Raw genomic sequence first — 55630 nt, forward strand, 5'->3', positions numbered from 1 at the left:
CCCGCCGCCCCCCCCGCGCCGGGCTCGGCGCCCCCACCCCCCGCCGCCCGCCGGGGGGCGGCCCCCCCCCCCCGGGCCCCCCCCCCACGGCTGTGTGGCGGGGGCTCAGGCGGCGGGCGGGAACCTGTCCCACGCGCGGTGCTCGGCCAGTGCGCCCTTGACCTTCTCCGCCGCGGCCGCACCGCTGTCGCTCAGGACGACACCCGGCTCGTCCGCGCCGATGCCGGATGACTCGAACAGCCCTCGGGCGTCACCCCACCCGCCGAGCGCCTTGCCGTGCCGGTACGCCTCGGTGAGCAGCAGCAGGACGCGCGGGTCAGTGCTCGCGGAGCCGGGCGAGCCGGCCTTGGCGTCGCGTGCTCCGTACGCGTCGTCGCCCGGCTGGGGCGCCCCGGCGAACAGGAGCGCGTCGTACTCGACGGACCGGGCCGTGGCGAAGGTCCGCTGTACGGCGATCGCGTCGTCGCCGGAGCCGAGGGTGCCTCCGGTGGGCGCGATGACCAGGGGGACCATGCCGGCGTCCAGGACGGCCTGTCGCACGCCGCGTACGCCGTCCAGATCGGCGGCGGAGTCGGCGACGACGCCGATCACCCGGCCGTCCGTGGGCCAGGTGTCGCCCAGCTGGGACAGGGCCGGGCTGGGGTCGGCCGGAGCGAGCTCCACGGTGGCCTGCGGCGCTGGCAGGCCGAGGCCGGCGGCCACCTGCTCGCACAGCTCCGTGTCGATGTTCGCCAGGACCTGCAAGTTGCGTTCCTTGACGGCCGGTTCGAAGCACTTGTTCAGCTCGAAGGTGTAGGCGGCGATGATGTGCTCGCGCTCCGGGGCACTCATGCTGAGCCAGAAGAGCCGTGGCTGGCTGAAGTGGTCCGCGAACGAGGCGGGGGCCTCACGGACCTTGCTGGTCTCGGGGATGGACACCGGCGTCTCCACGAAGGCGCTCATGTCGGCGCCCGCGAGGAAGGGGCATCCGCCGTCCAGGCTGTTGGGCCGGTACGGCGCCACACCGGTGTGCACGGCGCTCTGGTGCATGCCGTCGCGGAGCATGTCGTTGACGGGCGCGTGCGGCCGGTTGATCGGGATCTGCGCGAAGTTCGGGCCGCCGAGCCGGCTGATCTGCGTGTCGAGGTAGGAGAAGAGCCGTCCGGCGAGCAGCGGGTCGTCGGTGACGTCGATGCCCGGGACGAGGTGGCCGGGGTGGAAGGCGACCTGCTCGGTCTCGGCGAAGTAGTTCTTGGTGTTGGCGTTCAGGGTCATCAGGCCGATGGGCTGCACCGGTGCGAGTTCCTCGGGCACGAACTTGGTGGGGTCGAGGAGGTCGATTCCCTCGAAGGTCTGCTCGGCGGTGTCGGGGAACACCTGGATTCCGAGCTCCCACTGCGGAAAGGCGCCGGCTTCGATCGCGTCGAAGAGGTCGCGGCGGTGGAAGTCGGGGTCCATGCCGTTGATGAGCTGCGCTTCCTCCCAGACCAGGGAGTGCACGCCCAGCTTCGGCTTCCAGTGGAACTTGACCAGGACGCTCTCGCCGGCCGTGTTGACCAGCCGGAAGGTGTGGACGCCGAAACCCTCCATCATGCGGTACGAGCGCGGAATGCCGCGGTCGGACATGTTCCACAGCGTGTGGTGGGTGGCCTCGGTGTGCAGGGAGACGAAGTCCCAGAACGTGTCGTGGGCGCTCTGGGCCTGCGGGATCTCACGGTCGGGGTGGGGCTTGGCGGCGTGCACGACGTCCGGGAACTTGAGGGCGTCCTGGATGAAGAAGACCGGGATGTTGTTGCCGACGAGGTCGAAGGTTCCTTCGTCGGTGTAGAACTTCGTCGCGAAGCCGCGGGTGTCGCGCACCGTGTCGGACGAGCCGCGGGAGCCGAGGACGGTCGAGAACCGGACGAACACCGGGGTCTCCACGCCCTTGGCGAGGAAGGCCGCCTTGCTCACCTCGGTGGCGGTGCCGTAGCCCTGGAAGACGCCGTGGGCGGCGGCACCCCGCGCGTGCACCACGCGTTCCGGGATGCGCTCGTGGTCGAAGTGCGTGATCTTCTCGCGCAGATGGTGGTCCTGGATCAGGACCGGTCCGCGGGGTCCGGCCTTCAGCGAGTGGTCGCTGTCGTACACCCGCGTCCCCTGCGCGGTGGTGAGATAGGCACCACTCTGCGCCATGCGGGCCGGGTCGGCGCCCGTGGCCTGGCCCGTCGGGCTCACCGTTTCCGGGCCCTCCTGGTCAGGCTTGGGCGGCAGCGGCTCGGCGGGCCGGGTGGGCTCGGCCACGGGCGGCGAGACCGGCCCCGGCTTGCCCGGCAGGCCGTCGCCGTTCGCGGTGGAGTCTGTGGTGGGGTGCTCGGTCGTCATGTTTCTCTCTCCCAGTGGCGGTCGTCGGGACACCTCAGCCATGACCGCTCGGTCTCGAATCTCAAACGGACCACGGGTGGTTGTCACCCGCATCCGCGGGGGTCCATGGCATTCGCCCGGTCCTCTCACATGACCGGGGCCGTTCACGCCGCGTACCCGCTGTCGGTGGATGAACGCTCCCCCGCTCGAGGAAGCCCCGGCCGCATGGCACCGTGCGTGGCCGGGCGGTGGAGGTTCGCGTGTTCAGAGGGCGGATGCGGGCGTGTTGGTGGAGTGGAAGCGGGTGGGTCCAGAAGGTGGAAGCGGGCGGGTTCACGGGGTGAAGAGGACCTTGACGGCGCCGTCCCGCTTCTTCTGGAACATCTCGTACGCGTCCGGTGCCTGCTCCAGCGGCAGGCGGTGCGTGGCGAAGTCGTCGACGCCCAGGGGATCGCCGTCGGTGAGCAGCGGCAGGATGTCGTCGACCCAGCGCCGGACATTGGCCTGCCCCATGCGTACTTGCAGCTGCTTGTCGAACATGGTCAGGAGTGGCATCGGGTCGGCCGCGCCGCCGTAGACACCGGAGATGGAGATCGTGCCTCCCCTTCGGACGAGGTCGATCGCCGTGTAGAGCGCGGAGAGCCGGTCGATGCCGGCCCGCTTGATCATGGCGGAGGCGAGCGCGTCGGGCAGGACGGCCGTCATGCCCTGGGCGGCTGCCGCGACGCGGCTGCCGTGGGCCTCCATGCCGACGGCGTCGATGACGGCGTCCGGGCCGCGGCCTCCGGTGAGGTCGCGCACGGCGTCGGTGAGGTTGTCGCCGCATTCCTTGAGGTCGAGGGTGTGGACGCCGCGCCGGCGGGCCCGCTCCAGCCGCTCCGGTACGAGGTCGATGCCGATGACGGTCTTGGCGCCGCGGTGGGCGGCGATGCGGGCGCTCATGTCCCCGATGGGGCCGAGGCCGAGGACGGCGACGCTGCCACCGGGCGGGATGGCGGCGTACTCGACCGCCTGCCATGCCGTGGGCAGGACGTCGGACAGGTACACGAAGCGGTCGTCGGAGGGGCCGTCCGGGACGCGGATGGGCAGCTTGTTGCCGAAGGGGACGCGCAGGTACTGTGCCTGGCCGCCCGGGACCTGTCCGTAGAGCTTGGTGTAGCCGAACAGGGAGGCGCCCGAGTTGTGTTCGTGCACCTGGGTGGTCTCGCACTGCGAGTGCAGGCCCTGGTCGCACATGAAGCAGGTTCCGCACGAGATGTTGAAGGGGATGACCACGCGGTCTCCCGGCTTCAGGGCGGTGACCTTCGGGCCGACTTCTTCGACGATGCCCATGGGTTCGTGGCCGAGGATGTCGCCCGGATCGAGGAAGGGGCCGAGTACCTCGTACAGATGGAGGTCCGATCCGCACAGGCCGGTCGTCGTCACCTTGATGATGATGTCGTCGTCGTCCTGGATGGTGGGATCGGGCACGGTGTCGACGCGTACGTCCCGCTTGCCGTGCCAGGTGAGTGCCCTCATGATGCCTCCTCGTGGGTGTAACGGCTCAGATGGTTCGAATCCACATGTTTCACTCGGTGAGCGCGTGCCCCCGGTGGAGGCGGCGAACCGGTCCGGCCCGCGCTTTCACGGACCGGGCCGCCGCGGCCGACCTGCCCGCGCGCTCAACACCGCGCGCCGCGCGGGCAGTTCACGTGTCGTGGCCGACTCGGTGATCGGGAAGCGTGTGGACGCGATGAGCGAGCCACCCGCGACCCGCTCATCGCACCAGGCCGGCGTAGAGCGCGCGGTGGGCGGCGGCGAGTTCGGCACGCTCCCGTACGCGGTGCTGCTCGGTGGCCCGGGGCGCCGGCCGCTCCTCGTAGGCCCGTACGACGACGTTGCGCAGGGACTCCTCGTCCAGGCCGCCCTCCTGGGTGTGCCCGTACGTCAGGCAGGGGCGCTGCTGTGCGTAGAAACCGCAGTCGGGGGCGGCGACGGCGGTGCCGAGGTCATGACACGCCTCCAGCCATCCGGAGTGAGTGCCGAACACGTAGGGCAGCACGGACAGGTCGAGTGATTCCAGGTAGTCCCAGAGCTGCTCGTCGTCGAAGCAGTCGTGGATGGTGAGGGTGAGATGACCCCGGTGCACCAACTCCCGCAATTCTGCCAGGAGTTCGGGTGCATGAGCCGGAGCCGCGGGGTCGGCCATGTCCCGGTGGATGTTGACCTGGAGCTCCGCGTCCGCCAGCTCGGCCACGGTCGTCGCGAGGACGCGTACGACGGGCAGGACGGCCATGTCGGGCCGCAGGCTCTTGGCGTGGACACCCACCCGGAACTGGTCGCGGGCAGCCGGCCTGGGACGGGCCAGCCGTGGCAGATCCACCACATGGGGGTGCGGCAGCACGGTCGCGGTCCGGCCCCAGCGCGCGCCGATCGTCCGGGCCGCCCCCGGCGTGAGCGTGATGAGACGGTCGGCGGCCGGGATGATGACGTCGAGGGCCGCGTCGTGGGTCGCGGGGTCGGGCTGATACGGGTTGCGCAGTTCGTGCACCGTGTAGACCAGGGGCTTGCCGTGCCGGCGCAGAGCGTCCACGAGGGCGGTGAGCTGCTCGGGGCTCCGCGCCTCGAACCCGAAATGCAGATGGAAGACGTCGAAGTCCTGGTGATGGGCGCTCACCCAGTCGGGGTCCAGCATCACCGGAGGCCACCACCGCCGTGACGTGTTCGGCACGCCGTTGGGCCGGGGGTCGGTGAGGCGGGTGACGCCGTCGGGTTCCGCCGCGGAGCAGTGCCGCACGTACACGTGGCCCGCGGGCACCGAGGCGACCCTGATCCGGTCGGGGGCCACGGGCACGGGAGCGACGCTGATCCGGCCGAGGCTCACAGGCACCGGAGCGACCCTGATCTCGTCCAGGGCCGCGGGCACCGTAGCGACCCTCATCTCGTCGGCACGCTCCACCGATGGCACTTCCACGATGACACTCCTCAAGTGCGGGACTCAAGAGCAGGACGGACGGCACCCTGCTATGGCCAGTCTGTGGAAGGCCGCCGGACCCCGCATACGGACCGTGGGCGGGGTGCGGGCGGGGCGCCGGGCTTGTCGTGCCGTACGCCGGGGCCGGGCCCGCAGGACAGGACTCGGCCGCCCGGGTGAGGCGCGGGGCGGGATGCGAGGTCTTCCGAGGGCGCGCACCATGGGGTTTGAGCGGCGGTGAAGGGGTACGCCGTTGTCCCGGAGGGCCGGCCCCGGCGGCGGCACCGCCCGACCCGCCGACGCCCGGGCTCCGCGAGTTCCGCAGATACGCCACAGCGACGTCGGCAAGGAGAACTCCTCCCATGGCCATCCGCCATCAGTTGATCAATCGTTCCCCCGCCGACGTATGGGCGGTGCTCGCCGACCCCGAGCGGTACGGGGAGTGGGTGGTGGGGCCCGACAGCTCCACGCCGCTCGACGACACCTGGCCGAAGTCCGGCTCCCGGCTGCGGTTCACCCTGCGCGTGGGCCCGTGGTCGGGCGACGGCAAGACGACCGTCCGCCACAGCGAGGCGCACAAGGAGCTGGAGCTGGAGGCGAAGTTCAAGGCGCTGGGCAGCGCGCGGATCTTCCTTCAGCTCAGGCCGTGGGGCACGGGCACCCTGGTCATCTGCGACGAGCATCCGCTGCGCGGCCTGGGCGGCGCCCTGCACAATCCGGTCACCGAGGCGTTGCTCCAGCTCCGCCACCGGGGCATGCTGCCGCGCCTGGCCAAGGTGGTCGAGGAGAACCGTGCCGGGCGCGGGCACGGCGCCGAGGTCCGGCATGCCTGACGCCGTGGTGATCGGCTCCGGCCCCAACGGGCTCGTGGCCGCGAACGTCCTGGTGGATGCCGGCTGGAGCGTGGAGGTCCTGGAGGCGCAGCCGGAACCCGGCGGTGCCGTGCGCAGCGACCGGGGCGTCCACCCCGATTACGTGTCGGACCTCTTCAGCGCCTTCTATCCGCTGGCGGCCGCCTCTCCCGTCCTGGCCCGGCTCGATCTCGCGGCGGAAGGCCTCCGGTGGAGCCACGCCCCGCGTGTCCTCGCGCATCCGTTGGGGGACGGCAGGTGCGCGGTGCTCGAACGGCATGTACGGGACACCGCCGCCGGGTTGGCCTCATTCGGCGCGCGCGACGGCGAGGCGTGGCAGGCGATGTACGACATGTGGTGCCGGGTGGGACCGGACGTGGTGCGGGCCCTGTTCGCGCCCTTCCCGCCAGTGCGCGCCGGGCTGCGTCTGGCGGCGAAGCTGCGGGCCCCGGGCGGTCTTCGGCTGGCCCGGAGCCTGGCGTTGCCCGTACGGCGGCTGGGTGAGGAGGAGTTCTCCGGGGGCGGGGGGCGGCTGCTGCTGGCCGGCTGCGCCCTCCACGCGGACCTGGCTCCCGAGTCGGCGGTCAGCGGCGGCTTCGGCTGGCTGATGTCGATGCTCGGGCAGAGCCATGGCTTTCCGGTGCCGGTCGGCGGCGCGGGCGCGTTGAGCGCGGCTCTCGTGAGCCGTCTGGAGAAGCGCGGGGTGGCCGTGCGGTGCGGGGAGCGGGTCGCGTCCGTCGTCGTCCGCGGCGGCACGGCCGTGGGAGTGAGGACCGCGCGGGGAGAGCTGGTCCGGGCGCGGCGGGCGGTCCTCGCCGATGTGTCGGCGCCGGCCCTGTACCGGGACCTCGTGGGCGAGGAACACCTGCCGGCGCGGCTCGTGCGCGATCTGACGCGCTTCCAGTGGGACTTCGCGACGTTCAAGGTCGACTGGGCGCTGTCGGGGCCGGTGCCGTGGACGGCGCCCGGGGCGCGCGGAGCGGGGACGGTGCATCTCGCCGACGGCGTCGACGGCTTGACCCGGTTCGCCTCCGAGATCGCCATGGGCCAGGTCCCCGCCAGTCCGTTCGCCCTGCTCGGCCAGATGACCACGGCGGACCCCAGCCGCTCCCCCGCGGGTACGGAGTCGGCGTGGGCCTACACCCACGTACCGCAGGAGATCGTGTCCGACGCGGGGCCGGACGGCATCACCGGCCGCTGGGACGACGGGGAGCAGCAGGCCATGGCCGACCGGGTCGAGGCCCAGGTGGAGCGTTACGCGCCCGGTTTCCGCGCGCTGATCCGTGCCCGCCGCATCCTGGCTCCCACGACGCTCCAGGCCATGAACGAGAACCTGCACCTGGGTGCCATCAACAACGGCACCACCGCCCTGCACCAGCAGGCGATCTTCCGTCCGGTCCCCGGTACCGGACGGCCCGAGACCCCGGTCAAGGGCCTCTATCTCGCCTCGGCCGCCGCGCATCCGGGCGGGGGCGTGCACGGCGCCCCGGGCGCGAACGCCGCGCGGGCCGCACTGGGGCCGCGTGTTCTCCACACGCTGCTCCACCGGGCTCAGCGCGTGTGAAGCGCGGCGCGGGGCGGAACGCCGTGGTCTATATGGTGGTTCGGGCCGCTGCCGGGCACCATGAGGGCGCTCGTCCTGGTATGAGTAGTCCGTTGGGGCGGATGCCGACCTCGAATCTGCTAATAGAACCGGACATCCCGTGGACGATAGCCATTCCAGCGACCAGTGGCCGAGTATCGCCGCACTCGTCGAAGCGATGGAGGGCGGGCCTGATCCCGGCGCGGCCGAACTGCTCGAACGGTTCGCGCGTGACGCCGACCGAACCGCCGTCTTCGCGCTCAGGGACGCCCTGATGGCCCGGGCGCAGCGAGAGGGGAAGCACGGCGCATAAGCCTCTCGGCGCACGCCGAGCGTCGCACCCGCGTGACCGATGCAGCCCGTACCAGCGTTTCGTCGACTCGGGGCAGTACACGGCGCGCGACCTCGTGCGGGCTGCCGTCGACGTGGCCCGGCATGCATCAGATCGCGCCATGCGTGCCGCCCGCACCCGGGAGGGTTCAGTTACCCCCCGGCGGCTCCGAATCGCCCTGGCCGCGCGGGGAGCGCAGGGGCACTATTCCTTGGTCGCGTTGGACGCCTTGTTCGCCTGATTTACGCGTGTCGCCCGACCGTCCGTGCGGGGGCGGCCTTCGATGTCGGCTCTGGCCTGCTTCACGTTGGCCTTGACCTGATCGGCCTCCCTGGCCGCACGTGCGGGTTGATCGGGCCGAGCGGTGTCTGTGACGTCCTTGCCCGTGCCCTCCCTGGGCGCGGCCTTGGCCCGGCTCTTCCTGCCCCTGGCTGCCATCTGGACTCCTTGCCTCTCCTTGCCATGCCATGCCATGTCTTGCCCTGTCTTGCCCTGTCTTGCCCTGTCTTGCCCTGCCTGACGACTCGTCTGCGACAGGGTCAAACCAGGCCGAAGCCCGCTTGGTCGCGCGTCGGCGGTGCGGGGGGGCGCGCGGTGTCAGGCCGCGCCGACGCGGGGGTCGGCCAGCGCCTCGTCGCGCAGCCGCGCGCAGGTGCTGTTCAGCAGGCGCGATACGTGCATTTGGGAGATCCCGAGCGCCGAGGCGATCTGGTTCTGGGTCATGTCGCCGAAGAACCGCATGTACAGGATCTGCGACTCCCGTTCGGGCAGGGCCCTGAGCGCGGGCCGGACCGCCTCGCGGTCGATGACCGCGTCGAAGCCGGGATCGGGGGCGCCGAGCGTGTCGGTCAAGGAGACAGTCTCGCCGCCGTCGCCGTCCTCTGTGCGCGACTCCGCTTCGAGGGAGAGGCTCTTGAAGCAGCCGAGGGCCTCAAGACCGTCCCGTACGTCCTGCTCGTCGAGCCCGGACCGGGCGGCCAGTTCGGCGACGGTGGGCTCCCCCGGTCGCATCGCCTTCAACTCGTGGCGGGCGACACGGACCTTGTTGCGGATGTCCTGGATCCGGCGCGGCACATGGACCGCCCACAGCGCGTCGCGGAAGTGCCGCTTGAGCTCGCCGACGATGGTCGGGATCGCGTACGACTCGAACGGGCCCCGCGCGACCTCGTACCGGTCCACCGCCTTGACCAGGCCCATCGCGGCGACCTGGTAGAGATCGTCGATCTCCGCGCCGCGATTGCGGTACTTGAGCGCCAGGCGCTGCGCCATCGGCAGCCACCGCGCTACGAGATCGTCCCGCAGCGCCTCGTACTCGGGCCCCTGGGCGAGCGCCCCGAGGCGGACGAAGGCTGCCGTGGTGTCGGGGGTGTCGTCATGGCCGCGCCTGCTGCGGCTGTGGAGGGTGTCCGACATGGCGGGCTCCTTGGACCTGGACCGGGTTCGGGCTGCCGCCGCCGAGCCGCCGCGCCCCACGGCCGGAGACGACGCAAGCGCTTCAAGCGAACCAGCGCCACTCCCCGAACGCATCCCGAACCCTCACGCAGCGTGACGCGACCGGCGCCGCGCATTCGGCCGTTGGGGGCTCCCGGCCCGCGCGTCGACGGCGCCGCCGGGGTGCGGCCCCGCGATCCTGGCCCCAGGATGGGCCCAACCCCATCCACCCACAGGAGGTTTCCGTGCTGGAACGCAAGCGGAGCAAGGACAGCATCGAGATCACGTTCGTGCTCCCCGTCGACGCCCCGCCCGGCCCGGTCAGCGTCGTCGGTGACTTCAACGACTGGCGGCCCGGCACCCATGAGCTGCGGGCCCGCAAGGACGGCAAGCGCGCGGTGACGGTGGAGCTGCCCGACCGGAGCACCCATGCCTTCCGGTACCTGGCGGCCGGCGACTACTGGTTCGACGACGAGAGCGCCGACGGCCACGACGGCGCGAACAGCCGCCTCCACACCTGAACCACCTCCGCGCAGGCCGTCCGGGGGCACGGGTCACGGGCCGTGGTCCGGCGGGCTCGCGAGGCGGACTGCGCTCTCCAGCATGATGGCGTGGACGAAGGCCTGGGGCAGATTGCCGCGGAGCTGGCGCTGACTGATGTCGTACTCCTCGGCGAACAGCCCCGGCGGGCCGCAGGCGGAGCGGTTGCGCTCGAACCAGCGCACGGCCTCGGCCTGGTTGCCCTGCTGGTGTTCGGCCATCGCCATGAGGTAGCCGCAGAACAGGAAGGCCCCCTCGGCCTCCTCCAGGGGCCGCTGGTCGTGCCGGAACCGGTAGGCGTAGTGGTCGCGGGTGAGTTCCTCGGTGTACGCGCTCAGGGTGCTGGTGGTCCGCGGATCGTCGGCCGCCAGCGCCCCGCGCAACGGGGGCAGCAGCAGCGCCGCGTCCAGCGTGGGGTCGCTCGCGGAGCGCTGCCAACGGCCCGATGAATGAACGCCGTTGGCCGTGGCCTCCGCGAGGATGACGTCGGCGAGCGAGGCCCACGCGGCGGCCTTGCTCGCGGACGGCGCGACCTGGGCGACGGCGCGAAGACCCGCCGCGCAGATCAGCTTGCTGTGCGTCCAGTGCTGGGCGTCGAGTTCCCAGATGCCGGCGTCGGCGTCGGAGCGGCGCCGCGCGATGGCGTCGGCCGCGATGTCCACCGCCACCCAGCCGTCGGTGTCGAGGCGGCCGTGCCGGTGAGCGGCCGCGAACAGGAGCAGCGCCTCCCCGAAGGCGTCGAGCTGGAACTGGTCGCTCACCCGGTTCCCGATCTGGCTGCCCCCGCCGGGATAGCCGGGCAGCGGGAGTTGCGACGGTCGGGGCACCGGGTGTCCGGTCACGGTGTACGCGGGCGCGAGCCTCGGCCCGTCCTCGTGCAGGCGGGCGGCGATGAACCGTACGGCGTCGTCGAGCAGCGGGTGCCCGCCGGCCGCCGCCGCGGCCTGACCGGCGTAGCACTGGTCGCGGATCCAGACGTAGCGGTAGTCGTAGTTGCGGCCGGCCTCGGCCCGTTCGGGAAGGCTGGTGGTGGCGGCGGCGACCATGCCGCCGGACGCACTGGTGAGACCGCGCAACACGGTGTAGGCACGGCGGGCGTCCTCGGGCGCGAGCGTGTGGCCGAGGGAGGGGACTTCAGCGGCCCAGGCCGCTTTCGTGGCGCTCCACAACGCGTCGGCGTCGGGCCGGTCCGACAGGGCGTGCTCCGACATTTCCAGGACGAGGTCACGCTGTTCGCCCGGCTTGAGCGTCAGCGTCGCCGCGAGGCCGCCACGGTGACCGTACCGGGCGGGATGCGCCTCGGGTACGCCGCTCCAGCGCCAGCGCAGCTCTCCCGTGCGGGCGCTCCACGTGCCGTCGTCGTCGCGGTGCGGCAGACGGGAGCGGTCGGCGCCGAAGCCCGCGGCGGGCGCCAGGTCGACGGTGACCCGGGCCTCGCCGTCGACGGCGTGGAGGCGGCGCAGCAGGACGGCCCGGTGCGGGTCGGCCGGCCGGGCGAGCGCTTCTCGGCACTCCACGATGCCGGTCTCGGTGGTCCAGCGGCTGCGCCAGATGAGGGTGCCGTTCTCGTAGTAGCCGCCCCACACATACCGCCCGACCGGGGTGAGCGCATAGTGACCGGGGCCGCCGATGAGGGTGGAGAACACGGCGTCGGAGTCCCACCGGGGCATGCACATCCAGGCGATGTCCCCATGCGGCCCGACGAGGGCACCCCGCTCACCATCGGCGATCAGCGCGTACTCACGCAGCGTCTGCGGCGGAGGGTTGTCCGCGGAGCGCGACGGTTCGGATGTGCGGCTCACCAGGGTTCCTTGCGGTCGGTCCGGTCCGTTCCGGAAGCACGGACATTGTGCTGTGCGTCAGCGCCGTAATCCCGAAGCCGGGCTCCGGCGCGCCGGGACCGACACCATCGCCGCGCGGCCGCCGAGCGGCACCGCCGAACGGCCCCCGAACGGCCGCGAGAGCTCCGAGAATCGCGAGGTCCACGGCGGACATGGTCCGTGACGCGCGGGGTCCATGACACGCGCCTGCCCTGTGCACGACGCCGAAAACAAGCCCCTCCGTCACACCTGGAAGTGGCGCGTGAACGCCGAGGTGTCCGTGCCGAGGTAGCCACCGAACGGCGAGTCCAGTTCGTGGATCAGCAGCACGAGGAAGGTGATGAGGGCGGCGAGACCCATGACCATCACGATGTGGGTGGCGTTGCGCTGGATGCCGAAGAGGAACATGAACGCCACCGTCAGCACGCCGCCCAGGATCAGACCGACCCACAGGACCGGCGAGAGGCTGCTCTGGGCGTCCTGCTCACGCCCCCGCCGCGCCTCGTCGAGCGTGCCCAACTGGGCGAGGAGTTCCTGGGCCGCGATCTGCTGGGCCGGGGTGGCGTTGGCCGGTACGCGGGTCGCGGCGCGCAGTTCGGCGAGGAGCGTCCAGCCGCCGGAGCCGAGGTCCTCGCGGGCCGCCATCCTCGGCCACTCCGCGCCGACGACGTGCTCGGCGTACTGCTGGGAGATGGCGCGTACGCGGCTCTGTCCGTCGGCCGGCAGGGCGTCCGCCACCAAGTAGGTCTGATGCAGTGCGCCGGCTTCCGCCTGGACATGGGAGGACGCGTTGTCGCTGGTCTCCCACACGGATACGAGGGCGAGCCCCAGCACGAGCGCGTACAGCACGCCCACCATCATCGAGATGTACTCGGCGACGTCCTCGCGTGGCTCTTCGGCGGGATCCGGCGGGAAGAAGCGGTGTTTGGCCACCACCGTAGCCGCGGCGAAGAGGGCCACGGCGAGGGTGATGGCGAGGGCCTGCACGGCAGAGGACACCTGGCTCCTTGGATTAGTGGCGGCGTGAGCCCAGCAGTGCTGCCGCCAGGGCGGCCGGCAGGAGGAAGAGAAGCAGCAGCGCCGCGATGGAGAGCCCGGGGTGTGCCTGCGCGTGGCGTTGCAAGGCACCGAGGAACGAGGGCGACGGCGGCTGGGGTTGAGCCACCACCGACCGGGGAGGGCGCGCCGTCCCAGGCGGCTCGGCGGGCCGCACCGGCACCGCACCGACGACTCCGGCCCCGGGCGGCTGGGCCGCGGTATCACCGCCCGGCGCGTTGGGCTCCGCCGGTGCGGGAGGTGTTTCGGGTACGGGAGGTGCGGCGGGCGGGGCGGGTGCGCCGAGACCGGCTGCCGCGCCAGGACCGGCCCCTCCCGGCCCGGCCGCGGCACCGGTGCCGGCAGGCGCACCGGGACCGGCCGGCCCACCCGCGCCCGCGGCCGCACCGGGGCCGGCGGGGCCACCGGGGCCCGCGGGTGTGCCCGGCGCGCCGACTCCACCGGGGACGCCCGTCCCGCCGGGTGCGGCGAGCGCGCCAGGGCCGGCAGCGGCGCCAACTGGCGGACGGAGAGCACCAGTTGTGCCCGGCAGCCCGACTCCGCCCGGGCGTCCGGCTCCGGCGGGAGGTGGGGCGGCGGCCGACGACCGCCCCGGTGGGACGGCGCGCGGCAGGGGCGGCGGCACGGCCGGGGTCGTCGGCGGCGCCGGGAGGACGAACTCCGCGTCTGCCCGTGCGCTGAGCCCCGGCGGCGGCACATTGCGCCCTTCGGGGTCCAGGGTGTCCGTACGGTCGCTTCCGGTGGCCGTCGCCGCGCTGCGATAGGAGCCGGGGTCGCGCCGTACCTGAGCGGTGCAGGTGAAGGACGCGCCGGGCGCCAGCTCCGGGATGTCCTGCCGCCCGGCGCAGTCGAAACGGCCGGGCGCCAGCACCGGGTCGGCGAGTGCGATGCCGTACACCGTCCTGTTGCCGGGGTTGGTCACCACGTAGCGGATCTCGGCCTCGGTGAAGCTGAGCAGTCGCGCGCTCTCGGCGAGGGTGAGGGCGCCCGCCACCCCGCCGTAGCCGCTCTGCGCGGAGGCGTGCAGCCGCATCGCGAGCGAGGGGACCGTGCCCGTCGCCATGACCAAGCCGGTGTGCGGGCCGGGTGCGGCGGGCAACTCTGCGGTGCACGTGGTGCTCGACAAGGCTCGCAGATATCCGGGGTGGCCGGAGCCGTTGGCGCAGTGGATGAGTGCCCCCGGTACGGCCGGGTCGGTCAGCCGGACCGTGGACAGATCGGCCTCCCCGAGGTTGGCCACCCGGTACACCTTGACCACCGGCGCGCCCACCCGAATCCCGGGGCGCAGGGCGCCGAGGCCGGGGCGGGTGTTCACGGTGACCGTCAGCCGCAGGCTGTGCTCCCCCACTCCCCCGGCGCGTGCCGTGGGCACCCCTGCCAAGGAACCGGGCAGGGTGGCTACTGCCGTGAACGCGACCACGAGAACCGTTCGCCGAGCGGCTGGACAACCGCGCGGGAGGCCCATCCCGTTACCCCTTCCGCCGGAAAGCGCTGTCCGGACAGATGGTGACCGACGGGACGGTGGGGGGGCTCAAGGCGTGCCGAACTTATTGGTTAATATTACAAATCCCACTCTTATGGGTCAGTTCAGCCCGCCCAGCGCCTCCCCCACGGACCACTTCGCACGGGAGGGATGGTTGCAGCGGGAGCGACTCATGCCGCAGGTATCCCTCTGGGTGGAAGCAACTTCAGGCGCTCGAAAGCGGTCGGGGTCGGCCGGTGCGGCAGAAAGTCCCTGATGCGCCGCGCGCAGTCGAGCGCACTGGTGGTGCCGGTGTCGCATTCGATGTCGTACAGACCGTGCGCGTGAACCTGCGCCATCTGCCGCGCGGCCAGACCTGGCGGGCGGTCACCCCGCTCTCGTTCACGCCGTTCCAGCTCCGGCAAGGGGCACCGTACGCCGACCAGGACCACGTCCGCCGGGGCGAACAGAGCGAGACAGTCCAGCAGACGCCATCGTTCACTGAGGACATGGTCGACGAGGACGTTGTTGCCGGCTGCCGCCATCCCCGCGACAGCCCGGTGGAACCCCATCCACGTTCGCTTGAGTACGTCGGCGAGCCGGTCGGGGCCGAGGTCCGGTGGAGTTGTCCGCATGGCGTGGAAGGCGTCCACCGGCAGGGAGAAGTACGTGTCGCCGAGGATGGGAAGGAGCTCCCGGGCGATGCTCGTCTTGCCGGAACTCGACGTACCGTTCAGGAAGATGATCAATCCGCCGGGCGTGCGCGACTCGTCCGCCGGACTCGGGCCGGGGGTGGACGGGGCCGGAACGGGCGCTGTTCCCACGGGTGTTGCCTCCACATCGGACCGGGTCTCGGCGGTACGCGAACTCCCTTGCCGCGCAGGCTGTTCAGGGGATTCCGACCTGTACGGTGGAGCCGCGCCGGGTGATCGCTTCCGCCGCGGCGCGGGGGCACGAACAGCCTAGCCGCCCAGGCTCGGGACGACTCGGCCGGCGCCCTGACGTCGACCCCCGGAGTGCCCCCATGACCGACCTGCGGCAAGCACACGGCGCCGCTCGCACCATCGCCGCGACGGCCCTGGGGCGCGACCCGGGACCCATGACGACGGCACCGAGCAGCTCCCACCCCCCTCCTCGACGGGCTGGCGTCGATCGCGGAGCGCGCCCCGCTGCACGCCCGTACCAACGTGCCGGTCCACGCGGACTGCCACTGGGACAACTGGCTCGCACACGACGGGAACGTAACGGCCCTGCTGGACTTCGAATGGGCGCGCTTCGGCGAACCGGCCGACGACTGGCTGTTCCTGATCCTGTTGAGCGGCCCCCACAGCGAGACGGTGCTCGACGTCATCGCGCGCACGACGCGGACGCCGGGCGACGCACTCAGGGCCGACTGCGAGATCCGCGAAGCGGCGCATCTGGCGTCGGACCTCCGCCTGGCGCTGCAACACCCGCACGAACACGGCCAGTTGCTGCCCGCCCGGTCCGCGCGCTCGAGGAACTCGTCGTGGGACGCCACTGGTGGCGTAGACCCCGCGGGTAGCGGTTGCCATCCGCGAGCTCCTTGGGCGAGCGCCGAGGTGGGTATGGCCCCCTGGGGCTCGGCCGGTTTGGGCGCACGTGCCGCCCCGGGGCAGAAGGCGATCGCGCTCTGCGATGTGCCTTCGTCGTGGATGACCGGCCCGTGCGGCACGGACACGGTGCGTCCAGGATGGAGCCGACGCCCCAGCCAAGGCCGCCTTCCACCCCTCGGTGTCCCCTGCACGACCCATGTCCGGCACGGCCAGACCCTCTCATGCTGTGCGCGGCAATTCGACCGTGCCCCGACCGAGGCCTCCCTCAGGCTCCGGCTGTCAAGGCGTCCGGCGCGCGAGGAGTATCGCTCCCTCGCGGCTCTCGGCCGAGCTGAGGGTCATCTGCGCCTCGATGGCGAATCCTGTGGCGCCGAGCCGGGTGATCAGGTCGCCGGGTCGGCGGAGGTGCACGTGCACCTTCATCGGGTGGCCGCCGTAACCCTGGCTCTTCAACCGGACCTCGTCACCGACATGGAAGCTCAGCAGCAGCGGGGCGCCGGGCCGCAGTGCGCGCCGGAAATGGTGGAGGACCGCGTCGAGTTCGCCGTCCGGGATGTGGATCAGCGAGTACCACGCGACCAGACCGGCCAGTGAGGCGTCGGGGATGTCCAGGTCAGTCATGGAACCGACTTCGAAGCGCAGGCCGGGGTGGTCCCGCCGGGCCACGGCGATCATCATCGGGGAAAGGTCGGTGCCGAACGCGTCCACACCCAGCCTCCGCAGATGGGCCGTCACCCTCCCGGACCCGCACCCCACGTCCGCGACCGGTCTCCCGCCCGCGGCCGCGACCAGGTCGGCGAAGAGCGCGAGGACAGCCCGCTCGTAAGGGGTCCGATGGAGGAGGTCACGCACCTGGTCGGCATAGTCGGCGGCCACGGTGTCATAGGAGACGCGGGTGTCGGCGAGCCAGCCTTCGGAAGTCACCCGGCCACGGTAGCGGCGGGTTGCTTGTTGCTTGCGTCGGCAGACGGCGGCAGTGACTCCGACGATCCACTCCGCCCGCCGGGCAGCTCCGCACAACGCGCCCCGAAGCCCCTGCCGACACAAGGCTGTTGCGGCCGCCTGCCCGGCGGCGACGGGAACGCCGGCGGGGATCCACTCCGCCGAACCATCACGCCGTGAGACTCAAAAGGCAGAGTGATAACCTCTAACGAAAGCGTAGGACTGGGTGTGCAGGCGTGACGTGTGGAGGCGGTCGTGGCCGAGCCGGAAGCAAGGACTCCCCGGGAGCGGTACCGCGCCCAAGTGCGTGAGGAGATCAAGAATCACGCCTGGGAGCAGATCGCGACCGCCGGCGCTTCGGCGTTGTCCCTCAACGCGATCGCCAAGCAGATCGGGGTGAGCGGGCCCGCTCTCTACCGCTATTACGCGAGCCGCGACGATCTGATCACCGAACTCATCCGGGACGCCTACCGCAGCCTCGCCGACACCTTCCGGGCACACGCCGTCGCCGGGACCGATCTCGCCGGCCTCGCGGATGCCCTGCGCCACTGGGCCCTCGCCGACCCACAGCGCTACTTCCTCCTCTACGGCACCCCCGTGCCCGGCTACGAAGCCCCCGAGGACACCGTGCGGACCACCTCCGAGATCATGGACGTGCTCCTCGCGGCGTGCGCGGCCGAACAGCAGCCGGCCACCACGACCCCGCTCGACGACCATCTCGCCGAGCACCGCGACTGGGCGCGTGATCCCAAGACGCCTCCCGCCGCCCTGAGTCGCGCGTTGACGTTCTGGACGCGTCTGCACGGCATCCTGTCCCTCGAACTCGCCGGTCACTTCACGGGCATGGGCTTCGACCCTTCGGAGCTTTACCGAGCCGAGACCCGCACCCTGATCGGTCCCTGAGGACCAATAAAGCGGATAGAGCACATAGGGCGCATAGGGTAGATAGGGCCTTTCGAGTCCTTCGGAGCCCACTCCAGTCACCCCGGTTCCTCGCGGCCGCTCCACGGCACCGGTCATGGCCAGATGGTGCGGGCCAGCAGCAGTGCGCCCATCGTGAGCATGGTGCCGGCGACCAGCGTGTCCAGTACGCGCCATGCGCTGGGGCGGGCCAGAACCCCGCTGAGGAGGCGGGCGCCGTAGCCGAGGCCGGCGAACCACACCAGGCTGGCCCCCATGGCCCCGAGGCCGAAAGTCCAGCGCAGGGTGCCGCGGTCGGCGGCGGCCGAGCCGAGCAGCAGCACGGTGTCCAGGTAGACGTGCGGGTTGAGCCAGGTCATGGCCAGGCAGGTGAGCACCGCCGTGCGGACAGAGCCCGCCGGGGCGCCCTGGGTCGTCAGCCCGTGCGCGGCAGCGGGCCTCAGGGCGCGGCGGGCGGCCAGGGCGCCGTAGCAGACCAAGAAGCCGCCACCGGCCAGGCCGACCGCGGTCAACGCGGCGGGCCAGGCGGTGACCACGGCTCCGAGCCCGGCCACGCCCACGGCGACGAGGACCGCGTCGGACGCGGCGCAGATGCCGACCACCGCGAGGACGGCCTGTCGGCGCACCCCCTGGCGCAGGACGAACGCGTTCTGCGCGCCGATGGCGACGATGAGGGACAGGCCTGTGGTGAATCCGGCGAAGGCCGCCGGCAAGATGCCGCTGTTCATGCCTTCGACGGTATGGATCAGCCGGGGCATTAGTACAGCTAAAGTTTCTTACTTAGCATTAGCTCTTGTGATGACTGAGCTGCCGTTGGACCAGGTTCGCACCCTGCTTGCCGTCGTCGACGAGGGCACCTTCGACGCCGCCGCCGCGGCGCTGCACGTGACACCTTCCGCGGTCAGTCAGCGGGTCAAGGCGTTGGAACAGCGCACTGGCCGGGTGCTGCTGATGCGTACGAAACCGGTCAGGCCGACCGAGTCCGGGCAGGTGGTGGTGCGGTTCGCCCGGCAATTGGCCGCGCTGGAGCGGGACGCGCACACGGAGCTGGGCATCGCCGACGAGTCCGTTCCGCCCCGGTTGCCCATCGCGGTGAACGCGGACTCCCTGGCCACCTGGTTCCTGCCGGCGCTGACGCGGGTTCCGCAGGACCCGCCCATCTGCTTCGAGCTCTACCGCGAGGACGAGGCACACACCGCGGCGTTGCTGCGCGAGGGGCAGGTGATGGCGGCGGTGACGTCGTCGGCGCAGCCGGTGGCGGGCTGTCTGGTGCGCCCGCTGGGCCGCTTCCGGTATCTGCCGGTGGCGAGCCCGCAGTTCGCGGCGCGCCATCTGTCGGCCGAGCCGCTGGAACACTGCCTGCCCGACGCACCGGTCATCATCTTCGACCGGCGTGACGAACTGCAGGACCGGTTCGTGCGGTCACTCGCGCCCGAGCGGTCCGGCGCGAGCCATATCCGTCACTACGTGCCCACGTCGGAGGGGTACTGCGACGCCGTGACCGCGGGCCTCGGCTGGGGTCTGCTGCCGGAGTCACAGGCGATACCGCTGGTGCGCTCGGGCGCCCTGCGGGAGTTCGCGCCGGGCCGGCGGTTGACCGTGCCGCTGTACTGGCAGCAGTGGAAGCTCGATGTGCCGGCGCTGGCGGTGGTGGCGGAGGTCATCGCGACCGCCGCGGCCGAGTCGCTGCGTGCACCGGCCCAGTGAAGCACTGACGGAGAAGCACTACGGAGAAGCACTAACGGAAAGGGCCTTCGGCGACGAAGCGTTCGAGCGCGCGGGCGAACGCGGCCGCTTCGCCCGGCGGCCATGCGGCGAGGCCGGCCTCGATCTGGGCGGACAGGCGTCGGCGCAGGGCCGCCACCGTGCGCTCACCCTCGTCCGTCAACGCGAGCAGTGTGGCGCGCCGGTCGGCCGGGTCGGGTTCGCGCCGCACGAGCCCGGCGGCTTCGAGCCGGGATGCGCGGCGGGTGACACCGGACCGGTCGAGCCCCACATCGGGGGCGAGGTCGGCCGCGCTGCGCGGGCCGGTCCGCTCCAGGCCGCTGAGGATCGGGTACGTCAGCTCGTCCACCGCCTCCCCCATGTCGGCGGTCAGCGTGCGGTGCAGCTCGATACGGGTGCTGCGCTTGAGCAGCACGCCAAGGGACTCGGCGATCTGTCGCCCCACGTCGTTTTCCACATCCGCACAATAGCGTGCGAGACGCACGCAAGGTGCGGGGTGCGCGTCCCTGCGCGTGAGAGGTCCGTCTCCTCCACCGCGGACGGCACCGGCCGCTCTTCTTCGAGTGGCGCCAACCGTTTCCTCCGGTGGCGGCGACCTGATGCGTACAGCCGCGTACGGCCCGGCTCGTACGCACCGGCCGTCCCACTCCGACCTGCGGTTCACTCTCCGTTCGCCGGGCGAAACCGCCCCGTTTCCGCCGCGTCGGCCCGGGGCCTTTGGGGCGCCGATAACACAAGCGGCGTAACCCGCGTGTACGGCTCCGTTAGCATGATCGAACCCTTACCGCTCGTCCGCATCACCCACGCTCCACCGGAAACCCGTCCCACCAGGCATGAAGAGCGGCCACACCACCGGCGTCCGACAAAAACACATGGGCCAAACACTTGATACCTATAGCCTCGCGGATATCCGCCCGAACCAACCGCGCACAGATACTCGCCGCTCTGCGTCGACCACGCGCGCTCATGTGGACCGCGGCAAGTGTGGTGGCCCTCGCGTTCCTCGTCATGCTGGAGATCGCCGCACGCCACTACGGCATGCCGGGACCGATCACCAACCAGGCGCGGGAGGTGATCTTCGCCCCCAAGTCGGGGCCGCTGCTCTACGCCGGGATGGCGTTGATGATGGTGGTGCTCCCCTGGCGGCAGCGCTACATCGCGATCGGCGCCGCGGTCGGGATCGATCTTGTGTTCTTGCTGGTGCGGTGGCTGGTCGACGCCAAGATGATGTTCGGCAACGGCGCACTGTGGGTGATTCTGGCCTGCGCGGTGATCGCCGTCACCAGACGCACAGGCGCCGAGCGCGTGCTGCTGCTCAAGGGGGTGGGGCTCGGGCTGCTCCTCGTCGCCGGCCGCAAGACCGGTGACACCTGGCTGCTGATCACCTCCAAGACCCGGCCGACGGTCCTCGACCAGTACGTGGCCGTCGCCGACCATGCCTTGGGCAACCCGTCCTGGCTGGCCGGACGCATCGTCGAGGCGACCGGCACCGTGGGCTCGCACATCCTGGACTACGTCTACATCCAGCTCGCCGTGGCCGCGGTGGTCGTCGCCCTGTACCAGCTGCGCCACGTGGCCAGGGACCGCCGGTTCCCCGCCCACCACCTGGTCCGTACATTCCTGGTGATCGGCCTGCTCGGCCCCGCCATCTACATGATCTTCCCCGTCGTCGGGCCGATCTTCGCCTACGGCGGCGACGGCGGTCACTGGGCGCTGGCCAACCTGTGGCCGCACACCATGCCCACGCTCGCAGCCCCGCACCACATGCCGTTCGACGAACACACCCCTCGCAACTGCATGCCCAGCCTGCACACCGCCTGGGCCACGGCGATCTTCGTGCACTCCCGCAAGGGCCCCCGCGCCCTGCGGATCGGGGGCGCCCTCTGGCTGCTGGCCACCCTCGGCGCCACCCTGGGCTTCGGCTACCACTACGGAACCGACATCATCGCGGGCGTCGTCTTCACGCTCACCGTCGAAGCGGGACTGCGCGCGCTCGCCTACGGCTGGGACCGGCAGGCCATTCAGCTCGTCGCCCACGGAGCCGGCGTCTTCACCGCGCTCCTCCTGGCCTACCGCTACCTGCCGCTCCAGATGGCCCATCACCCGTGGGTCTTCGGCCCCTTGATGGTTCTGGCGGTGGCCTCGGTCGTGCACCGCTACATCCGGACCGTCAAGGAGTGGGAACCCCTCGCGGCGCCGGTACGCGCGCCCCAGCCGCAACCTCAGCCCGAACTCGTCTGAGCCGTGGCGAGCTTTGGGCCACGGCTCAGACGAGCCGGCTGACCTGTTCCCGCGCGACGGCCCACGCACCGCGCGCCGGCATCCTTCGCCGTTCGGAGCGGCCCCGACTTCCGGGGCCGCTCCGAGCCGTTTCCGGCCGTTCCGCAGCCCGCCCGGTCCGCTTCCGGGCCCGCCGCCGACCCGCGATGCCCCATGGCGCGTCTCCCGACGGGCAGCGCCGCGGCGTGCGGATGCAAGGTGGAGGTATGGAAAAGACCGCTGTCATCGTCATCGACATGATCAACACGTACGACCACAAGGACGCCGAGCTGCTGCTCCCAGCGGTCCACACGGCGCTGCCCGCCATGGTGGACCTCCTGGACCGCGCGCGCCGCAACGATGTCCCCGTGATCTACGCCAATGACAATTTCGGGCAGTGGCGGTCGCATCACGGCGAGCTTGTGGAGACGGCGCTGGCCGGCCCGCACGCCGACCTCGTACGTCCTCTCAGTCCGGACAAGGACTCGCTGTTCGTGGTGAAGGCGCGACACTCGATCTTCTACGAAACTCCGCTCAGCTACCTGCTGCGGGAGCAGGGCATCACGCATGTGGTCCTGTGCGGGCAGGTCACCGAGCAGTGCGTGCTGTACTCGGCGCTAGACGCCCATATCAGGCATATCCAGGTCACGGTCCCGCGCGACGCGGTGGCCCACATGCACGAGGACCTGGCCGACGCTGCTCTGCGGATGATGCAGCGCAACATGGACGCCCATGTTCCGCTCACTCGCGAACTGGAGCTGTAGCGCCAACCCGATCGGCGCGGAGACCGTCGTGCGTTCACTGACGTACTGGAGCTACCGGGTGCGACGGGCAACGGCCTGAGCCCCGTATGAACATCGCTCAGCCACCGTCCGCCGTCTCCGCCGGCCGCAGCAGCAGGTAGATCCCCGCGACGGTGGCCAACACGGCCATGCACGCGATGAAAGCAAGCCCCGCCCCTTCGAGGCCGAGCGGCTTCACCAGTACGCCGACGCCGATCACCGGCACCGAGATGCCCGCGTACGCCACCACGAAGAGGGTGGAGATCACCGAGGCGCGATGGTCGGCCGGGGACGCCTCGGCCACCGCGGACAGGGCTCCGCGGAAGGCGAGCCCCTGGCCGCATCCGCCGACCAGCGCGCTCAGCACCATCAGGGACAGCAAGTCCCAGCGGAGCGCCGCCGCGAGGAGCGCGAGGCCGGCCAGGAGCGCGGAGCAGCCCAGGGGCAGTGAGCGTGTCAGCCCCACGCGGCCGACGGCCAACTGGCCGGCGGTCGAGGCGAAGAAGGCCAGCGCGACGACGAGGCCGATCGCCGCGTGGTTGCTCACGTTCAGGGACTCGGCCAGGAACGCCGGGCTCACCGATGTGAACACGCCGAACAGGGCGAATCCCACGAACGCCGCGATCGCCGCGGGCACGAACACGGGACGCACCTGAGCGGGCAGGCTCGGGCGCTGTGTTCGTGCGCTGCGCACCGGCTGCGGGTCTTGTACGGTCTCCGGGAGCCGCAGCAGGACGACGGCCGAGCCGGCCAGCAGTGCCAGGTGGACGATGAACGTGAGTGTCAGCGGCCAGCCCGCGTACTGCGCGAGCAGACCGGCGAGCAGGGGCCCGCACCCAAGGCCCCCCATGTTGGCGGCCGTCGCCACGAGCGTGGCCTTGGACGCGCCGCCGCGGGGCGCCAGATCCATGACGTACGCCGTGGCGGCCCCGGTGAACAGCCCGGCGGACAGCCCTGACAGGAGCCGGCCCGCGAACAGCCAGCCGAGCCCGGAGGCGCACAGGAAGCAGACCGCGCTCGCCGCTGCGAACCCCAGACCCGACAGCAGCACCGGACGCCGGCCCACGGCGTCCGACATATTGCCCGCGAGCAGCAGCACGCCGATGACACCGAAGGCGTACACGGCGTACACCACGGTGACCGTCAGCTCGGAGAACCCGAACTTGTCCTGATAGAGGCCGTAGAGCGGGGTCGGCAGCGTGGTGCCGGCCATGCACACGGCGAACACCGCGCCGCTGAGCAGACACGGCCACCAGCCGCGAAGATCACGATCCATGCCACTGACGGTAACGCCACCGGCGCCCCCGCACCGCCCCTGCGCACCGGGCTGCCCGGCGTTCAAGCCGATGCTGCCGGCCGGGCGACGCGTACCTCCGCCGTGTGCGCCTGCCGGCGCCCCCTCAGCCGCGCCGGTCCTTGCGGTCCCGTTTCTCGGAGTGGTGGTGCAGGTGCGGCAGGTGGCCCTGGCGTAGTTGGAGCCATACGTCGCGCGCACGGCGCCCCGCGTGGGTGCGGCTGCGCGCCACCATTTCGCGGGCCTCCTCCTCGGACTCGGCCATGGCGGACGACCCCCGCAGCGGCTGACCCGCGGTCTCGCGCAGGAACAGGGCCGAGATCACGCCGATCACACCCGCGGCCATGAGGTAGTAGGCCGGCACGAGTTCGTTTCCGGTCGCGTTCACGAGGGCGGACGCGACCAGTGGGGTGGTGCCGCCGAACAGGGACACGGAGAAGTTGAAGGCGAGCGACAGGCCGCCGTAGCGCAGATGGGTGGGGAAGAGGGCGGGCAGCGTCGCAGCGCTCGTCCCCGCGAAGCACACCAGGAACAGGCCGAGCACGACGCAGCCGATCGCGGGGAACAGGATGCCGCCCTGCCGGATGAGCTGGAAGACGGGTACCGAGAAGATCACCATCGCGATCCCGCCCCACAGGAAGAGGGGCCGTCGCCCGAACCGGTCCGAGGAGCGGCCGACGGCGGTGATGGTGAGGACGACGAGCACCATGGTCGCGAGCACGAGGAGCTGGGCGGTGAGTTCGGATTCGCCGAGGGTCGTGCTCATGTAGGTCGGCAGGTAGGACGTCACCATGTAGTTGGTGACGTTGTAGAGCAGTACGAGCCCGATGCAGACGAGCATGGCCTGCCAGTGGTGGGTGAAGACCTCCTTGAGCCGCCCCTTGCCCGACATGCGGGCCTGTTCCAGGCGCTCGTCCTCCTCGGACGTGGGGCCGCTTCTTGCCGCCGCCTGCCGTCCGCGCTCCTCCGCCTCCTGGAACGCGGGGGTCTCGTCGAGCCGGAGCCGCATGTAGAGCCCGATGAGCCCGAGCGGTCCGGCGACGTAGAAGGGGATGCGCCATCCCCAGTCGACCATCTGGTCCTCGGAGAGCAGGCCGGTGAGGACCGTGACCAGGCCGGAGCCGAGGGAGTAGCCGATGAAGGTGCCGAAGTCGAGCCAGCTGCCGAGAAAGCCCCGGATCCGGTCGGGTGAGTACTCGGCGATGTAGGTGGTGGCTCCCGCGTACTCGCCGCCGGTGGAGAAGCCCTGGACCAGCCGGCACAGCAGGAGCAGCACCGGCGCGGCCAGGCCGATCGACTTGTAGCCAGGCAGGAAGCCCACGGCGAAGGTGCTGATCGCCATCATGATCATGGTGACGGCAAGTACCTTCTGGCGGCCGACCCGGTCGCCCAGCGGCCCGAACACGAGGCCGCCGATGGGCCGGACGAGGAACGCCGCGGCGAACGTCGCGAACGTCGAGATGACCTGGGCACCGGGTGAGCTGGAGGGGAAGAAGACCTTGCCGAGCGTGGCGGCGACGTAGGCGTAGACGCCGAAGTCGAACCACTCCATCGTGTTGCCGAGCGCGGCGGCCGACACGGCGCGCCGCACGGCGGGTTTGTCGGCGACCTTCACGTCGTCGGGGTGCAGCGACTTCTTGCGACGGCGCAGCAGCGCCCGCACCATGCGTTCGGTCTCCACGCTCCCCGAACCGAATCCGCGACCTCGGCGGCCCGGTTGTGCGGGCCCCCGCCTCTTTGAGTTCATGTGTACCTGTGCGTCGTCGGTGGTTCCGCACCAGCGATGTGCGATGTGCGGAGTTCTGCCGGAGCACCGGCATCGGCATCGGCGTCCGGTGCGCGGCGTACGTGCTCCAACTTTCCCTGCTGCTCAGCCGCGCGCGGTGCATACGGCGGCGCGGCGTGTCGCCCCGCCCCGCAGGCCCCTGGGGGCCCCGCACCACGCTGCGAACGGCCCACTTTCTGTGGCGCCGTGTGGATGGGCGACGGCACCGTGACCGGCTGGCGCCGCGGTGAACTCGGCTGCCAGGACCAGCCGCCCGGCGCCGTGACCACCCTCGCGGACGGCACCGTCGTCATCGCCGGCAACACGGACCTGTGGGTGCGCCACTGAGCCGGCCGCCCCGAGCGCGCCGGTGCCCCGTGCTCAGTCGCGGTAGGCGGCGGCCGCGATCTCGACGAACGAACGGAGCAAGGGGTTGGTGCCGCCCGCGTTCCACGCCGCCACGACCCGGCTCGGCGCCACGTCGGCGAACGGCACCACGGTGAGGCCCCGGCCCGACGGGTGGCCGAGGAGGGTCAGGCCGACCGTGCCGTTCCAGGGCGATGTCGACGAGTCCGGCGAGCAGCCCGCAGGTGGGGTCGGCCAGGTCGGTCTCGCGGATGCGGACCTCGACATCCGGATGGCGCCGGCGGTAGGCGGCGGCCAGCCGCAGGGCGGCCACGTCGGTTCTGTCGCCCAGGATGCCGACGGTGAGGATCGCGGCCCCGGCCGCCGCGGCCACCCGCACGCGGGCCTTCTCCGCATGGTCGAGCACGGCGCGCGCCTCCCCGAGGAGGACCGTCCCCGCCGGGGTCGGCGAGACTCCCGCCCGGCGGGCCGCGGACCCCGGGGGGAACTTTCGTCCAAGACAATAGCGTTGCGGTCCGGGACTCTAGGGACATGCGCAGCTACGAAGCAGGGTCCGCCACCTGGCACCGTGACGCCGAGCACGGCTGGGAGGTCGCCCGCCCTCGCCGGGGCGCCTCCCTCGGCGGTGTCCGGATGGCGGGGTTCCGCGACCGGGTCGCCGCCGGGCTCGACAAGCAGGTGCTTCCGCAGCCCGCGGTGGTGATCGTCATCGGCCTCGGAGAGGCCCCGTTCACCATCGAGGACACCTCCGGCAGCCGGCCCCTGACGAGCTTCGCCGCGTCGTTGGTGCCGGGCGCATCCCGTATCCGCGGGGAGCGCGTGGAGTGCGTCGAGCTGCACTTGTCACCCCCGGCCGCCTATGCACTGCTGGGTGTCGCTCCCCTCGAACTGGCCAGCTCCGTCACGGGACTTGACGAACTCTGGGGACGCCACGAGCGATATCTGCGCGAGCAGTTGGCGGACGTCTCGTCGTGGCGCGAACGCCTTCCGCTGATGGACGAGTTCCTGCGGAGAAGGGCCGCGCGGGCACCCTCGATGGCGCCCGAGGTCGCGGCCGCCTGGGGTCACATCGTGGCGAGCCGGGGCCGCGTACGGGTCGAGGATCTCGCGGCGTCCTGCGGCTGGAGCCGGAAGCGGCTGTGGTCCAGGTTCACCGCGCAGGTGGGTCTGACACCCAAGCGCGCGGCCATGCTCGTGCGCTTCGACCTGGCCGCCCGAGCTCTGTACGCGGGCGAGAGCGTCAGCGATGTCGCGCTCGCCTGCGGATACGTCGACCAGTCCCATCTCCACCGCGACGTACTGGCCTTCGCGGGGTGCACCCCCGGCGCCCTGGCGTCCCGGGCGCCCACCGGCTCCTGACAGCTGCGGCTCGCATGCCCGACCCACCACGGACGCCCGACCCACCACGGGACGAGAGGACTACACGCATGACCATCACCGAGGTCCGAGCAACGGACGCGGCCTCCGAACGCCACCTGATCGTCAAGATGGCCTTCGGAAGCATGGCGGCGCAGACCCTGCGGGCCGCCGTACGGCTCAAGGTGTTCGAGCTGATCGGCGAGGCGCCGCGGCAGGTGGCCGACATCGCCGCCGAAGCGGGTACCGAGCCGCAGCCCATGACGCGACTGCTGCGCGCCCTGGCGGCTTTGGGCGTGCTCAGGCAGGACTCGGCCGACTTCTTCTCGGCGACGCCCGCCGGCGCTCTCCTCGACCCCCGCCACCCCCGCTCGCTCGCATCCTTTGTGCGGGTGTTCACGGACCCGGTCGCCTTACGTTCCTGGGAGCATCTGGACGGCAGCATCCGCACCGGCGAGGTCGCGTTCGACGAGGTCTTCGGCACGGACTTCTTCAGCCACCTCGCCCAACACCCCGACCTGTCCGCGGCGTTCAACGCGGCGATGAGCCAGACCGCCGGCGCGGCCGCCGACGCGCTGCCGTACGCCTACGACTTCGGCCGGTTCACCTCTGTCACGGATGTCGGGGGCGGCGCGGGGACCCTCCTGGCCTCGGTGCTCGGCGCACATCCCGGTCTGACCGGCGTCGTCTACGACACGGTGGAAGGGCTTGCGCAGGCGTCGACGACGCTGCGCCGGCAGGGGCTCGCCGAACGGTGTGCTCTGGCCTCCGGGGACTTCTTTCACTCCGTTCCGGCCGGCTCGGATCTGTACCTGATCAAGAGCGTGTTGCACGACTGGCCGGACGACCGGGCGGTCACGATCCTGCGCCACTGCCGCGAGGTGCTGCCTGCCGGCGGCCGCGTCCTGATCGTGGAGCCGGTGCTTCCCGAGGCCGCCGACACCGACACCGACACCGACGCCCAAGGCCATGCCGCCGACGTGGGGATCACCTATCTGAGCGACCTCAATATGCTGGTGAACGTGGGCGGCAGGGAGCGCACGCGTCAGGACTTCGAAGCCGTGTGCCATCGTGCGGGTCTTACCGTCACCTCCGTCACCCCGCTGTCGGAGGCCGCTCCCTATTGCCTCATCGAGGCTGAGGCCGAAACCGAAGGGGAGTGAAAGGAACTGAGAGGGAATTGAAGGGGGACTGAAGGTGCCTGCGTCCTGCGGGGGCGGTCGGGCCGCGCTCAGCGTGCGGCCCACTCGCCCCCGCACAACGGCCGGGCCGCACGCGGCAACGAGCCATGGCCCGGCCCGGGTTCGACGCGCGTGTCGGGTTCGACGCGCGGGCCCGGGTTCGGGATCAGGCGCGGATGGCCGGCTTCAGCACCTCCTCGGCCCACTGCCGGAACGTCGTCGAAGTCGTCGACTCCGCCGTGCGCGGCTCGGCCTTGTCGATGCCCTGGTTCTTGGCGTCGAACATGTCGACCATCGCCTGGGCCATGGCCTCGCTCGAACCGAAGCCGGTGAGCCGCTCCTTGAGCGCCGCGCCCGGAACCTGCCGATAGCCGATCGTCTTGCCCAGGACGTCGGAAAGGGTCTCGGCCATCTCGGCGGGCGTCAGGTCCTCCGGGCCGAGGCAGGCGACCTCGCCGGTTCCACGCCACGTGTCGTCGAGCAGCAGGCGCGTGGCGGTGGCGGCGATGTCCCGCGAGGCGACCATCGGGGACTTCAGATCCGGGTCGGCCATCAGGAAGAACATGCCCTGCTCCTTCAGCGCACCGACCTGGTGCAGCAGGTTGTGCATGAAGGAGGGGCAGGTGACCGCCCGGTAGGGGACGCCTGTTGCACCGATCAGGTCGTCCATCGCCAGGGAGGCGGTCACCGGGCCGGCGTGCGCGGCCAGGGGCGTGCCCCGACCGAGCGCGGAGATGCCGACGACACGCTTGACCCCATGGCGTACGAACGCCTCGCAGGCGGGCCGGGTGAAGTCGACGTACGCGCTGTGGACGTCGGCTCCGGCGGGGTTGCCCGGCGCGAGCCAAAACACGGCCTCGGCGCCCGCGCACGCCCGGTCGATGACGTCGGGGTCGCCATGCGTGCCCTCGACGATCTCGACGCGTTCCCGCACCTCGGGCGCGAGCCGGGCGGCGTCCCTGACGACCAGACGCAGGGGCACGCCCCGGTCGAGCAGGTCGGCAACAACGTCACGGCCGATGGTGCTGGTGGGGGCGGTAATGACGTACATGTGAATCCTTCTGTTCTGGATGTTCTCAATGATCTGAATGATCTGGGCGGGCTGAATGGTCCGGGTGGGCCGAATGGAGGGCGGCCCGAACGGGGGGGCGGTCGTGCCGGATGTCACGCGGCGCGCGGGATATAGGCGAGCCCGTGGGCGCCCGCCTCTCCGCGCATGGCGATGTCGAGACGGCCGAGGCGGTGCAGCGAGTCCAGGTCGACGATGTCGACGGTGGAGGAGGCGACGCCGGCCACGTACCCGATGCGGCCGTCCGGTGACGAGGTGATGGTCAACGGGCAGAGTCCGACGTCCAGTTGACCCAGTTGTTCGTGGGTCTGGCCCGAGAACACCGTGAGGCGGCCCGGTGCGTGGCGTCCGAGCGCGGACGCCGGGTCGAACGCGCTGCGCATCTCCGCGACGAGCAGCTTTCCCGTCGACGTCATGTGCACCGGCAGGACGATGTCCTGAGTGGGCAGCGTGGCTACGACCGAGCGGGTACGGGCGTCGATGACCCGGACCCCGGTCGCCGGGCGGCCGGCGGCGTCGGCACCGGCACCGGCACCGGCACCGGCACCGGCACCGGCGTCGAAGGAACCCCCGTACGGGGCGGCCACGTAGACGAGCGTCCCGTCGGACGAGACGGCGATCCCCTCGCTTCCCGGCACCTCGACCTTCGCGGTGAGGACGTCTCGTTCGAGGTCGACGACCGAGACGAACGGCGCCTCCTTGTTGGCCGCGTAGCCGGTGCGCCCTTCGGGGTCGATGACGAACCAGTGCGGGCCGGGCGCGTCCGTGTCGATGCGGCCCAACGGGCGCCGGGTCCGCGTGTCGATGACGACGACGCCGCCGGGGCGGTCCTCCGAACCCTCCACGCTGACGTAGAGGCGTTTGCGCACGGTGTCGAGGGCCAGGCCGTGGGGCCCGTGTTCCGGGGCGAGGTCGATGATCTCGACGACGCGGCGGGTGTCGGGGTCGATGACGGTCAGCTCGGTGCGCCGGCCGCTGTTCGCGTGGTAGTAGCCCGACGCGTACGCGGTCGTGCACCACAGCAGCCGTTGAGTGGGGTCGAAGCACAACTCATGGGGTGAGCACGGGACTTCGAGGGTGTCGAGGTGGCGGTCCGAGGCGGCGTCGTAGAACGAGACCGTCGGCCCGCTCTGGCTGACCACGGCCAGAACGTCGCCCTCACGGCCGGCGCGAGCGGACTGCGGCATGGGAACTCCTTGATCGAACTGATGAGGTGTCAGGCCATCGCGCTGACTCCTCCACTCTCGCCAAACGAGCCCCCTCACAGCAATGCAAAAATAGGCACGCAATAGTTGACTCAGATGTAAAAACCCAGATCAGGAGCCCGCTTCATGGACCTCAATCTGTTGCGCGTCCTGCACGCGCTGCTCCAGGAGTACAGCGTGACCCGCGCCGCTGAGCGTCTCGGCACCTCACCGGCGGCGGTCAGCCGCACCCTGGCCAAACTCCGCAGGACCGTCGGTGATCCCCTGCTCGTCCGCGCCGGCCAAGGCATGGTTCCCACGCCGCGCGCCCTCGAACTGCGCGACGAGGTGGGCGCGTTGCTGCGCGGCTGCGACAACGTCCTGCGGCCCGGGGCCGGTTTCGAGGCCGTCCATCTTCAGCGCACCTTCACGCTCCAAGCCGCCGAGCTGCTCCTGGTCGGCCTCGCCGGGGCGCTGACGGACCGGCTGCAGGCCGAGGCTCCCCGCGTGGACGTGGTGTTCCTGCCGGAGTCCGTCGAGGGCGGGCCCGCGTTGCGGCAGGGGACGGTCGATGTCGAGCTGGGCGTACTCGGCCATCTGGACCCCGAGATCCGGACGCGAGCGCTCGCCCGCATTCCGCTGGTCGGCATCGCCCGCAGCGGCCATCCACTCTTCGACCGGCCGATCGACGCCCGTGCCTTCGCCGCCGTCGACCACATCGGCATCTCCCGCCTCGGCAAGCGCCTTGGCCCCATCGACAGCGCCCTCGCCGAGCGGGGTCTGCGCCGCCGGATCGCCGTGGTGGTGCCCACGCACACGAGCGCGATGCTGCTGGCGCGGGAGAGCGACCTCGTCGCGCTCACCCTCCCCGACTGGCTGCCCGACGCCACGTCCGCGCTCGGGCTGCGCACGTTCCCCATTCCCCTCGACGTGGCGCCGCTCGACCTCGGCATGGCCTGGCATCCGCGCAACTCCGGCGACCCCGGACACCGCTGGTTCCGGGACCATGTGGCGGCCTCGGTCCTGGAGCCCGCGCGCCCCGCGCACCGATGAGCGTCAGCGACCGTCGTCGTGCCCGTCGATGGAGCCGGAGGGCACGTCCCGCGCACGCCGACCGGGCCGGGGTCGGCTTTCCGCCGAACCTGCCCGGCGGCCCCGGTCATCCGTGCCGACAGCCCATGTACCGCTCGGTTGCACCGAGTTGAGAGGTGAGAGGTCAGCGGCTCGACCGCCACGTCCGTCGCCCCGGACCTACGGGGCCTGGAACGTGCCCATGTGACTGGCCGGTTCGCGCGGTCCGCCCGTCGCCGGGGCACCCTGTCGTTTGACCGGTTCGGGCGAGCAACCTAGCTTCGGATCAAGGCACGGTCGCCTCCCCCGGAAGGAACGCGCCATGGACGACTGGTACGTGGACGACCGGTGCACCAACTGCGACGTGGCCCGGCAGTTCGCCCCCGACCTGATCGGCGAGGTCGACGGACGCTCCGAGATCCTGCGCCCGCCCCTCGGCCCCGGGGAGAACCGGAGTCTCCACGCGGCGGTCTTCGCCTGCCCCACCCGCTCGATCCGGCCCGCCTCCGGCCACGCGGACCAAGCGCTCGACCCCTTCCCGATGGCCCTGGACGACGGCGTATTGATCTGCGGACACAACTCGCGGCACACCGCGGGGGCCAACTCCTACCTGCTGCTTCGGCCCGACGGCACGGCCATGATGATCGACACGCCGCGCTGGAACCGTGAACTGGCCGACCGGTACGCGGCGTCGGGCCGGGTCACCGACGTGCTGCTCACCCATCGCGACCACGCCGCACACGGCCGCCGCTACGCGGACCAGTACGGCGCCTCCCTGTGGATCCACGAAGGCGACCTCGACGCGGCTCCGGACGCCGACCAGGTGATCCGGGGACTCGACCCCGTACGGATCGCGGACGGCGTCACCGCACAGCCCCTGCCCGGCCACACCCGTGGAAGCGTGCTCTATCTCGCCGACGACCGGTACTGCTTCAGCGGCGACAGCTTCTACTGGTCGCGGGCCGACGGCGATCTGGCGGTCGCCGACAGCGTCACCTGGTACTCCATCGAGGAGCAGGCCGCCTCGTTGACGCGGACGGCCCCGGACCTGCGCTTCGAATGGGTCCTGCCGGGCCACGGCGACCGGCACCGGCTGCCGGCCGACGAGATGTCCCAGAGGCTGCGGGCCCTGGCACGGCGCACCAGCCAACTACGGCCCCGGCCGGTCGACTTCACGGCCGTACGCTGGTGAGGGAAGGCCCGTGTCCCTGGCCACGCCGCGACCGTGCGGGCCCACCGCGCCGGAGGTCCGGCTGGGGCCGGGCAGAAACCGGGCTCCGGACTGGATGAGGTACTGATGATGTCGGCACACGTGCCATCCCGCACGCCAGGCTGTCCCGCGTGAGCCGTCCCGTGCACGAGCCCGTTCGATATTGCCGGCGGTGACCCTCGGCAGGGGTGCAGACTCGACCCATGGCGGACATGCGGGCATTCCAGGACGCGCTCAGTGGCTGGGCCAACGGTGGGGGCGGTGGGCCGGCGCGCGATCTGGCCGAGCAGCTGGGGATGCGGACGGCCGTCCTGCTGGAGGGACCGAGCGATGTCGCCGCGGTGGAGACCCTCGCGGCGCGGCGCGGACGCAACCTGGCGGCCGAGGGTGCCTGCGTCGTGCCGATGGGCGGGGCGATGAGCGTCGGCCGCTACGCCGGCCTGCTGGGCCCAACCGGTCTTGATCTACGCCTGGTTGGGCTCTGCGACGACGGCGAGCGGCGCTTCTACGAGCGCGCCCTGCGTCATGCGGGGGCGGCGTACGGCGCTTTTTTCGTGTGCGAGCGGGATCTGGAGGACGAACTCATTCGAGCCCTGGGCACCGCCGGGGTCGAGGAGATCGTACGGGCCGAGGGCGACCTGCGTGCCTGGCAGACCTTTCTGCGACAGCCCGCACAGCACGGGCGGCCCCGGCAGCAGCAGCTGCGGCGCTTCCTGGGCACGAAGAAGGGCCGCAAGATCCGCTACGGCCACCTGCTCGTCGAGGCGCTCACCCCCGAGCAGACTCCGGCCCCGCTCGATGAGCTCCTCGCCTGTCTGTGATGCGAGGCGACGAGCACCGGCGAACCGCTGTCGCTCGGCGAACCACCGTCGCACTTGTCTCCCACCCCCTGCGCCTCATCCCACCAACAGCACAATTTTCCCCCGCACTTGGCCCTCCTCGCCGAGGCGGTGTGCCTCGGCGACCTCGGAGAGCGGAAAGGTCCGGACGGCCGGAAGCGTGAAGCGCCCGGTCTCGATCAGTTTGCCGATGCCGGCGAGTGCGTGGACCGCGCGGCCGGTGTCCCCACGGCTGAACACCACGCCGTGGCGCCTCGCCCCGGCGAAGTCCGCGATCGTGACGACGTTCGCGGGGCCATCCGCGATGTCGATGAGCTCGGGCAGCACACCGCTCCCCGCGACATCGAGGGCGAGATCGACGCCGTCGGGCGCGAGCGCGCGCACTCGCTCGGCCAGGCCGTCGCCGTACGCGACGGGTTCGGCGCCCAGCCCGCGGAGGTAGGAGTGGTTCGCCGGTCCCGCGGTGCCGATCACGCGGGCTCCGCGCACCACGGCGAGTTGTACCGCGGCGCTGCCGACCGCTCCCGAGGCGCCGTTGACGAGCAGCGTGCTCCCGTCCACGACACCGAGCTGGTCGAGTGCGCGGGTGGCCGTCTCGATGGCCGCCGGCAGTGCGGCGGCTCCGGCGAAACCGAGCGACGGCGGGATCGGCGCGTAGTGGGAGAGCACCGCCAACTCGGCCTGGGCCGCGCCCTGTTCACAGAAGCCGAACACCGGATCGCCGACGGCTACGTCGACGACGCCCGCGCCGAGCTCGTCGACGACGCCGGCCGCCTCGTAGCCCATGGTCTGCGGAAGCTCCTCGTCCATCAGACCCTGACGCTTCTTCCAATCGCTCGCGTTGACTCCGGCCGCCCGCACCGCGATCCGCACCTGACCCTGGGCGGGCCGGGGGTCGGGCAGGTCCACGATCTCAAGGACCTCGGGCCCGCCGAACGCGCTGAAACGGACAGCCTTCATCATTCGCTCCGATCTCGGTTCCGGCATCCCGCCGTGGCACCGCGAACCACCGATGTGATCCCCCGTGGTCTCACGTGATCACAGGTGATCCTATGGTGCGTGGGCACCAGGGCCGAGGACACACGGGGCCCCGGCGCCGCAGGAGTCGCGCGTACCCGCTCAGTGGTGGATTCCGTGGTCGCCACGGAGGCGCTCCATACCGTGTCGGTTACCGCTGGTTCCGTGTCACTCCTCGGCGCATTCAGGCCTGGCGTGAGGCGGGCGAGTTGACGGGCCGGGACCTCATGCGCGAGGGACGCCGGCTGGATTGAGGGCCCTACCCGTGCGTCCTGCCCCCACGTAGGCTCTGCTCCCTCAACACCACTCGCAGGGAGACCACCGGCATGCACACGTGGAACAGGACCCTCACGGTCTCGGGCATCAACAGTCCGGAACTGCGCCGGGACTACACCACGCAGCGCGCGCTCGTCGCCGGATACCGCCGGCAGACCTACCTCGCGGTACGTCTGCTGCTGCCGCCCACCGTGGTGCCTCATGTCGTCGCCGCCGTCGCCTTCATGCATCACACCGACACGCTGCTCGACACCACTCCCGCCGACGCCGCCGAAGGCGACACGTATGACGCGTGGGAGGCCGAGGTCCGCGACGCGCTGGCCACCGGCGAGAGCGGCCACCCCGTCCTGCGGCCCCTGCTGCACACGCTCACCGCTCACCCCCGACTGCGCTCCCCTGTCGAGCAGTTCCTCGCGGGCGCGCCCTTCGACCGTGACTTCACGGGCTTCGCCGACGAAGCGGAGTACCAGCGCTACGTCGACGCCTACTCGCTTCCGGCGTTCATGCTGCTGGCCTCGCTGCTCCTCGCCCCGGATGTGGACCAGGGCGAGACCGAGCGGGCGTGCCGTTCCTTCATCGACGGAAGCCAGCGCCTGGACTTCGTCTGCGACCTCGCCGAGGATCTGCGCGATGGGCGGCTCGGCCTCCCCGAGCAGACCTTGAAGGGCCACGGTGTCTCCCGGCAGGACCTGGAGCAGGGGAATGACACGCCGGGAGTCCGGGCGCTGCTGCGCGAGATGCTGGGCCTGGCCCGGCGTGACCTTCTGGCCAGCCGGGTCCTGCCGGATCTCGTGGCGCCGCCGTACCGCGCGTTCACCCGTGCGTTCGTCACCCTTGAGGTGCTCATGGCGGACGCGGCGACGGCCGAAGGCACCGGGGTTCTGCGCGCGCCCGCGAGCCCTTCGCCGCCCGCCGCGTTGCGCGTGGTGGCCCGCGCGTACGTCCGCCGGGGCCGCTGAGGTCCTGCGTTCGGCGCGGGACAGAAGGCTCCCCGCGCTGAACCCGACGTACGGACGTCAACCTCTGCGCCCGTCAGCCGCACGGAAGAGCGATCCGATCACTCCATCGTGAGTTCCTCCGCCATCGCACCCTCCGTGCCGCCATGCTCGTCGGCATGAGCGGGCGGGGCGTGCCCCGCTCGAACGGGCAGTGGGCGGAGGACATGGGCATGACGCGGGAACCTTCACGGCTCGAGGGCATGGACCGGCGGGCCGTGCTGCTCGCGGCCGGGCTCGCCGATTTGGCGGTGAGCACGGCGGCCACGGCGCTGGGTACGGTCCGCGGGCTGCTGCGCCGCTCGGACGCCGCCGAACTGGCCGCGGAGGCCGAGCACGACCTGCTGGCGCGAGGCCGGCTGGTCCTCGGGCGCTACGGCGATGTGCCCCCGGCCCATCTGGAGATCCTCGCCCAGCACGTCGTGGCCCGGAAGGCCGCCGATGGGGTCTGAGCGCTGGGAGCCGGCCGCGTTCAAGTCCCGTGTCGACGAGGTGCTCAGCGGGTTCACCGCGGAGGAGGCCGACCGGTTCGCGGCGATCGATCCGCTCCTCGACCCGGTGGCCGAGCAGCTGGAGACGGCGCTCGCGGACGGCAAACGGTTGCGCGCCGCGTTCTGCTACTGGGGCTGGCGCGCGGCGGGGCAGCCCGACAGTGACGCGCTGGTCCGGGCCGCCGCGTCCATGGAGCTGGTGCACGCCGCGGCGGTCGTGCACGACGACCTGATCGACGACAGCCCGCTGCGCCACGGGCGGCCCACCGCGCACATCGCCCTGCGCGGTGCCGTACGGCGGGGCCCGCACGCCGACGCCGCGGCGAGGTCCCTTGCGATGCTGATGGGCGACCTGCTGATGGCGCTGGCCGGGCAGTTGTTCGCGACCAGTGGCCTGCCGGCCGCGTATCTGGCCCGAGCCCGCCCGTTGTGGTGGGTGATGGCGCGCGAACTCATCGCGGGCGAGTGCCTGGAGATCCTGCGCACCGGCGCCGACCCCGACACCACGGCGTCCATGAAGGTGATCCGCTACAAGACCGCCAAGTACACCGTGGAGCAGCCCCTGTTGATCGGAGGCGCGCTCGCCGGTGCCGGCGCCCGGCTGCGCGAGGGTTACTGCGCGTACGGGCTGCCGCTCGGCGAGGCCTTCCAGCTGCGGGACGATCTGCTCGGCCTGTTCGGCGACCCCGAGCACACCGGTAAGGCCAACGCCGACGACGTACGCGGTCAACGTCCCACGGCTCTGCTCGCGGAGACGTGGCGCCTCGCCGGCGGCGCCGAGCGGGAGGTGCTGCGTGCTCTGGTGGGCCGGAGCGATCTGGACCGGGAGGGCATGGACACGGTCCGCGCGACGATGCGACGCGTCGGAGCTCCCGACCGCGTGGAGAACATGATCAGCGTACGCGTGGAGGAGGCCTTGGGGGTGCTCCACGACCTCGCTGTCCCGGCGCCCGCGGCCTCCGCTCTGACGGCCCTCGCGCACTCCGCCGCGGTCCGCGTGTCCTGACCCCGCGCCACCCGGTCGCGCCCCCTCTTCCCCTTCAGCGGATCGCAAGGAGCCCCCGCCATGAACTGCACCGAGGCCTCGATGAACGCCCTGCGGACGGCCGGTGACGAACTCGCCGACGCCACCGTCGCCGAACTGTTCGCGCGGGGCGAGGTGGGCACGTTCAACACCCTGATGCGTTACGTGTCCACCGCCGGCGCTCCCCTGCCGGACGGCCTGCCCGACGTCGCCCGGGAGTATCTGCACGCCACGAGCGTCCCGCCGTCCTGGGTGGACTGGGGCGAGATGGAGAAGGCGCGGCTGTTCTTCATCGACAACAACGTGCACATCTCCACCGCGCTCTCCTTCGCCTCCATGCCGGCTTGCTATGTCGTCCCGCACGTGGCGAAGCTGCTTTCGGCCACCCATGGTCTGAAGTACCCGTCCAAACGGATGGCCGAGACCGGCCAGTTCACCGTCTATCTGATGCAGCCGGACGCCTTCGAGGCGGGCAGCCGCTTCATTCCGGCGGCCCAGAAGGTCCGTCTTCTGCACGCCTCCATCCGTCATCACCTCATCCGCGAGAACCGGTGGGACGTCGCAGCACTCGGCACGCCGATCTGTCAGGAGGACCTGATCGGCGGGCAGATGTTCTTCTCAATGCTCGTCCTGGACAGCTTGCACCGCCTCGGCATCCACATGTCGACAGAAGGCGCGGAGGCCTACTACTACGCGTGGCGCGTGGTCGGCGCCATGCTCGGCATCGACCAGGAGGCCGTCCCCAAATCCCTGGAAGAGGCACGCCAGTTCCTCGATCTGTACATGCTGCGGCACATGGGACCGTCCGCCGAGGGAGCGGAGCTGACCCGCCAACTGATCGACCTGTACGAGGAGATCGTGCCGGGCACCTTCTTCGACCCGATCGTCTCCTCGCTCATCCGCTATCTCGTCGGAGACATCTGCTCGGACTGGCTCCAAGTGCCCCGCACCCCCTGGGACACCGTGGTCAAGGCCGTCCCGCACCTGCTCGGCGTCCTGGAGACCATCGAGGACCGCTCACCGTTCGGCGCCTGGGCCCTCGACCGCATCGGCCATCTCACCGCCGTCTTCGAGCTGTCCTCCCTGACCCGGGGGCGCGTCATGCACTACGCGATCCCGGAGAACCTCAAGAAGGAGTACGGAATCTCCAACACGGTTTCCCGCAGCCGCCGTTGGACACCGCCGGCGGCGACGGTGCGGGCATAGACAGGTCGAGATACGTCGGGGTACGTCGGGGTACGTCGACGGGCCGCCGAACGATCCAGTCTTCGGCGCGTCGACATCGGGCGTGCGGCGGCCGGCCGGCCGGGGGACGCGCCTCAGCATCACCCTCGGACGATCGCCATCAGCCGGCGATGGGTGTCCTCGTCGGCGGCCGCCACCAGACCCCGGCTCCCCGGGCCGAGCGCGGCGCCCGCGATGTCGGTGACCACGCAGCCGGCGGCCCGGCACAGCGCGATGCCGGCGGCGAAGTGGACGCTGCCGCAGAGGTCGCCGCCGTCGGTGATGTACGCCGCTCGCTTGCCGGCCGCGACCCAGGCCAGCGCCAGGCTCGTGGACACCACGCGCGGGCGGAACCGTTCCACGAACCCGGCGTGGGCCAGGACGTGCGCGGCGCGGAACCCGGGGGCGCTCGGGAAGGGCGGGTCCAGGTTGAGGTCCACCAACTGGGTCGCCGGGGAGGGCGCGAGGGGCATGTCGGCGCCTTCCTGGCGCACCCGGGCGCTCTGTCCGTCGGTATGGAAGACCTCGCCGCTGAACGGGTCGGCCACCGCCACGGGACCGTCGCGCAGCGCCACGTTGACGGCCACCAGCATGGAGCCGACGGCATAGTTCAAGGTGCCGCACAGGGGGTCCACCAGCCACTCGCGTGCGGCACCCTCGGCTCCCCGCCGTCCGCCTTCCTCGCCGAGCACCCCGTCCTCGGGCCGTGCGGCGCGGATGACGCCGAGGATGGCTTCCTCCGCCGCGACGTCGGCCTCGGTGGCGAAGTCTCCTGCTCCCTTGTCGATGCGGGTGAGCCGCCGGCCGTACAGACCGCGCACCACCTCCGCTCCGGCGCGTGCCGCGGCTATGGCGACTTCGGTGTCGTCGAGGCTCGTGTACGAGGTGGTCATGCGGGCAGGTTACTGGCCGCTCGCCCGCCCGGTGGTCACCATCGGCGGTCCGGCGGTCCGGGCGAACCGCTGGACGGTACCCCCTCAACTCCCCCTCAGTCACAGCTTCATAACGAGCCGTCACGTCTCTAGCAGTAACATTTCACATATCACATGATGCTCCCCATGAGAAAAGTCTTGGCTCTGCTATCAGCGGCCGCGGCCGTCGTGGCATTCTCCGGAACCTCCGCCGGCGCAGCGCCCGGCGCCGCCGCACCGGAGGACACCGGGCAGGGGAAACTCGCCTGGAGTTCCTGCGCCGACCCCGCCACGCCCGCGCTCCAGTGCGCGATGCTCGCCGTGCCGGTCGACTACGCCGACCCGCACGGCCGCACGATCAAGATCAAGGTGAACCGGCTTCCCGCCACCGCGCCCAAGAACAAGCAGCAGGGGCCGATCCTGCTCAACCCCGGTGGCCCCGGGGACTCCGGGCTCTGGATGCCGGCCTACATCGCCGGCCAGATCCCCAAGGACGTCGCCTCGACCTACGACTGGATCGGCTTCGATCCGCGCGGCACCAACGGAAGCGAGCCCCATGTCACCTGTGACGCCCACTACTTCGACGGTGAGCGGCCCGACTACCAGGTGAGTCAGGGCACTTCGAAGGCATGGCTCGCAAAGGCGGCCGGGTACGCCGCCGACTGCGCGGCCGACTGGTCCTGGCTCCTGCCGCACATGACCACCGTCGACAGCGCGCGGGACATGGACAGCATCCGCCGGGCACTCGGCGCGCCGAAGATCAATTTCTACGGCGGCTCGTGGGGCACCTCACTGGGCTCCACCTATGGCCAGCTCTTCCCCGCACGCGTCCGCCGCATGGTCCTGGACAGCATCGTCGGCCCCACCATCACGTGGTACGACCACAACGTCCTCCAGGACAAGGAGCACCAGCGGCGCTTCGACGCCTTCGCCGCCTGGACCGCCAAGGCCGACCCCGTCTACCACTTGGGCACGGACGCCGCCGCCGTCGAGAAGGCCTACCAGCAGGTCGAGGCGGGCCTGCGGACCGCCCCCGTCGACGCGGCACCGGCGCCGGGCAGGATCGGTCCCGCCGAGTTCGAGGACACCTTCTACGGCGGTGGGTACAACTTCCTGCGCTGGCCCCGGATGGCCACCGTGCTCTCGGCGTACCTCACCCACCACGACACCCAGCCCCTGAACGAGGCCTACAACCGGTACGCGGCACCCGGCGGCGACGACGGCACGTTCCCCGCGTACAACGCGGCCCAGTGCACCGAGAACGCCTGGCCCCGCGACTGGGACTTCTGGCAGAAGGACCAGGCCAAGGTCAACGCATCGGCGCCCTTCTACACCTACAACAACATGTGGTACAACGCCGCCTGTATGTTCTGGCCCCACCAGGGCGACCCCGCGGGCCGTATGAAGATCACCGGCAAGGGCCTGCCGCCGGTTCTGCTCTTCCAGGCCACCGAGGACGCCGCGACCCCGTACGAGGGCGCAGTCGCGATGCGCGACGCGCTACCGGGTTCGAAACTGGTCGTCCAGAACGGCGGCAGCTTCCACGAGATCCTCTTCCACGGCAACGCCTGCCTGGACGACACCTTCACCGACTACCTGCGGGACGGCACCCTTCCCAAGGGCCACGGCCGCATCGCCAAGACCTGCGCCCCGGAGCCCGACCCCGCCCCGGCCTACGTGGCCTCCACGCCGTCCCTCAAGGCGAAGGCCGCCGCCACTCCCCTGGCCCCGACCGACCCGGAGGCGGTCCGCGGCGTTCTGCGCTAGCGGAACACTCGACGAAGACGCCTCCAGCAGCCGTCGGTCCAGCGGGACGCTCGACCAGGACGCCGCCAGCGGCCGTCGGTCCAGCGGGACGCTCGACCAGGACGCCTCCAGCAGCCGTCGGTCCAGCGGGACGCTCGACCAGGACGCCTCCAGCAGCCGTCGGCACACGCCGACGGCCGCTGTCGGCTGCGACCGTCACCCCCGTACGGTCGCAGCTCGCGGGGCCCCGAACCAGCGGGTGAGCGCCTCGCGGAGCGGAACATCGACGTCGAACTCCATGGCGTGGCCTAGACCTTCAGACCGTTGCGCGTGATGTACCAGTTGTGGAAGGCGATCAGGCCTCCGAGGAGCACCAGCCAGAGCACGGTGCTGGTGAGCGGGAAGGCGTCCACCGAGATCGTGTACGCCAGTACCACCCGCAGCACCGAGTCGAGCAGGAAGACCGAGCCCCAGATCGCCGTGATCACACGAAGGTGGTAGCGGAACTCCGGCTCCGCGTCCCACCGCGCCTCCCATACGGCGAGTCCCTCCTCGCCGACCTTGGCGATGACGATGCCGCGCGCGGCGGACATCATGAACGGGCGCCGGGTGACCAGGGTGCCGAGCACCCACAGGCCGATCGTGGCGGTCAGCCAGCTGTCCCGGATCATCAGCGCTCGCGGGCTGCCGGTGATCAGGCTCAAGAGCGTGCCGGCCACCACCAAGCTCAGTGTGAACACCGCCATCGCCTCGACGCGGCGCTGTCGCACCATTCCGTACGCGATCCACGGCAGCAGCAGCGCACCGCCGACGATCATCGAGAGCCACTGACCCGCACCGAGCGCGCGCAGGCCGTAGTAGGAGCCGAGCGGCAGGACGAGTTCGAAGAGGAGCTGCGCGATGAGGCGCCGGCGCAACGCCGCCGTACGCCGTTCCCGGGGCACCTGGATCACCATGCCGGTCTGCGGATGCGGCGTTGGTTGTGCGGGCTGCGCGGGCTGTGACGGTCGTGCCGTCTGTGCTGGCTGTGACGGTCGTGCCGACTCTGCCGGCTGTGACGGTCGTGCTGGCTGTGACGTCATGTCGGTTCCCCCGTATGTGCTGTCGTCATGGCGTAGTGCGGGTGGCGCGGTCGAACAGGTCGGCCAGCTCCCTTCCGGCGGCTCGCACGTCGAGGGCGGGATCGTGGGTCGCGCGCCGTACCACGTCGTCGATGGAGGCGCGGATCGCGCGCATCATGACCCACGGGTCGAAGTCGCGGAACTCACCGGCCCGTTGCGCCTTGCGGATCTGCTCCACCTGGAGGGCGAGGATCGCCTCCGACCCGTCGAGGAACGCGAGCATCCCGGGATCGCCGCCCCGCAGGTTGGAAAGGATCTCGACGAGCGCCACGAGGTGCTTCGGATACTCGGCGAGCAGATCGAGGTTGCCCTCGATGGAGGCGCGCAGGCGGGCGCCGTAGCTCTCGTGGGCCTCGATCCTGGGCCGGATGTAACGGTCCGCCAGCTGCATCACCTCCGTGACGACCTCGCGCATCAGATCGCCACGGCCCTTGAAGTGGTAGGAGATCATCCCCGTGCTGCTCAGCCCGGCGCGCTCCGCGATCCTCGCGAACGACGCCCGGTGGTAGCCGAGGTCGGCGATGGTCTCGATCGCGGCGGCGACGATCTGCGCCCGCCGGCCCGTCTCCGTGAACGACGGACCCGCCTTTTGCTTGCCCGCGCTGCCCTTTGCTTGCATGAGCAAGACGGTAGCGCTGTTTGCTCAGCCGAGCAAGAGCGGGGCCGGCTGGTCAGTAGACTCGCCGGATGGTCGATCACGGCATAGCGCTCCCCGTCTACCGGCTCCACGTCGTACAGGCGGTCCTCTCACTCGCGACTCCGTCCTGGCAGCGTGAAGTGTGGCTGCGCCGGGCGGAGTTCGAGAGTCTGACCTATGTGGTCACCGCACTCTTCGACGACTTCTGTGATGCCGAGGACCCCGCTCCCTGGCTGGGCAGGAGCCTGCGCACGGAGGAAGAGGTCGCGCTCATGCGACAGCTGGGCCAGGCATACGGCGCCGTGGAGTCCGCCGTGGGACGGGATGCGAGCGACGAGGAGTACCTCGCATCGCCTGCGTGGGAGCCGGTCATCACGCTCGCGGCGAGACTGGCCCACGTCATGGTGACCAACGACCTCACGGCCGCCGTCCGAGCGAGCGAGGCGCCTGCCTGATCCGCGGCGCCGGACCGGCAGACCGACGGAGCACCCCGCATACGAGGGTCGCCGGCCACCACATGGCGCCCGCGGGCATGGGGCACATCACATCGGACAGGGGGAGCAATGAGCGGTACGGACACCACGGGCGCGGCGGTGCCCGACACCACGCGCCGGTTCACCTTTCGATCCTGGCATCTCGTCGCGGCGGGGTGTCTGCTGAGCTCCGCCGCCTTCTGGGAGCGCTGGCGGGCGTCCCGGTCGGGGCGCCGGTATGTGCTGTGCCATCACTCCGCCCATCTGGACCATCTCACCCTCACCGCCCTGGCTCTCGTCGCAGCCGCCGTGATCGTCTCCATCGCGTGCGCGATCGCCGCGGACTCCCGGGGCGCGGTGGCCTCGCGCAGACTCGTCGCCGGCTGCCTGGTGAGCGTCCTCGCGCTCGTCGTCGCCGCCGACACCGTGGACGCCGCCGGTGAACGCCTGGCGAAACGGGCCACCGCGGCCGAGCCGTTCGACGCGGCCCGGTGCGACTACACCCCGCAGGACTACGCGGCCACGCCCGGCTGGTTCACGTGGTGAGGGCGGCCGGAATCCGCACGGCGGGCCCGGCCCGCAGCGGCGAAGCCCGCGCCTGAGCCGTGCGTCGGCGGCCCCCGCAGGGCAGCCGAGCCGACGGCGCCCCGCCGCACCGGCTGTGGTGCACACCGTCCCACGCGCCCCACGCGCCCCATAGGTGCCTATCAGCCATTCCTTTCTCATTGAGCACTGGATTGCGCCAAATCGGCGGCTTGCATGTTTGCGGCCGCCACAGCCCGCTCGTGCGTATTTCGAACGGGACGCTCCGCTATGCACCATCTGGGGAATGGGCGGCTCCCCTTTCCTCTGTCACGCTGAAGTCGCAGCATGCCAGGGTGAAATGCCAGCGTAAGTCAGTGATTGGGGAGTCATGTCGGTCGATACGGGTGCGGAGACGACAGGGACGGCCACGAGTGGCCAGCAGAGTCTCGGGACGGCTGCCGCACGGAACTTGGCGACCACCACCAAGTCCGCTCCGCAGATGCAGGAGATCAGCTCCCGTTGGCTGCTGCGGAAGCTGCCGTGGGTCCAGGTACAGGGCGGTACGTACCGGGTCAACAGGCGGCTGAGCTACACGGTCGGGGACGGCCGGGTCGACTTCATCCAGACCGGCGGCCGCGTACAGGTGATCCCGGCGGAGCTCAGCGAGCTTCCCGCACTGCGCGACTACGACGACCAAGAGGCTCTGACCGAGCTGGCGAATCGTTGCACGCAGCGGGAGTTCGCCGCAGGTGAGGTCATCGCGAACTCCGGGACGGCAAGCGACCGGGTGTTCCTGCTCGCCCACGGCCGGGTGGCCAAGGTCGGCACCGGCCCCTACGGCGACGACACGGAGCTGGGTTTCCTCGCGGACGGCGCCTACTTCGGTGAGCGCGCGCTGGTGGATTCCGAGGCGCAGTGGGAGCACACCGTCCGCGCCACCACTGCGTGCACGGTGCTGGAGCTCACCAGGTCGGACCTGCTCAACCTCGCCGAACGCTCCGAGAGCCTGAACCAGCACTTGCAGGCGACGTCGGAGCAGCCGGACCGCGCGACCAACAAGTACGGCGAGGCGGCGATCGATCTCTCCGCCGGCCACGTCGGCGAAGCGGTCATCCCGCACACGTACGTCGACTATGAGGGCGCGCCGCGCGAGTACGAACTCTCCGTCGCGCAAACGGTGTTGAAGGTCCACAGCCGGGTGGCCGACCTCTACAACCAGCCGATGAACCAGACCGAGCACCAGCTCAGGCTCACCGTCGAGGCGCTGCGCGAGCGCCAGGAACACGAGCTCATCAACAACCCCGAGTTCGGTCTGCTCACCAACTGCGACTACGGCCAGCGGCTCCAGCCGCACGACGGTGTACCGAGCCCCGACGACATGGACGAGCTGCTCTCCCGGCGCCGTGGCTCCAAGCTCTTCCTCGCCCACCCCAAGGCCATCGCCGCCTTCGGCCGCGAGTGCAACAAGCGAGGCCTGGTGCCCGAGTCCGTCGAGGTCGACGGTCACCGCCTCCCGGCCTGGCGCGGTGTGCCGATCTACCCCTGCGGGAAGATCCCGCTCAGCGACACGCGGACGACCTCGATCATCTGCATGCGTACCGGCGAGGACAACCAGGGCGTCATCGGCCTGCGCCAGTCGGGCATCCCGGACGAGATCGAGCCGGGGCTGTCCGTGCGGTTCATGGGCATCGACGAGCAGGCGATCATCTCCTACCTGGTCACGGCCTACTACTCGGCCGCCATCCTGGTGCCCGACGCGCTCGGCGTCCTGGAGAACGTGGAAGTCAGCCGCTGGCGCTGACCCACCCGACCGTCCTCCGTCGAGGAAGCCCCCGCAGGGTCGGCGTGTGCCACGGCCACGTCACACCGGCTCCCGCCGACCTGCCGGGGCATTCGGTGCCGGACCGGGCCGCCGACACCGGTCGCCCCAACACAACGGGGAATGACGTCGGTTGGGCCATCGGCGGCTCCCGTATCCCTCGTGCACGCTGACGCCTTGCATGCCGATGCCCCCGCGGCTCACCGGACCCCGGATGCGCCCCGGGGCCCAGCCGCATGCCTCCGGCGCGGGCACGGGCGGAGGGCCGTTACGACATAAGTGCCGTCGCGGAGCGCGGAGTTGGCCTACCGCCGACTCCCGTCCGGTGGCGCCTACTCCCCCGCTCTCCGCACGCCCAGCTCGCCGGTCCGGCACTCCTTCCGGGCACGTCGAGTGCGCTCGGAACAATCCGCCTCACGCAAGGAGCAATGGATGCCCGTCCCCGACCTCAGTCCAGTGCAGGTGCACATGGTCCCGCAGGTCACGACAGCGGAGCCCGTCGCACCGGACGTCGGCGGCACCATGTGTGCTGATGGCACCTGTGCCGACGGCCCGGGTGTCGACGGCACGGGTGTGCCGCGCTCCGCCAATGCCCCAAATCCGCCCGCGCATCCGCCCGTCGGCGCAGCCGCCCATCCCCCCATCCACTCGTCCACCCCTCCGGCCGCCGAACCCTCCATGGGCGCGGGCGCGGAGGGCGTCGCGGAGACCCACGCCGTGCCGGACGACGGGACCGTACCGGACCTGGTGGACGTACCGGACCTGCCCGAGGCAAGGCCGTACGGGGTGACCCCCATGAGCCCCGAGGTCCTGGAACGTGTCCTGCGCGGGCCCAACGGGCTGGGCACGAGCGGTCTGCGGCTCATGCCCCGTGTCGAGGCATCGGCGGCCGGCACCCCGGTGCCGGGTCTCTACCACCATCCCGTGCCGGAGCCCGACCCGGTGCGGGTGGCGGAGGTGAGCCGAAGGATCAAGGACTGGGCGGTGCGCGAGGTCGAGCTGTATCCGCCGGAGTGGGAGGACCAGTTCGACGGGTTCGCCCTCGGCCGCTACATGGTGGCGTGCCACCCCGACGCGCCGACCATCGAGCACCTGATGGTCGCGACCCGGCTGATGGCCGCGGAGAACGCCCTCGACGACTGTTACTGCGAGGACCACGGCGGCTCGCCCGTGGGTCTCGGCGGACGGCTGCTGCTGGCGCACACCGCTCTCGACCCGCTCCACACCACACGGGAACACCAAGTGCCATGGGCGCAGTCGCTGTTCAGCGACGCCCCGCGCCGGGCGTACCGGTCGGCCATGGAGTACTTCGTCCAAGCCGCGAGTGCCTCGCAGGCCGACCGCTACCGGCATGACATGGCCCGGCTGCACCTGGGCTACCTCGCCGAGGCCGCGTGGGCGCAGACCGAGTACATGCCCGAGGTCTGGGAGTACCTGGCGATGCGGCAGTTCAACAACTTCCGCCCGTGCCCGACCATCACCGACACGGTCGGTGGCTACGAGCTCCCCGCCGATCTGCATGCCCGGCCCGCCATGCAGAGGATCATCGCGCTCGCCTCCAACGCCACCACGATCGTCAACGACCTGTACTCCTACACCAAGGAACTCGACGCCCCCGGCCGCCATCTCAACCTGCCCGTGGTGATCGCCGAGAGCGACAGCTGCGGGCCGCGCGAGGCGTACCTCAAGGCGGTCGAGGTCCACAACGAGCTCATGCACGAGTTCGAGGCCGAGGCCTCCGCTCTGGCCGTCGCCTGTCCCGCGCCCCAAGTGATCCGTTTTCTGCACGGAGTGGCGGCGTGGGTCGACGGCAACCACCACTGGCATCAGACCAATACCTACCGCTACTCACTGCCCGACTTCTGGTAAGCAAAGGGGACTTATCGTGTCCACGAACGTCGAACCCACCATCAGCACCGCGACCATCCCTGCCCCGGCCACGCCCTACCAGGACGACATCGCCCGGTACTGGGACCACGAGGCCCGGCCGGTGAACCTGCGTCTCGGCGATGTCGACGGCCTCTACCACCACCACTACGGCATCGGCGATGTCGACCACGCGGCGCTCGCGGCGCCCGGCGCCCCCGACCGGGACACGAAGCTGATCGCGGAGCTGCACCGCCTGGAGTCCGCACAGTCGGACGTGCTGCTCGACCACCTCGGGCCCATCGCCCCCGGCGCCACCCTGGTGGACGCCGGCTGCGGCCGGGGCGGCTCCATGGTCATGGCCCATCAGCGGTTCGGCTGCACGGTCGAGGGCGTCACCCTCTCGGCCAAGCAGGCCGACTTCGCCAACCAGCGCGCCCGTGACCTCGGCATCGACAGCTCCGTGCGGTCCCGGGTCTGCAACATGCTGGACATGCCGTTCGCGACCGGAGAGGCCGCGGGCTCATGGAACAACGAGTCGAGCATGTACGTCGACCTGCACGACCTCTTCGCCGAGCACGCCCGCATCCTGACCCCCGGCGGCCGGTACGTGACGATCACCGGCTGCTGGAACCCCAAGTACGGCCAGCCCTCCAAGTGGGTCTCGCAGATCAACGCACACTTCGAGTGCAACATCCACTCACGTCGTGAGTACCTGCGGGCCATGGTCGACAACCGTCTCGTCCCGCAGGCGGTCATCGACCTGACTCCCGACACCCTGCCGTACTGGGAGCTCCGCGCCACCTCGTCCCTGGTCACGGGTATCGAGGAGGCATTCATCAACTCCTACAAGGACGGCTCGTTCCAGTACGTCCTCATCGCGGCCGACCGCGTCTGACGGTCGCACGCAGCCAGCAGGAGGAGCTCCCGGTGGGGCCGGCACACCCTCATGGTGTGCCGGCCGCGCCGGGAGCCGAGGTGTGCTCGGGGCGACCCGCGAATGTCCGCCGCCGATATCGGGTGGCGGACCGGGCCCTCCGTGGTGAAGATCGCTCCATGTCCCTCTTCCTCGAAACCGAGCGGCTGGTACTGCGTTCCTTCACCGGAGCCGACGCGGACCATCTGATCGCGTTGGACAACGACCCCGACGTGGTCCGCTTCATCACCGGCGGCCGGTCCACCTCCCCCGAGACGATCAGGACGCGGACGCTGCCCCGCCTGCTGCACGACTACCCGTGCTGGGGGCACCGCGGTTACTGGGCCGCGGAGGAGCGGATCAGCGGGCTCTTCCTCGGGTGGTTCGAGTTCCGCCCCCTCGACGACGCGAGCGCGGCCGTCGTCGAACTCGGCTACCGGCTCAACAAGGCGGCCTGGGGCAGGGGTTACGCCACCGAAGGCGCTCGGGCCCTGATCGACAAGGGATTCGTCGAGCTCGGCGTGGAGACGGTCACCGCGAACACCATGACGGTGAACACCCGCTCCCGGCGTGTGATGGAGAAGTCGGGCCTGACGTTCGAGCGAAGCTTCACCGGGGACTATCCGGACGCGATCCCGGGGTCCGAGCATGGCGAGGTCGAGTACCGGCTCACCAGGGCCGATTGGGAACGGCAGCAGGCGTAGCGCAGCGCCCTCAGCCGTCGACGACCACGGCAAGTCCGGCGATCACGCCGATCAGCAGCAGCACCATGAGCAGTACGTAGAGCAGGGTCAGATACGCGGTCACGATCGAGGCGAGGGCGAGCCAGCGGCCGGGCAGCCCCCGGCGGCGTGCCCGGCGGCGCCCGATGTGGCCCGAGACGATCGCGACGAGCGAGCACAGCAGGATGAGGATCACCCATCCCAGTGTCAGAGGCAGGAAGACCGTGCCGGTTGCCAGGCTTCCGGTGGCAGCCATCACCCCCATCAGGGCGGCTACGACACTGATCTCGGCGGCGCGGTTGTTCGGGCTCTCCACTGCTGTGCTGCTCATGCCAGGACTCTAACCAGCGGCCGTGACGCATCTCGAATCCGGCCACAGCGGCCGGCCGGCTCAGGGACGGAGAGGGAGCGGACGCGCCACTTTTTGACGGAGGTGATCTCCCTCAAGGCTGGAAATTAAACCGGCTGGTATGTATCTTCGAGCTTGCGAGGGGCCGTCCCACGTCTTGTGCCGCTTCGCTCAAAGCGCGGATCCTGGGGGAGTCATGTCCACAAGCACATTCCGCTTTCACACGCCGGCGGACCTGTCGACAGCAATCGAGGATACAGGGGTCGCCGCACCTCCGATGTTCCGTTATCCCCATCTCACAACGACAGTTCCCCAGGAATTCGTGCACCGGGCCGCCGTGGCGGAGGTGCTGCTCACCGGCTGGGAGCGGCTGGACGACGCCTCGTTCCAGATCACCGCCCAACTGCCGCGGAGCCACAGCTTCTACACCCCGGTCAACGGGACGCATTACGACCCTCTGATGGTTACGGAAACAATCCGCCAGGTCGGTTCTCTGCTGGCTCACGCGGAATTCACCGTTCCGCTCGGCCATCAATTCATGATGAAGGACTTGACGGTCTCCGTGCGGCCGGACCAACTGCATGTGGGTGACACCCCGGCGGCGCTCGACCTGCACGTCACGTGCAGCGAGGTGAAGTGGCGCAGGAAGGCGTTTGCCGGAACCCGCTACGACGCGGTGATCCGCCGGGACGGGGAGATCGTCGCCACCGGGGGCGCCATGTACACCTGCGTCACGCCGGAGGTGTACCGCAGGCTCCGTGGCGACCGTCCGCGGTCCGGCGAAGGAGCCGCGCCCCAACTGACCGCCCCGGTCTCGCCGCAGAGCGTGGGCCGCATGTCGCCCATCGACGTGGTCCTGTCCCCCTCGAACGAGGCCGACCGGTGGCGGCTGCGGGTGGACACGCGCCACCCCATACTCTTCGACCACCCGGTGGACCACGTGCCGGGCATGGTCCTCCTGGAGGCCGCCCGGCAGGCCGCGACCGCGCTTCTGCTGGGGTCGGACCCGCAGCACTCGCCCCTGCTGCCCCTGCGCGTCGAAAGCGAGTTCCTGCGCTACACCGAGCTGGACGCTCCCTGCACCATCGAGGCCTGCCGGATACCGGGCGGTCCGCAGGAGGTCGCCGTTCTGGTGACCGGCACCCAGAACGGCGAACAGGTCTTCAGCTGCGTGATCGGCGCGGCCGACACTCATCGCTGACGGGACGCTCATCGCTGACGGCACGCCGCACCACACCATGGCCGGCACCACCGGGCTGCTCCGCGCGGCCACCCCAGCTCCCTCAGGCCGTCCCCGTCGCCGGGCTTCGCACCGGCTCGGACTCCGGCGCCCATTCAGTCCCTCCAAGTGCCGCGAAGGATCCGGCATGGTCGGCGGCCCAGGTGGCGTACGACCGGGCGGGGCGTCCGGTGACGACCGACACGGTGGGGTCCATCTCCCGCTTCGCACCGGCCCGTTGGCGCTCCGCGCTGTGCAGGAGCGCCTTGGCCAGCGCCTCGGGATACCGGAGCGACCACGCCGTGACGGCGTCGTCGGGCGAGAGTTCCTCGAAACGCAGGGGGATGCCCAGCACCCGGGCGAGCACGCCGGTCTGCTGAACGGCGGAGACGGCTTCGGGCCCGGTCAGCGTGTACGCCTGCCCGTGGTGACCGCTCCCCGTGAGCGCCTCGACCGCGACATCGGCGATGTCGCGGGGGTCGACGCACACATTGGCCGCGGTGCCGTAGAGCGCGCGCACCACCCCCTCGGACCGTATGGAGGACGCCCAGGAAAGGGTGTTGGACATGAAGGCGCGCGGTCGCAGCAGGGTCCACGCGATGCCGCTCGCGCGCAACAGCTCTTCGTTGGTGCGCTGCCAGGAAGTGATGACGTCGTTGGCATCCGGGTCCTGGACAGCGGCTGCGGAGAGCTTCACTATGTGCTGGACTCCGGCGGCGCGGGCGGCCGCAAGGAAGCGCGCGTCGTCGTCACTGGTCACGCGATTGGTGACGAGCAGGGCGCCGCGCACTCCGCGCAGAGCACGTTCGAGGGAGGCCTGATCCGCGTAGTCGCCCTGGGCGATGTCGGTACGAGGGCGAGTCGTGGTGATGCGGGACGGGTTCCGCGTCAGGGCGCGTACGTCGAGGTCGGCGGGGAGGCGGTCGAGCACAAGCCGGCCGACGGTGCCGCTCGCTCCGGTGACGAGGATCATCGGATCCGCCCTTGCAGGACGGGGGCCGGGCCCAGATTTTCGGTCATGTTCTCTCCCAAAATGGCTGAGTAAGCGCCGCGCCCTGCGGATGGTTGACACTGTAAGATACGAACTTGACGGTTTTTTTGCATGGACCTCCGAAAGGTTCATAGACCCGGAGCGGGGACAGTGGCCAAGCAGGACAGAGCAATCCGTACGCGGCGGTCGATCCTCGAAGCAGCTGCCAAGGTCTTCGAGGAGCGCGGCTACCAGGCCGCCACGATCTCCGAGATCCTGAACGAGGCGGGCGTCACCAAGGGCGCGCTGTACTTCCACTTCCAGTCCAAGGAACACCTTGCGCTGGGGCTCCTCGACGAGCAGGACGAGGGACTGGCCGTCCCGTTCCGTCCGTGCAAGGTCCAAGAAGTCGTCGACGTGATCGTGCTCTTCACGCACCGGCTCCAGACCAGTCAGATGGTGCGCGCCAGCGTGCATCTCACGCTGGACCAGCAGGCCTCGGGGCTCGACCGCACCGGCCCATTTCTCGCCTGGGGCGAGATGATGCGCAGCCTGCTGCGCGAGGCGCAGCAACAGGGCGAACTCCTGCCGCACGTGGTGACGGACGAGACGGCCGACGTCCTGGTCGGCTCGTACGCCGGGATACAGGCCATGTCGCACGCCCTGAGCAGCTACCAGGATCTGGGCCGGCGGGTGACCACCCTGCTGCGGCACATCCTGCCGAGCGTGGTGATCTCCTCCGTGCTGACCTCGGTGGACATGACCGCCGAGCGCGGCGCGCACGTCTATGCGGAGGCCAAGCGCAATCTCGCGCAGGCGCAGGCGGAAGCCAAGGAACGCGCCGCGAGCGAGTTGACCGCGACGGCCGGCTGAGCACGTTACCGAGGGCGGGGCCGCCGCCGTGGGGCGGTCCGGCCCCACCGCTCGGGCGCTCGGGCCGGGCCTTTCCGCGGGGCCGGCCCGCTCCGCTCCACCGCTCGGCCGGCTCTTCCGCTCACCACTCGGGCCGCTCAGAATGTCCCGCTCCACCGTGCCGCTTTCGCCCCTGCCCGGTGCTCGACTCATCCAGGAAGAAACCTCGCTGCCTGTTACTGGCTGTACGCTGGCGCGAACAGTGTACGCAGCAGGTCGACGGCGTGCGCTCGCACGGCGGGCGCTCTCCTCCACGACCCGCTCCCTGAGTTTCGTACGGAGATGAGGAAGCGCGATGCCGAGCGACGAGCAACCGCCGATTCCGTCGGTGTGGACCCGCCCGCGGGGGCGACGCGAGCAGCCGGCGCTGAGCCGCGGGCAGATCGTCGCGGAAGCCGTACGCCTGCTGGACTCCGAGGGAATCGACGCCCTGAGCATGCGCAAGCTCGGCACCCGGCTCGACGCGGGAGCCACCTCGCTCTACCGGCATGTGGCCAACAAGGATGAGCTCATCGAGCTCGTGGTGGACGAGGTGTACGGGGAGCTGGACGATCCGGACGCCGGGCCGTCGGCGCACTGGCGCGAGACGACGACGGCGCGCGCCCACAGTCTGCGGGCGATGATCCTTCAACACCCCTGGATCGCCTCCGTACTCGGCGAAGTCGGGGTGGCCTACCTCGGGCCCAATCTCATGCGGCTGTCGGATCGCATGATCGCGACGTTCGAGGATGCCGGGTTCCCGCTGGACGAGTCGGACCACGCGGTGCGCACCCTTTTCGCGTACGTCACCGGTACGGCGATCAGCGAGGCGGCCTGGCTGACCATGCTCGTCCGCAGCGGACAGTCCGAACAGGAGTGGGTGGAGCGGCTGTGGCCCGCGGCCGAGCAGGCGGCCCAGGCCTACCCGCGGCTCCGTAAGGGCTACGCGGACCAGCGCGGCAAGGATCCCAGGGCCATCCGCGACGAGAACTTCCGGTATGGCCTGGAGCGGTTCCTCGACGGACTCGAGGTCCGGCTCGGGAGCACCGGACATACCTCGGTCTAGCGGCTGATTCCGGCCCCTCCTTTCGTGACCGCTGGTCGCGTCACATCCAGCTCCCGGCCATAGAAAACCGCAAGACCGGTTTGGTACGCTCAGGTCTGCCGACTGGGTAAGCCAGGGTGCCTTGCGCCCGTGCCCCGGTTCCGGGGCACGGACCGTGTTCCGGCTGCATACGACGACGGCCCGCCGTATCGGGCGAACACGGTTACCCCTGCGCAGTAATGGAGCGCCTTGATGGCCAGACAGGAACGCGCGGTACGCACGCGCAACATGTTGATCGAGTCCGCCGCCGAGCTGTTCGACCGTGAGGGGTTCGAGACGGCATCGCTCGCCACGATCAGTGCCCGGGCAGGCGTGAGCAACGGCGCACTGCACTTCCACTTCGCGAGCAAGGCCGCGCTGGCCGGCGCGGTGTGGGAGACGGCGGCGCAGCGGCTGTGGCGGATCACCGAAGGCGGCCCGTCCCGGGAGTGCGCGCTGCAACTGCTCATCGACGCAAGCCACGCCCTGGTGCGGGGCTTCCACCACGATGTCGTCCTGCGGGCCGGGTTCCATCTGAGCGGCAGCCCGGAGTCGACCGGGGTGAGCGCCGATCTGCACCGCACCTGGCAGGACTGGGTGGAGGCGATGTGCGCGCGGGCGTATCGGGAGAAGGCTCTGGCGCCGGACGTGTCCACCGAGGACGCGGCGCTCGCGGTGGTGGCCGCGGTGACCGGGTTCGAGGCGCTGGGCGAGCAGGACGACCAGTGGCTGTCGGCGGCCACACTGACCGCCTTCTGGGAGCTTCTGCTGCCGCGTCTTGCGCGGGAGTCCGCCCTCGGCCGGCTGGTGGCGTCGGGCACCGGATCCGGGGTTCACCCGGAACCACCGCGCCTCTTGGAGGAGCGCGCGGTCAATTCGCTTGATGGGATGGGCGGTTCGGCCGGCCGGTCGCTCGGCCGGCGTCTCTCCCTGAGCGGGGCGACGGGATCACCGGGGGCCGGCACGGCATCGCGGTCTCAGTGAACGACCGCCCCTGCGGTCCGGCGGGTCGCACCCGCCGGACCGCCCGCGTACGCCGTCTTCCTCAGCCGGCGACCGCAAGGAAGTCGCGCTCCGAGGCGTCCGCCTTCGGTCCGATCGCCACGACCTCGCCGAGTGTTTCGGCGGGCGCGGGAGCGACCAGGCACGGCATGACAAGCCGCCAGAACCCGGCGAGCGAGGCCGGGGAGACCCATCGCGGATCCTTGCGGCCCAGCAGACCGAAGCCGGTGGTGGCCGCGACGATGGTGGCGACCATGGCCGTGAGGTCCACATGCTCGACGAGCAGCCGCTCGTCGCGGGCCTCCGTCAGCAACTGCCGTACGCACACCTGCCATTCCTGGCGCAGGTCCACCCGGCTGAGGCGGGCCGTGTCACCGCTCAGCCGCAGGCCCGCACGCGACACGACGTCGCGGTGCAGCTGGTCGGCCAGGGCGTGCGAGGTCCGGGTGAGCCGCTGCAGGGCGTT

Annotated in this window: 52 protein-coding genes and 3 pseudogenes (1 of these 55 cut by a window edge); 31 read left to right on the top strand and 24 right to left on the bottom strand. The window is 70.9% G+C overall.

Annotation, left to right across the window (positions count from 1 at the left end):
- Window positions 1–105: 105 nt before the first annotated feature.
- The 3 genes from AB0D31_RS13040 to AB0D31_RS13050 all read right to left on the bottom strand — a co-directional run bounded on the left by AB0D31_RS13040 (window position 106) and on the right by AB0D31_RS13050 (window position 5275).
- Window positions 106–2343 carry a catalase gene (locus AB0D31_RS13040; RefSeq protein ID WP_362721112.1) on the bottom strand — a complete coding sequence of 746 codons (2238 nt, stop codon included), beginning with the start codon at window positions 2341–2343 and terminating at the stop codon, window positions 106–108.
- Window positions 2344–2655: 312 nt separating this feature from the next.
- Window positions 2656–3840: a zinc-dependent alcohol dehydrogenase gene (locus tag AB0D31_RS13045; protein WP_362721115.1), complete on the bottom strand. Its 1185-nt coding sequence runs from the start codon at window positions 3838–3840 to the stop codon at window positions 2656–2658.
- A 238-nt stretch (window positions 3841–4078) separates the two neighbouring features.
- Window positions 4079–5275: a glycosyltransferase family 1 protein gene (locus tag AB0D31_RS13050; protein WP_362721117.1), complete on the bottom strand. Its 1197-nt coding sequence runs from the start codon at window positions 5273–5275 to the stop codon at window positions 4079–4081.
- Window positions 5276–5637: 362 nt separating this feature from the next.
- On the opposite strand from AB0D31_RS13050, the gene AB0D31_RS13055 reads away from it, so the two are divergent.
- The 3 genes from AB0D31_RS13055 (at window position 5638) to AB0D31_RS13065 (ending at window position 8021) form a co-directional block, all read left to right on the top strand.
- Window positions 5638–6108 (top strand): SRPBCC family protein, encoded by a 471-nt coding sequence (locus tag AB0D31_RS13055; protein WP_362721119.1) that lies wholly within the window; start codon window positions 5638–5640, stop codon window positions 6106–6108.
- A complete protein-coding gene (locus AB0D31_RS13060; protein ID WP_362721121.1) occupies window positions 6101–7690 on the top strand; it encodes an NAD(P)/FAD-dependent oxidoreductase in 1590 nt (529 codons plus the stop codon). The genes AB0D31_RS13055 and AB0D31_RS13060 overlap by 8 nt, the downstream gene beginning before the upstream one ends.
- Window positions 7691–7829: 139 nt before the next feature.
- The gene (locus AB0D31_RS13065) at window positions 7830–8021 is read left to right on the top strand and encodes a hypothetical protein (protein ID WP_362721123.1); all 192 of its coding nucleotides are present in this window, start codon (window positions 7830–7832) and stop codon (window positions 8019–8021) included.
- A gap of 222 nt (window positions 8022–8243) precedes the next feature.
- Here AB0D31_RS13065 and AB0D31_RS13070 read toward each other — a convergent pair whose 3' ends face one another.
- Complete coding sequence (locus tag AB0D31_RS13070) at window positions 8244–8477, bottom strand: hypothetical protein (protein WP_362721126.1); 234 nt, start codon at window positions 8475–8477, stop codon at window positions 8244–8246.
- 159 nt (window positions 8478–8636) lie between these two features.
- A complete protein-coding gene (locus tag AB0D31_RS13075; RefSeq protein WP_362721129.1) occupies window positions 8637–9452 on the bottom strand; it encodes a SigB/SigF/SigG family RNA polymerase sigma factor in 816 nt (271 codons plus the stop codon).
- 263 nt (window positions 9453–9715) lie between these two features.
- Between AB0D31_RS13075 and AB0D31_RS13080 the strand changes: the two genes are divergently transcribed.
- Window positions 9716–9991 carry an isoamylase early set domain-containing protein gene (locus AB0D31_RS13080; RefSeq protein WP_362721132.1) on the top strand — a complete coding sequence of 92 codons (276 nt, stop codon included), beginning with the start codon at window positions 9716–9718 and terminating at the stop codon, window positions 9989–9991.
- 33 nt (window positions 9992–10024) lie between these two features.
- Here the strand turns inward: AB0D31_RS13080 and AB0D31_RS13085 are convergent, their stop codons facing one another.
- From AB0D31_RS13085 to AB0D31_RS13100, 4 genes are all read right to left on the bottom strand, one after another.
- A complete protein-coding gene (locus AB0D31_RS13085; RefSeq protein ID WP_362721135.1) occupies window positions 10025–11812 on the bottom strand; it encodes a glycoside hydrolase family 15 protein in 1788 nt (595 codons plus the stop codon).
- 261 nt (window positions 11813–12073) lie between these two features.
- Window positions 12074–12829 carry a hypothetical protein gene (locus tag AB0D31_RS13090; RefSeq protein ID WP_362721138.1) on the bottom strand — a complete coding sequence of 252 codons (756 nt, stop codon included), beginning with the start codon at window positions 12827–12829 and terminating at the stop codon, window positions 12074–12076.
- Window positions 12830–12842: 13 nt separating this feature from the next.
- Window positions 12843–14258 carry a hypothetical protein gene (locus tag AB0D31_RS13095; RefSeq protein ID WP_362721140.1) on the bottom strand — a complete coding sequence of 472 codons (1416 nt, stop codon included), beginning with the start codon at window positions 14256–14258 and terminating at the stop codon, window positions 12843–12845.
- Between the two features lie 281 nt (window positions 14259–14539).
- Complete coding sequence (locus AB0D31_RS13100) at window positions 14540–15097, bottom strand: AAA family ATPase (protein WP_362721381.1); 558 nt, start codon at window positions 15095–15097, stop codon at window positions 14540–14542.
- A 402-nt stretch (window positions 15098–15499) separates the two neighbouring features.
- Here AB0D31_RS13100 and AB0D31_RS13105 point away from each other — a divergent pair.
- Window positions 15500–15694: pseudogene (locus tag AB0D31_RS13105) on the top strand (phosphotransferase); the annotation flags it as partial.
- A 507-nt stretch (window positions 15695–16201) separates the two neighbouring features.
- On the opposite strand, the gene AB0D31_RS13110 reads toward AB0D31_RS13105, so the two are convergent.
- Complete coding sequence (locus tag AB0D31_RS13110; RefSeq protein WP_362721143.1) at window positions 16202–16846, bottom strand: class I SAM-dependent methyltransferase; 645 nt, start codon at window positions 16844–16846, stop codon at window positions 16202–16204.
- 273 nt (window positions 16847–17119) lie between these two features.
- Here AB0D31_RS13110 and AB0D31_RS13115 point away from each other — a divergent pair, with 273 nt between their 5' ends.
- Complete coding sequence (locus AB0D31_RS13115; RefSeq protein ID WP_362721146.1) at window positions 17120–17767, top strand: TetR/AcrR family transcriptional regulator; 648 nt, start codon at window positions 17120–17122, stop codon at window positions 17765–17767.
- A gap of 113 nt (window positions 17768–17880) precedes the next feature.
- Here AB0D31_RS13115 and AB0D31_RS13120 read toward each other — a convergent pair whose 3' ends face one another.
- A complete protein-coding gene (locus tag AB0D31_RS13120; RefSeq protein WP_362721149.1) occupies window positions 17881–18513 on the bottom strand; it encodes a LysE family transporter in 633 nt (210 codons plus the stop codon).
- A 70-nt stretch (window positions 18514–18583) separates the two neighbouring features.
- Between AB0D31_RS13120 and AB0D31_RS13125 the strand changes: the two genes are divergently transcribed.
- On the top strand, window positions 18584–19492 hold the full coding sequence (locus tag AB0D31_RS13125) for a LysR family transcriptional regulator ArgP (protein ID WP_362721151.1): 909 nt from the start codon (window positions 18584–18586) through the stop codon (window positions 19490–19492).
- 31 nt (window positions 19493–19523) lie between these two features.
- Here the strand turns inward: AB0D31_RS13125 and AB0D31_RS13130 are convergent, their stop codons facing one another.
- A complete protein-coding gene (locus AB0D31_RS13130; RefSeq protein ID WP_362721155.1) occupies window positions 19524–19967 on the bottom strand; it encodes a MarR family transcriptional regulator in 444 nt (147 codons plus the stop codon).
- Window positions 19968–20476: 509 nt separating this feature from the next.
- Here AB0D31_RS13130 and AB0D31_RS13135 point away from each other — a divergent pair.
- Both AB0D31_RS13135 and AB0D31_RS13140 read left to right on the top strand, forming a co-directional pair.
- Complete coding sequence (locus AB0D31_RS13135; protein ID WP_362721157.1) at window positions 20477–21751, top strand: phosphatase PAP2 family protein; 1275 nt, start codon at window positions 20477–20479, stop codon at window positions 21749–21751.
- A gap of 245 nt (window positions 21752–21996) precedes the next feature.
- Window positions 21997–22533 (top strand): isochorismatase family cysteine hydrolase, encoded by a 537-nt coding sequence (locus AB0D31_RS13140; RefSeq protein ID WP_362721160.1) that lies wholly within the window; start codon window positions 21997–21999, stop codon window positions 22531–22533.
- A gap of 97 nt (window positions 22534–22630) precedes the next feature.
- Here the strand turns inward: AB0D31_RS13140 and AB0D31_RS13145 are convergent, their stop codons facing one another.
- Both AB0D31_RS13145 and proP read right to left on the bottom strand, forming a co-directional pair.
- Window positions 22631–23827, bottom strand: coding sequence for an MFS transporter (locus tag AB0D31_RS13145; RefSeq protein WP_362721163.1), 1197 nt, complete (start codon window positions 23825–23827; stop codon window positions 22631–22633).
- Between the two features lie 124 nt (window positions 23828–23951).
- Window positions 23952–25511, bottom strand: a complete 1560-nt coding sequence (proP, locus tag AB0D31_RS13150; protein WP_362721383.1) for a glycine betaine/L-proline transporter ProP — start codon at window positions 25509–25511, stop codon at window positions 23952–23954.
- A gap of 312 nt (window positions 25512–25823) precedes the next feature.
- Here proP and AB0D31_RS13155 point away from each other — a divergent pair, with 312 nt between their 5' ends.
- The gene (locus tag AB0D31_RS13155; RefSeq protein ID WP_362721165.1) at window positions 25824–25958 is read left to right on the top strand and encodes a hypothetical protein; all 135 of its coding nucleotides are present in this window, start codon (window positions 25824–25826) and stop codon (window positions 25956–25958) included.
- 33 nt (window positions 25959–25991) lie between these two features.
- Here the strand turns inward: AB0D31_RS13155 and AB0D31_RS13160 are convergent.
- Window positions 25992–26436, bottom strand: a pseudogene (locus AB0D31_RS13160) (hypothetical protein); the annotation flags it as partial.
- 71 nt (window positions 26437–26507) lie between these two features.
- Between AB0D31_RS13160 and AB0D31_RS13165 the strand changes: the two are divergent.
- Complete coding sequence (locus AB0D31_RS13165; protein WP_362721168.1) at window positions 26508–27335, top strand: helix-turn-helix domain-containing protein; 828 nt, start codon at window positions 26508–26510, stop codon at window positions 27333–27335.
- A gap of 68 nt (window positions 27336–27403) precedes the next feature.
- Entirely contained in the window at window positions 27404–28495 is a 1092-nt protein-coding gene (locus AB0D31_RS13170; RefSeq protein WP_362721171.1) for a methyltransferase, read from the top strand.
- Window positions 28496–28679: 184 nt separating this feature from the next.
- On the opposite strand, the gene AB0D31_RS13175 is transcribed toward AB0D31_RS13170, so the two are convergent.
- The gene (locus tag AB0D31_RS13175; protein ID WP_362721174.1) at window positions 28680–29564 is read right to left on the bottom strand and encodes an NAD(P)H-binding protein; all 885 of its coding nucleotides are present in this window, start codon (window positions 29562–29564) and stop codon (window positions 28680–28682) included.
- 113 nt (window positions 29565–29677) lie between these two features.
- Window positions 29678–30769, bottom strand: a complete 1092-nt coding sequence (locus AB0D31_RS13180; RefSeq protein ID WP_362721176.1) for a YncE family protein — start codon at window positions 30767–30769, stop codon at window positions 29678–29680.
- A 144-nt stretch (window positions 30770–30913) separates the two neighbouring features.
- Between AB0D31_RS13180 and AB0D31_RS13185 the strand changes: the two genes are divergently transcribed.
- The 3 genes from AB0D31_RS13185 to AB0D31_RS13195 all read left to right on the top strand — a co-directional run bounded on the left by AB0D31_RS13185 (window position 30914) and on the right by AB0D31_RS13195 (window position 33868).
- A complete protein-coding gene (locus tag AB0D31_RS13185) occupies window positions 30914–31819 on the top strand; it encodes a LysR family transcriptional regulator (RefSeq protein ID WP_362721179.1) in 906 nt (301 codons plus the stop codon).
- A 340-nt stretch (window positions 31820–32159) separates the two neighbouring features.
- Window positions 32160–33029 carry a ferredoxin gene (locus tag AB0D31_RS13190; RefSeq protein WP_362721182.1) on the top strand — a complete coding sequence of 290 codons (870 nt, stop codon included), beginning with the start codon at window positions 32160–32162 and terminating at the stop codon, window positions 33027–33029.
- Between the two features lie 221 nt (window positions 33030–33250).
- Complete coding sequence (locus tag AB0D31_RS13195; RefSeq protein ID WP_362721185.1) at window positions 33251–33868, top strand: TOPRIM nucleotidyl transferase/hydrolase domain-containing protein; 618 nt, start codon at window positions 33251–33253, stop codon at window positions 33866–33868.
- Between the two features lie 75 nt (window positions 33869–33943).
- Here the strand turns inward: AB0D31_RS13195 and AB0D31_RS13200 are convergent, their stop codons facing one another.
- The gene (locus AB0D31_RS13200; RefSeq protein ID WP_362721188.1) at window positions 33944–34846 is read right to left on the bottom strand and encodes an NADP-dependent oxidoreductase; all 903 of its coding nucleotides are present in this window, start codon (window positions 34844–34846) and stop codon (window positions 33944–33946) included.
- A gap of 209 nt (window positions 34847–35055) precedes the next feature.
- On the opposite strand from AB0D31_RS13200, the pseudogene AB0D31_RS13205 reads away from it, so the two are divergent.
- The 5 genes and pseudogenes from AB0D31_RS13205 to AB0D31_RS13225 all read left to right on the top strand — a co-directional run.
- Window positions 35056–35157, top strand: a pseudogene (locus AB0D31_RS13205) (pyridoxamine 5'-phosphate oxidase family protein); the annotation flags it as partial.
- Window positions 35158–35229: 72 nt separating this feature from the next.
- Entirely contained in the window at window positions 35230–36138 is a 909-nt protein-coding gene (locus AB0D31_RS13210) for a squalene/phytoene synthase family protein (protein ID WP_362721191.1), read from the top strand.
- Between the two features lie 209 nt (window positions 36139–36347).
- Window positions 36348–36626, top strand: a complete 279-nt coding sequence (locus tag AB0D31_RS13215; protein WP_362721385.1) for a polyprenyl synthetase — start codon at window positions 36348–36350, stop codon at window positions 36624–36626.
- Window positions 36616–37671 (top strand): polyprenyl synthetase family protein, encoded by a 1056-nt coding sequence (locus AB0D31_RS13220; RefSeq protein WP_362721194.1) that lies wholly within the window; start codon window positions 36616–36618, stop codon window positions 37669–37671. Before AB0D31_RS13215 ends, AB0D31_RS13220 begins: the two co-directional genes overlap by 11 nt.
- A gap of 60 nt (window positions 37672–37731) precedes the next feature.
- Window positions 37732–38895, top strand: a complete 1164-nt coding sequence (locus tag AB0D31_RS13225) for an oxygenase MpaB family protein (protein ID WP_362721197.1) — start codon at window positions 37732–37734, stop codon at window positions 38893–38895.
- A gap of 119 nt (window positions 38896–39014) precedes the next feature.
- Here the strand turns inward: AB0D31_RS13225 and AB0D31_RS13230 are convergent, their stop codons facing one another.
- Window positions 39015–39806 carry an inositol monophosphatase family protein gene (locus AB0D31_RS13230; RefSeq protein ID WP_362721200.1) on the bottom strand — a complete coding sequence of 264 codons (792 nt, stop codon included), beginning with the start codon at window positions 39804–39806 and terminating at the stop codon, window positions 39015–39017.
- A 165-nt stretch (window positions 39807–39971) separates the two neighbouring features.
- On the opposite strand from AB0D31_RS13230, the gene AB0D31_RS13235 reads away from it, so the two are divergent.
- The gene (locus AB0D31_RS13235) at window positions 39972–41591 is read left to right on the top strand and encodes an alpha/beta hydrolase (RefSeq protein WP_362721203.1); all 1620 of its coding nucleotides are present in this window, start codon (window positions 39972–39974) and stop codon (window positions 41589–41591) included.
- Between the two features lie 287 nt (window positions 41592–41878).
- Here AB0D31_RS13235 and AB0D31_RS13240 read toward each other — a convergent pair whose 3' ends face one another.
- Window positions 41879–42526, bottom strand: a complete 648-nt coding sequence (locus AB0D31_RS13240; protein ID WP_362721206.1) for a VC0807 family protein — start codon at window positions 42524–42526, stop codon at window positions 41879–41881.
- Between the two features lie 151 nt (window positions 42527–42677).
- A complete protein-coding gene (locus AB0D31_RS13245) occupies window positions 42678–43310 on the bottom strand; it encodes a TetR/AcrR family transcriptional regulator (RefSeq protein WP_362721209.1) in 633 nt (210 codons plus the stop codon).
- A gap of 68 nt (window positions 43311–43378) precedes the next feature.
- Here AB0D31_RS13245 and AB0D31_RS13250 point away from each other — a divergent pair, with 68 nt between their 5' ends.
- The 6 genes from AB0D31_RS13250 to AB0D31_RS13275 all read left to right on the top strand — a co-directional run bounded on the left by AB0D31_RS13250 (window position 43379) and on the right by AB0D31_RS13275 (window position 49631).
- Window positions 43379–43783, top strand: coding sequence for a hypothetical protein (locus AB0D31_RS13250; protein ID WP_362721212.1), 405 nt, complete (start codon window positions 43379–43381; stop codon window positions 43781–43783).
- A gap of 108 nt (window positions 43784–43891) precedes the next feature.
- A complete protein-coding gene (locus AB0D31_RS13255) occupies window positions 43892–44347 on the top strand; it encodes a hypothetical protein (RefSeq protein ID WP_362721215.1) in 456 nt (151 codons plus the stop codon).
- A gap of 367 nt (window positions 44348–44714) precedes the next feature.
- Entirely contained in the window at window positions 44715–46127 is a 1413-nt protein-coding gene (locus AB0D31_RS13260) for a family 2B encapsulin nanocompartment shell protein (RefSeq protein WP_362721218.1), read from the top strand.
- A 450-nt stretch (window positions 46128–46577) separates the two neighbouring features.
- Window positions 46578–48014 (top strand): family 2 encapsulin nanocompartment cargo protein terpene cyclase, encoded by a 1437-nt coding sequence (locus tag AB0D31_RS13265; protein WP_362721221.1) that lies wholly within the window; start codon window positions 46578–46580, stop codon window positions 48012–48014.
- A gap of 16 nt (window positions 48015–48030) precedes the next feature.
- Window positions 48031–48909, top strand: a complete 879-nt coding sequence (locus tag AB0D31_RS13270) for a geranyl diphosphate 2-C-methyltransferase (protein ID WP_362721224.1) — start codon at window positions 48031–48033, stop codon at window positions 48907–48909.
- 158 nt (window positions 48910–49067) lie between these two features.
- A complete protein-coding gene (locus tag AB0D31_RS13275) occupies window positions 49068–49631 on the top strand; it encodes a GNAT family N-acetyltransferase (RefSeq protein WP_362721226.1) in 564 nt (187 codons plus the stop codon).
- Between the two features lie 10 nt (window positions 49632–49641).
- Here AB0D31_RS13275 and AB0D31_RS13280 read toward each other — a convergent pair whose 3' ends face one another.
- Window positions 49642–49980: a DUF4190 domain-containing protein gene (locus AB0D31_RS13280; protein ID WP_362721229.1), complete on the bottom strand. Its 339-nt coding sequence runs from the start codon at window positions 49978–49980 to the stop codon at window positions 49642–49644.
- Window positions 49981–50275: 295 nt separating this feature from the next.
- On the opposite strand from AB0D31_RS13280, the gene AB0D31_RS13285 reads away from it, so the two are divergent.
- Window positions 50276–51199, top strand: coding sequence for a ScbA/BarX family gamma-butyrolactone biosynthesis protein (locus AB0D31_RS13285; RefSeq protein WP_362721232.1), 924 nt, complete (start codon window positions 50276–50278; stop codon window positions 51197–51199).
- Between the two features lie 82 nt (window positions 51200–51281).
- On the opposite strand, the gene AB0D31_RS13290 is transcribed toward AB0D31_RS13285, so the two are convergent.
- Entirely contained in the window at window positions 51282–52190 is a 909-nt protein-coding gene (locus AB0D31_RS13290) for an NAD(P)H-binding protein (RefSeq protein WP_362721235.1), read from the bottom strand.
- 168 nt (window positions 52191–52358) lie between these two features.
- Between AB0D31_RS13290 and AB0D31_RS13295 the strand changes: the two genes are divergently transcribed.
- The 3 genes from AB0D31_RS13295 (at window position 52359) to AB0D31_RS13305 (ending at window position 55146) form a co-directional block, all read left to right on the top strand.
- Window positions 52359–53060 carry a ScbR family autoregulator-binding transcription factor gene (locus AB0D31_RS13295; protein WP_362721237.1) on the top strand — a complete coding sequence of 234 codons (702 nt, stop codon included), beginning with the start codon at window positions 52359–52361 and terminating at the stop codon, window positions 53058–53060.
- A 334-nt stretch (window positions 53061–53394) separates the two neighbouring features.
- Window positions 53395–54144 (top strand): TetR/AcrR family transcriptional regulator, encoded by a 750-nt coding sequence (locus tag AB0D31_RS13300; RefSeq protein ID WP_362721240.1) that lies wholly within the window; start codon window positions 53395–53397, stop codon window positions 54142–54144.
- A 231-nt stretch (window positions 54145–54375) separates the two neighbouring features.
- Entirely contained in the window at window positions 54376–55146 is a 771-nt protein-coding gene (locus AB0D31_RS13305; RefSeq protein ID WP_362721243.1) for a ScbR family autoregulator-binding transcription factor, read from the top strand.
- 61 nt (window positions 55147–55207) lie between these two features.
- Here the strand turns inward: AB0D31_RS13305 and AB0D31_RS13310 are convergent, their stop codons facing one another.
- Window positions 55208–55630: the 3' portion of a ScbR family autoregulator-binding transcription factor gene (locus AB0D31_RS13310; protein WP_362721246.1), read on the bottom strand. It continues 237 nt past the right edge of the window; the window shows 423 of its 660 coding nt (coding positions 238–660); its start codon lies off the right edge, out of view; the stop codon is at window positions 55208–55210.

The sequence above is a fragment of the Streptomyces sp. NPDC048361 genome (assembly GCF_040651795.1).
Taxonomy (GTDB): Bacteria; Actinomycetota; Actinomycetes; order Streptomycetales; family Streptomycetaceae; genus Streptomyces.

Bases quoted from the DNA above. Each gene is read 5' to 3' on its own strand.
- AB0D31_RS13040 (WP_362721112.1), bottom strand. From the start codon at position 2,343: ATGACGACCGAGCACCCCACCACAGACTCCACCGCGAACGGCGACGGC.
- AB0D31_RS13045 (WP_362721115.1), bottom strand. From the start codon at position 3,840: ATGAGGGCACTCACCTGGCACGGCAAGCGGGACGTACGCGTCGACACC.
- AB0D31_RS13055 (WP_362721119.1), top strand. From the start codon at position 5,638: ATGGCCATCCGCCATCAGTTGATCAATCGTTCCCCCGCCGACGTATGG.
- AB0D31_RS13060 (WP_362721121.1), top strand. From the start codon at position 6,101: ATGCCTGACGCCGTGGTGATCGGCTCCGGCCCCAACGGGCTCGTGGCC.
- AB0D31_RS13070 (WP_362721126.1), bottom strand. From the start codon at position 8,477: ATGGCAGCCAGGGGCAGGAAGAGCCGGGCCAAGGCCGCGCCCAGGGAG.
- AB0D31_RS13075 (WP_362721129.1), bottom strand. From the start codon at position 9,452: ATGTCGGACACCCTCCACAGCCGCAGCAGGCGCGGCCATGACGACACC.
- AB0D31_RS13120 (WP_362721149.1), bottom strand. From the start codon at position 18,513: ATGAACAGCGGCATCTTGCCGGCGGCCTTCGCCGGATTCACCACAGGC.
- AB0D31_RS13125 (WP_362721151.1), top strand. From the start codon at position 18,584: ATGACTGAGCTGCCGTTGGACCAGGTTCGCACCCTGCTTGCCGTCGTC.
- AB0D31_RS13135 (WP_362721157.1), top strand. From the start codon at position 20,477: ATGTGGACCGCGGCAAGTGTGGTGGCCCTCGCGTTCCTCGTCATGCTG.
- AB0D31_RS13140 (WP_362721160.1), top strand. From the start codon at position 21,997: ATGGAAAAGACCGCTGTCATCGTCATCGACATGATCAACACGTACGAC.
- AB0D31_RS13145 (WP_362721163.1), bottom strand. From the start codon at position 23,827: ATGGATCGTGATCTTCGCGGCTGGTGGCCGTGTCTGCTCAGCGGCGCG.
- proP (WP_362721383.1), bottom strand. From the start codon at position 25,511: ATGGTGCGGGCGCTGCTGCGCCGTCGCAAGAAGTCGCTGCACCCCGAC.
- AB0D31_RS13155 (WP_362721165.1), top strand. From the start codon at position 25,824: ATGGGCGACGGCACCGTGACCGGCTGGCGCCGCGGTGAACTCGGCTGC.
- AB0D31_RS13165 (WP_362721168.1), top strand. From the start codon at position 26,508: ATGCGCAGCTACGAAGCAGGGTCCGCCACCTGGCACCGTGACGCCGAG.
- AB0D31_RS13170 (WP_362721171.1), top strand. From the start codon at position 27,404: ATGACCATCACCGAGGTCCGAGCAACGGACGCGGCCTCCGAACGCCAC.
- AB0D31_RS13175 (WP_362721174.1), bottom strand. From the start codon at position 29,564: ATGTACGTCATTACCGCCCCCACCAGCACCATCGGCCGTGACGTTGTT.
- AB0D31_RS13180 (WP_362721176.1), bottom strand. From the start codon at position 30,769: ATGCCGCAGTCCGCTCGCGCCGGCCGTGAGGGCGACGTTCTGGCCGTG.
- AB0D31_RS13185 (WP_362721179.1), top strand. From the start codon at position 30,914: ATGGACCTCAATCTGTTGCGCGTCCTGCACGCGCTGCTCCAGGAGTAC.
- AB0D31_RS13190 (WP_362721182.1), top strand. From the start codon at position 32,160: ATGGACGACTGGTACGTGGACGACCGGTGCACCAACTGCGACGTGGCC.
- AB0D31_RS13195 (WP_362721185.1), top strand. From the start codon at position 33,251: ATGGCGGACATGCGGGCATTCCAGGACGCGCTCAGTGGCTGGGCCAAC.
- AB0D31_RS13200 (WP_362721188.1), bottom strand. From the start codon at position 34,846: ATGAAGGCTGTCCGTTTCAGCGCGTTCGGCGGGCCCGAGGTCCTTGAG.
- AB0D31_RS13210 (WP_362721191.1), top strand. From the start codon at position 35,230: ATGCACACGTGGAACAGGACCCTCACGGTCTCGGGCATCAACAGTCCG.
- AB0D31_RS13215 (WP_362721385.1), top strand. From the start codon at position 36,348: ATGACGCGGGAACCTTCACGGCTCGAGGGCATGGACCGGCGGGCCGTG.
- AB0D31_RS13220 (WP_362721194.1), top strand. From the start codon at position 36,616: ATGGGGTCTGAGCGCTGGGAGCCGGCCGCGTTCAAGTCCCGTGTCGAC.
- AB0D31_RS13225 (WP_362721197.1), top strand. From the start codon at position 37,732: ATGAACTGCACCGAGGCCTCGATGAACGCCCTGCGGACGGCCGGTGAC.
- AB0D31_RS13230 (WP_362721200.1), bottom strand. From the start codon at position 39,806: ATGACCACCTCGTACACGAGCCTCGACGACACCGAAGTCGCCATAGCC.
- AB0D31_RS13235 (WP_362721203.1), top strand. From the start codon at position 39,972: ATGAGAAAAGTCTTGGCTCTGCTATCAGCGGCCGCGGCCGTCGTGGCA.
- AB0D31_RS13240 (WP_362721206.1), bottom strand. From the start codon at position 42,526: ATGGTGATCCAGGTGCCCCGGGAACGGCGTACGGCGGCGTTGCGCCGG.
- AB0D31_RS13245 (WP_362721209.1), bottom strand. From the start codon at position 43,310: ATGCAAGCAAAGGGCAGCGCGGGCAAGCAAAAGGCGGGTCCGTCGTTC.
- AB0D31_RS13250 (WP_362721212.1), top strand. From the start codon at position 43,379: ATGGTCGATCACGGCATAGCGCTCCCCGTCTACCGGCTCCACGTCGTA.
- AB0D31_RS13255 (WP_362721215.1), top strand. From the start codon at position 43,892: ATGAGCGGTACGGACACCACGGGCGCGGCGGTGCCCGACACCACGCGC.
- AB0D31_RS13260 (WP_362721218.1), top strand. From the start codon at position 44,715: ATGTCGGTCGATACGGGTGCGGAGACGACAGGGACGGCCACGAGTGGC.
- AB0D31_RS13265 (WP_362721221.1), top strand. From the start codon at position 46,578: ATGCCCGTCCCCGACCTCAGTCCAGTGCAGGTGCACATGGTCCCGCAG.
- AB0D31_RS13275 (WP_362721226.1), top strand. From the start codon at position 49,068: ATGTCCCTCTTCCTCGAAACCGAGCGGCTGGTACTGCGTTCCTTCACC.
- AB0D31_RS13280 (WP_362721229.1), bottom strand. From the start codon at position 49,980: ATGAGCAGCACAGCAGTGGAGAGCCCGAACAACCGCGCCGCCGAGATC.
- AB0D31_RS13285 (WP_362721232.1), top strand. From the start codon at position 50,276: ATGTTCCGTTATCCCCATCTCACAACGACAGTTCCCCAGGAATTCGTG.
- AB0D31_RS13290 (WP_362721235.1), bottom strand. From the start codon at position 52,190: ATGATCCTCGTCACCGGAGCGAGCGGCACCGTCGGCCGGCTTGTGCTC.
- AB0D31_RS13300 (WP_362721240.1), top strand. From the start codon at position 53,395: ATGCCGAGCGACGAGCAACCGCCGATTCCGTCGGTGTGGACCCGCCCG.
- AB0D31_RS13305 (WP_362721243.1), top strand. From the start codon at position 54,376: ATGGCCAGACAGGAACGCGCGGTACGCACGCGCAACATGTTGATCGAG.